Origin of the sequence: Lelliottia sp. SL45, assembly GCF_026672535.1 — a bacterium.
GTDB classification, from domain to species: Bacteria; Pseudomonadota; Gammaproteobacteria; order Enterobacterales; family Enterobacteriaceae; genus Enterobacter; species Enterobacter nimipressuralis.
The window spans coordinates 575,176-632,846 of sequence record NZ_JAPPRH010000001.1 but is presented as its reverse complement, the minus strand read 5'-3'; the positions used below and the strand labels follow the sequence as shown (position 1 = coordinate 632,846).

The 57,671-nt window shown below is 56.0% G+C and carries 50 protein-coding genes and 2 pseudogenes (2 of these 52 only partly in view); 25 read left to right on the top strand and 27 right to left on the bottom strand.

Annotated features, from left to right (window positions below; genetic code table 11):
* Window positions 1-353, bottom strand: the 5' end (the start) of a protein-coding gene (gene glnA / locus OVA10_RS03060) for a glutamate--ammonia ligase (protein ID WP_095284040.1). 1,057 nt of this gene lie to the left of the window's left edge; the window shows 353 of its 1,410 coding nt (coding positions 1-353); it begins with the start codon at window positions 351-353; its stop codon lies off the left edge, out of view.
* Between the two features lie 389 nt (window positions 354-742).
* Here glnA and typA point away from each other — a divergent pair, with 389 nt between their 5' ends.
* Window positions 743-2,566: a ribosome-dependent GTPase TypA gene (gene typA, locus OVA10_RS03055; protein ID WP_100778329.1), complete on the top strand. Its 1,824-nt coding sequence runs from the start codon at window positions 743-745 to the stop codon at window positions 2,564-2,566.
* 62 nt (window positions 2,567-2,628) lie between these two features.
* Here the strand turns inward: typA and ompL are convergent, their stop codons facing one another.
* The 7 genes from ompL to yihU all read right to left on the bottom strand — a co-directional run bounded on the left by ompL (window position 2,629) and on the right by yihU (window position 11,377).
* Entirely contained in the window at window positions 2,629-3,315 is a 687-nt protein-coding gene (ompL, locus tag OVA10_RS03050; RefSeq protein WP_248859358.1) for a porin OmpL, read from the bottom strand.
* A 73-nt stretch (window positions 3,316-3,388) separates the two neighbouring features.
* Window positions 3,389-4,813: an MFS transporter gene (locus OVA10_RS03045; RefSeq protein WP_268195212.1), complete on the bottom strand. Its 1,425-nt coding sequence runs from the start codon at window positions 4,811-4,813 to the stop codon at window positions 3,389-3,391.
* A 45-nt stretch (window positions 4,814-4,858) separates the two neighbouring features.
* Window positions 4,859-6,241 carry an MFS transporter gene (locus OVA10_RS03040; RefSeq protein WP_268195210.1) on the bottom strand — a complete coding sequence of 461 codons (1,383 nt, stop codon included), beginning with the start codon at window positions 6,239-6,241 and terminating at the stop codon, window positions 4,859-4,861.
* Between the two features lie 45 nt (window positions 6,242-6,286).
* A complete protein-coding gene (locus OVA10_RS03035) occupies window positions 6,287-8,311 on the bottom strand; it encodes an alpha-glucosidase (RefSeq protein ID WP_181827050.1) in 2,025 nt (674 codons plus the stop codon).
* A gap of 26 nt (window positions 8,312-8,337) precedes the next feature.
* Window positions 8,338-9,579: a sulfoquinovose isomerase gene (gene yihS, locus OVA10_RS03030; protein ID WP_268195208.1), complete on the bottom strand. Its 1,242-nt coding sequence runs from the start codon at window positions 9,577-9,579 to the stop codon at window positions 8,338-8,340.
* Between the two features lie 14 nt (window positions 9,580-9,593).
* The gene (gene yihT, locus OVA10_RS03025) at window positions 9,594-10,469 is read right to left on the bottom strand and encodes a sulfofructosephosphate aldolase (RefSeq protein WP_181827048.1); all 876 of its coding nucleotides are present in this window, start codon (window positions 10,467-10,469) and stop codon (window positions 9,594-9,596) included.
* A 17-nt stretch (window positions 10,470-10,486) separates the two neighbouring features.
* Entirely contained in the window at window positions 10,487-11,377 is an 891-nt protein-coding gene (gene yihU / locus OVA10_RS03020; RefSeq protein ID WP_181827047.1) for a sulfolactaldehyde 3-reductase, read from the bottom strand.
* Window positions 11,378-11,545: 168 nt separating this feature from the next.
* On the opposite strand from yihU, the gene OVA10_RS03015 reads away from it, so the two are divergent.
* The 6 genes from OVA10_RS03015 (at window position 11,546) to fabY (ending at window position 16,291) form a co-directional block, all read left to right on the top strand.
* Entirely contained in the window at window positions 11,546-12,442 is an 897-nt protein-coding gene (locus OVA10_RS03015; RefSeq protein ID WP_181827046.1) for a sugar kinase, read from the top strand.
* A gap of 34 nt (window positions 12,443-12,476) precedes the next feature.
* Window positions 12,477-13,274, top strand: coding sequence for a DeoR/GlpR family DNA-binding transcription regulator (locus OVA10_RS03010; protein WP_181827045.1), 798 nt, complete (start codon window positions 12,477-12,479; stop codon window positions 13,272-13,274).
* Between the two features lie 131 nt (window positions 13,275-13,405).
* A complete protein-coding gene (gene yihX, locus OVA10_RS03005; RefSeq protein WP_100778330.1) occupies window positions 13,406-14,005 on the top strand; it encodes a glucose-1-phosphatase in 600 nt (199 codons plus the stop codon).
* Window positions 13,999-14,871, top strand: coding sequence for a virulence factor BrkB family protein (locus OVA10_RS03000; protein WP_268195204.1), 873 nt, complete (start codon window positions 13,999-14,001; stop codon window positions 14,869-14,871). Before yihX ends, OVA10_RS03000 begins: the two co-directional genes overlap by 7 nt.
* Window positions 14,868-15,305 carry a D-aminoacyl-tRNA deacylase gene (gene dtd / locus OVA10_RS02995; RefSeq protein ID WP_100778332.1) on the top strand — a complete coding sequence of 146 codons (438 nt, stop codon included), beginning with the start codon at window positions 14,868-14,870 and terminating at the stop codon, window positions 15,303-15,305. The genes OVA10_RS03000 and dtd overlap by 4 nt, the downstream gene beginning before the upstream one ends.
* A 44-nt stretch (window positions 15,306-15,349) precedes the next feature.
* Window positions 15,350-16,291 carry a fatty acid biosynthesis protein FabY gene (gene fabY, locus OVA10_RS02990; RefSeq protein WP_157809219.1) on the top strand — a complete coding sequence of 314 codons (942 nt, stop codon included), beginning with the start codon at window positions 15,350-15,352 and terminating at the stop codon, window positions 16,289-16,291.
* Window positions 16,292-16,302: 11 nt separating this feature from the next.
* On the opposite strand, the gene OVA10_RS02985 is transcribed toward fabY, so the two are convergent.
* The 5 genes from OVA10_RS02985 to fdnG all read right to left on the bottom strand — a co-directional run bounded on the left by OVA10_RS02985 (window position 16,303) and on the right by fdnG (window position 22,919).
* Entirely contained in the window at window positions 16,303-17,226 is a 924-nt protein-coding gene (locus OVA10_RS02985) for an alpha/beta hydrolase (protein ID WP_268195202.1), read from the bottom strand.
* A gap of 169 nt (window positions 17,227-17,395) precedes the next feature.
* Window positions 17,396-18,325, bottom strand: coding sequence for a formate dehydrogenase accessory protein FdhE (gene fdhE / locus OVA10_RS02980; RefSeq protein ID WP_123429927.1), 930 nt, complete (start codon window positions 18,323-18,325; stop codon window positions 17,396-17,398).
* Window positions 18,322-18,957: a formate dehydrogenase cytochrome b556 subunit gene (gene fdoI / locus OVA10_RS02975; protein ID WP_100778336.1), complete on the bottom strand. Its 636-nt coding sequence runs from the start codon at window positions 18,955-18,957 to the stop codon at window positions 18,322-18,324. Before fdoI ends, fdhE begins: the two co-directional genes overlap by 4 nt.
* Window positions 18,954-19,856, bottom strand: a complete 903-nt coding sequence (gene fdxH / locus OVA10_RS02970; RefSeq protein ID WP_100778337.1) for a formate dehydrogenase subunit beta — start codon at window positions 19,854-19,856, stop codon at window positions 18,954-18,956. The genes fdoI and fdxH overlap by 4 nt, the downstream gene beginning before the upstream one ends.
* Window positions 19,857-19,868: 12 nt before the next feature.
* Window positions 19,869-22,919, bottom strand: coding sequence for a formate dehydrogenase-N subunit alpha (fdnG, locus tag OVA10_RS02965; RefSeq protein ID WP_268195200.1), 3,051 nt, complete (start codon window positions 22,917-22,919; stop codon window positions 19,869-19,871).
* 502 nt (window positions 22,920-23,421) lie between these two features.
* Between fdnG and fdhD the strand changes: the two genes are divergently transcribed.
* Both fdhD and OVA10_RS02955 read left to right on the top strand, forming a co-directional pair.
* Complete coding sequence (gene fdhD, locus OVA10_RS02960; RefSeq protein ID WP_102105695.1) at window positions 23,422-24,258, top strand: formate dehydrogenase accessory sulfurtransferase FdhD; 837 nt, start codon at window positions 23,422-23,424, stop codon at window positions 24,256-24,258.
* A gap of 112 nt (window positions 24,259-24,370) precedes the next feature.
* Window positions 24,371-24,583: a YdgH/BhsA/McbA-like domain containing protein gene (locus tag OVA10_RS02955; RefSeq protein ID WP_100778340.1), complete on the top strand. Its 213-nt coding sequence runs from the start codon at window positions 24,371-24,373 to the stop codon at window positions 24,581-24,583.
* A 157-nt stretch (window positions 24,584-24,740) separates the two neighbouring features.
* Here OVA10_RS02955 and OVA10_RS02950 read toward each other — a convergent pair whose 3' ends face one another.
* Entirely contained in the window at window positions 24,741-25,064 is a 324-nt protein-coding gene (locus OVA10_RS02950) for an AzlD domain-containing protein (protein ID WP_100778341.1), read from the bottom strand.
* Window positions 25,064-25,723 (bottom strand): AzlC family ABC transporter permease, encoded by a 660-nt coding sequence (locus OVA10_RS02945; RefSeq protein WP_268195198.1) that lies wholly within the window; start codon window positions 25,721-25,723, stop codon window positions 25,064-25,066. Before OVA10_RS02945 ends, OVA10_RS02950 begins: the two co-directional genes overlap by 1 nt.
* A gap of 102 nt (window positions 25,724-25,825) precedes the next feature.
* On the opposite strand from OVA10_RS02945, the gene OVA10_RS02940 reads away from it, so the two are divergent.
* The 4 genes from OVA10_RS02940 (at window position 25,826) to OVA10_RS02925 (ending at window position 30,928) form a co-directional block, all read left to right on the top strand.
* On the top strand, window positions 25,826-26,374 hold the full coding sequence (locus OVA10_RS02940; RefSeq protein ID WP_100778343.1) for a helix-turn-helix domain-containing protein: 549 nt from the start codon (window positions 25,826-25,828) through the stop codon (window positions 26,372-26,374).
* A 20-nt stretch (window positions 26,375-26,394) separates the two neighbouring features.
* The gene (locus OVA10_RS02935; RefSeq protein WP_102105693.1) at window positions 26,395-27,390 is read left to right on the top strand and encodes a LacI family DNA-binding transcriptional regulator; all 996 of its coding nucleotides are present in this window, start codon (window positions 26,395-26,397) and stop codon (window positions 27,388-27,390) included.
* Between the two features lie 104 nt (window positions 27,391-27,494).
* Window positions 27,495-29,618, top strand: coding sequence for an alpha-galactosidase (locus OVA10_RS02930; RefSeq protein ID WP_268195195.1), 2,124 nt, complete (start codon window positions 27,495-27,497; stop codon window positions 29,616-29,618).
* A gap of 44 nt (window positions 29,619-29,662) precedes the next feature.
* Window positions 29,663-30,928 (top strand): MFS transporter, encoded by a 1,266-nt coding sequence (locus OVA10_RS02925; protein ID WP_129035609.1) that lies wholly within the window; start codon window positions 29,663-29,665, stop codon window positions 30,926-30,928.
* 45 nt (window positions 30,929-30,973) lie between these two features.
* On the opposite strand, the gene rhaM is transcribed toward OVA10_RS02925, so the two are convergent.
* The 9 genes from rhaM to rhaB all read right to left on the bottom strand — a co-directional run bounded on the left by rhaM (window position 30,974) and on the right by rhaB (window position 40,841).
* Window positions 30,974-31,288, bottom strand: a complete 315-nt coding sequence (gene rhaM / locus OVA10_RS02920; protein WP_100778347.1) for an L-rhamnose mutarotase — start codon at window positions 31,286-31,288, stop codon at window positions 30,974-30,976.
* Window positions 31,285-32,433 carry a lactaldehyde reductase gene (gene fucO / locus OVA10_RS02915; RefSeq protein WP_268195193.1) on the bottom strand — a complete coding sequence of 383 codons (1,149 nt, stop codon included), beginning with the start codon at window positions 32,431-32,433 and terminating at the stop codon, window positions 31,285-31,287. Before fucO ends, rhaM begins: the two co-directional genes overlap by 4 nt.
* Window positions 32,434-32,531: 98 nt before the next feature.
* Entirely contained in the window at window positions 32,532-33,536 is a 1,005-nt protein-coding gene (locus tag OVA10_RS02910) for an ABC transporter permease (RefSeq protein ID WP_268195191.1), read from the bottom strand.
* The gene (locus OVA10_RS02905) at window positions 33,533-34,537 is read right to left on the bottom strand and encodes an ABC transporter permease (RefSeq protein WP_268195189.1); all 1,005 of its coding nucleotides are present in this window, start codon (window positions 34,535-34,537) and stop codon (window positions 33,533-33,535) included. The genes OVA10_RS02910 and OVA10_RS02905 overlap by 4 nt, the downstream gene beginning before the upstream one ends.
* On the bottom strand, window positions 34,537-36,048 hold the full coding sequence (locus OVA10_RS02900) for a sugar ABC transporter ATP-binding protein (protein WP_100778351.1): 1,512 nt from the start codon (window positions 36,046-36,048) through the stop codon (window positions 34,537-34,539). Before OVA10_RS02900 ends, OVA10_RS02905 begins: the two co-directional genes overlap by 1 nt.
* 68 nt (window positions 36,049-36,116) lie before the next feature.
* Window positions 36,117-37,103 carry a rhamnose ABC transporter substrate-binding protein gene (rhaS, locus tag OVA10_RS02895; protein ID WP_100778352.1) on the bottom strand — a complete coding sequence of 329 codons (987 nt, stop codon included), beginning with the start codon at window positions 37,101-37,103 and terminating at the stop codon, window positions 36,117-36,119.
* 84 nt (window positions 37,104-37,187) lie between these two features.
* Window positions 37,188-38,018, bottom strand: coding sequence for a rhamnulose-1-phosphate aldolase (gene rhaD, locus OVA10_RS02890; protein ID WP_100778353.1), 831 nt, complete (start codon window positions 38,016-38,018; stop codon window positions 37,188-37,190).
* A gap of 97 nt (window positions 38,019-38,115) precedes the next feature.
* A complete protein-coding gene (gene rhaA / locus OVA10_RS02885) occupies window positions 38,116-39,375 on the bottom strand; it encodes an L-rhamnose isomerase (RefSeq protein ID WP_100778354.1) in 1,260 nt (419 codons plus the stop codon).
* Window positions 39,372-40,841, bottom strand: coding sequence for a rhamnulokinase (gene rhaB / locus OVA10_RS02880; protein ID WP_268195186.1), 1,470 nt, complete (start codon window positions 40,839-40,841; stop codon window positions 39,372-39,374). The genes rhaA and rhaB overlap by 4 nt, the downstream gene beginning before the upstream one ends.
* 301 nt (window positions 40,842-41,142) lie before the next feature.
* Between rhaB and rhaS (OVA10_RS02875) the strand changes: the two genes are divergently transcribed.
* Both rhaS (OVA10_RS02875) and rhaR read left to right on the top strand, forming a co-directional pair.
* Window positions 41,143-41,979 (top strand): HTH-type transcriptional activator RhaS, encoded by an 837-nt coding sequence (rhaS, locus tag OVA10_RS02875; protein ID WP_107702611.1) that lies wholly within the window; start codon window positions 41,143-41,145, stop codon window positions 41,977-41,979.
* Window positions 41,980-42,051: 72 nt separating this feature from the next.
* The gene (gene rhaR / locus OVA10_RS02870) at window positions 42,052-42,900 is read left to right on the top strand and encodes an HTH-type transcriptional activator RhaR (protein ID WP_100778357.1); all 849 of its coding nucleotides are present in this window, start codon (window positions 42,052-42,054) and stop codon (window positions 42,898-42,900) included.
* Here the strand turns inward: rhaR and rhaT are convergent, their stop codons facing one another.
* Entirely contained in the window at window positions 42,901-43,935 is a 1,035-nt protein-coding gene (gene rhaT / locus OVA10_RS02865; RefSeq protein WP_102105684.1) for an L-rhamnose/proton symporter RhaT, read from the bottom strand.
* Window positions 43,936-44,224: 289 nt separating this feature from the next.
* On the opposite strand from rhaT, the gene sodA reads away from it, so the two are divergent.
* From sodA to yiiM, 5 genes and pseudogenes are all read left to right on the top strand, one after another.
* Window positions 44,225-44,845 (top strand): superoxide dismutase [Mn], encoded by a 621-nt coding sequence (gene sodA / locus OVA10_RS02860; RefSeq protein WP_010436906.1) that lies wholly within the window; start codon window positions 44,225-44,227, stop codon window positions 44,843-44,845.
* A gap of 242 nt (window positions 44,846-45,087) precedes the next feature.
* Entirely contained in the window at window positions 45,088-45,318 is a 231-nt protein-coding gene (locus OVA10_RS02855; RefSeq protein WP_268195185.1) for a hypothetical protein, read from the top strand.
* Window positions 45,319-45,330: 12 nt separating this feature from the next.
* Window positions 45,331-46,029, top strand: a pseudogene (locus OVA10_RS02850) (inverse autotransporter beta domain-containing protein); the annotation flags it as partial.
* A gap of 162 nt (window positions 46,030-46,191) precedes the next feature.
* On the top strand, window positions 46,192-50,472 hold the full coding sequence (locus OVA10_RS02845) for an Ig-like domain-containing protein (RefSeq protein WP_326493388.1): 4,281 nt from the start codon (window positions 46,192-46,194) through the stop codon (window positions 50,470-50,472).
* 79 nt (window positions 50,473-50,551) lie between these two features.
* On the top strand, window positions 50,552-51,226 hold the full coding sequence (gene yiiM / locus OVA10_RS02840; RefSeq protein ID WP_268195183.1) for a 6-hydroxyaminopurine reductase: 675 nt from the start codon (window positions 50,552-50,554) through the stop codon (window positions 51,224-51,226).
* A gap of 164 nt (window positions 51,227-51,390) precedes the next feature.
* On the opposite strand, the gene cpxA is transcribed toward yiiM, so the two are convergent.
* Window positions 51,391-52,764 (bottom strand): envelope stress sensor histidine kinase CpxA, encoded by a 1,374-nt coding sequence (gene cpxA / locus OVA10_RS02835; RefSeq protein ID WP_095283986.1) that lies wholly within the window; start codon window positions 52,762-52,764, stop codon window positions 51,391-51,393.
* Window positions 52,761-53,460 (bottom strand): annotated as a pseudogene (gene cpxR / locus OVA10_RS02830) (envelope stress response regulator transcription factor CpxR). The gene cpxA and the pseudogene cpxR overlap by 4 nt, the downstream one beginning before the upstream one ends.
* A 150-nt stretch (window positions 53,461-53,610) precedes the next feature.
* On the opposite strand from cpxR, the gene cpxP reads away from it, so the two are divergent.
* The 5 genes from cpxP to OVA10_RS02805 all read left to right on the top strand — a co-directional run.
* Window positions 53,611-54,111: a cell-envelope stress modulator CpxP gene (gene cpxP, locus OVA10_RS02825; RefSeq protein ID WP_248859345.1), complete on the top strand. Its 501-nt coding sequence runs from the start codon at window positions 53,611-53,613 to the stop codon at window positions 54,109-54,111.
* A gap of 153 nt (window positions 54,112-54,264) precedes the next feature.
* Entirely contained in the window at window positions 54,265-55,170 is a 906-nt protein-coding gene (gene fieF, locus OVA10_RS02820; RefSeq protein WP_102105683.1) for a CDF family cation-efflux transporter FieF, read from the top strand.
* A 175-nt stretch (window positions 55,171-55,345) separates the two neighbouring features.
* Window positions 55,346-56,308, top strand: a complete 963-nt coding sequence (pfkA, locus tag OVA10_RS02815) for a 6-phosphofructokinase (RefSeq protein WP_100778363.1) — start codon at window positions 55,346-55,348, stop codon at window positions 56,306-56,308.
* 210 nt (window positions 56,309-56,518) lie between these two features.
* Window positions 56,519-57,508, top strand: coding sequence for a sulfate ABC transporter substrate-binding protein (locus OVA10_RS02810; RefSeq protein ID WP_268195180.1), 990 nt, complete (start codon window positions 56,519-56,521; stop codon window positions 57,506-57,508).
* Between the two features lie 105 nt (window positions 57,509-57,613).
* A protein-coding gene (locus OVA10_RS02805) for a CDP-diacylglycerol diphosphatase (protein WP_248859342.1) crosses the window boundary here: on the top strand, window positions 57,614-57,671 show its 5' end (the start). The gene runs 686 nt beyond the window's last position; 58 of the gene's 744 nt are visible here — the first part of the coding sequence; its start codon is at window positions 57,614-57,616; its stop codon lies off the right edge, out of view.

Sequence of the window (57,671 nt, the reverse complement as noted above, 5' to 3'; positions counted from 1 at the left end):
GAACGCAGGTACTCTTCCGCTCGTTTAGCGATGGAGCGTGGGTCGCGGTCGTAGCCCTGCAGCGTGCCTGGCTCGAGGATGTCGCAACGAATAATCAGGGTAGACTCTTCGTAGAACGGGTCAATGAGCGCAGTGGTTGCGTCTGGCATCAGAACCATGTCGGATTCGTTGATACCTTTCCAGCCGCCGATTGAGGAGCCGTCAAACATTTTGCCTTCTTCAAAGAATTCGGCATTTACCTGATGAGCAGGAATTGTGACGTGCTGTTCTTTACCTTTGGTATCAGTGAAGCGCAGATCAACAAACTTCACTTCGTGTTCGTTCAGCATCGTCAAAACGTGTTCAGCGGACATACGTAACTCTCCCGGATTGGTCATTGTCGTCGTGGTAACGAGGTCTTCAATTCTGTGTAAGGCTGGCGTGGTCGCCATGTTTTTGCCGTATTTTTATAAAGCGAAATCTGTGCCAACTTTTAAATCACCCCAAAAAGGCGTTATCATGCACGTCATAGTGCAAATGAGCTGCACCACGATAGTCATCTTGCACCAGTATAGTGCTTCAGTGTGAACATTGAGCACCATATTGGTGCAATTTCCGTTAAAGTGCACTTTTTACGCTGCGTGAAAGCGATCACAAAGCAACTCTGCGATACTTGTTTGCGGAGGATGTTTGTGATCCTGTTTAGTCCTGCGATTAATCCGTGTACAATAACGCGCTATTTCTAAATGCCTGAGGCAAAGTTGTGATCGAAAATCTGCGTAATATCGCCATCATCGCGCACGTTGACCATGGTAAAACTACCCTGGTTGACAAGCTGCTGCAGCAATCCGGTACCTTCAGTAATGAACGTGCTGAAGCCACCGAACGCGTGATGGACTCCAACGATTTGGAGAAAGAGCGTGGGATTACCATCCTCGCTAAAAACACCGCTATCAAATGGAATGACTACCGTATCAACATCGTTGATACCCCAGGCCACGCCGACTTCGGTGGTGAAGTTGAACGTGTAATGTCCATGGTAGACTCCGTTCTGCTGGTCGTTGACGCAATGGATGGCCCAATGCCGCAGACGCGCTTCGTAACCAAAAAGGCATTCGCCCATGGTTTGAAGCCAATCGTGGTTATCAACAAAGTTGACCGTCCTGGCGCGCGTCCTGACTGGGTTGTGGATCAGGTGTTTGACCTGTTCGTTAACCTCGACGCAAGCGACGAGCAACTCGATTTCCCAATCATCTATGCATCAGCACTGATGGGTATCGCGGGCAACGACCACACTGATATGGCGGAAGACATGACCCCGCTGTACCAGGCGATTGTTGACCACGTTAAAGCACCAAGCGTTGACCTCGATGGTCCGTTCCAGATGCAGATCTCCCAGCTGGATTACAACAACTACGTTGGCGTAATCGGCATCGGTCGCATCAAGCGCGGTAAAGTGAAGCCTAACCAGCAAGTCACTGTCATCGACAGCGAAGGTAAAACCCGCAACGGTAAAGTCGGCAAAGTTCTGACTCACCTCGGTCTGGAGCGTATTGAATCCACCGAAGCCGAAGCAGGCGACATCATCGCGATCACCGGTCTGGGCGAGCTGAACATCTCCGACACCCTTTGCGATCCGCAAAATGTTGAAGCACTGCCAGCGCTGTCTGTTGATGAACCGACTGTAACCATGTTCTTCAACGTCAACACCTCTCCGTTCTGTGGCAAAGAAGGTAAATACGTTACCTCTCGTCAGATCCTTGACCGCCTGAACAAAGAGCTGGTGCACAACGTTGCGCTGCGCGTTGAAGAAACCGAAGATGCGGACGCGTTCCGTGTATCCGGTCGTGGTGAGCTGCACCTGTCCGTTCTTATCGAAAATATGCGTCGTGAAGGCTTCGAACTGGCTGTGTCCCGTCCGAAAGTTATCAACCGTATGATCGATGGCCGTATGCAAGAGCCGTTCGAGAACGTGACGCTGGATATCGAAGAACAGCACCAGGGTTCTGTGATGCAGGCAATGGGCGAGCGTAAGGGCGATGTCAAAGACATGATCCCTGACGGCAAAGGCCGTATTCGTCTGGATTACCTGATCCCGGCACGTGGCCTGATCGGCTTCCGTACCGAGTTCATGACCATGACCTCCGGTACCGGTCTGCTGTACTCCACCTTCAGCCACTACGATGACGTTAAACCGGGTGAAATCGGCCAGCGCCAGAACGGCGTGCTGATCTCTAACGGCCAGGGTAAAGCAGTTGCGTTCGCACTGTTCAGCCTGCAGGACCGCGGTAAGCTGTTCCTGGGTCACGGTGCAGAAGTTTACGAAGGCCAGATCATCGGTATTCACAGTCGTTCTAACGACCTGACTGTAAACTGCCTGACCGGTAAGAAACTGACCAACATGCGTGCTTCCGGTACTGACGAAGCCACCACGCTGGTTCCAGCACAGAAAATGTCTCTTGAGCAGGCTCTGGAATTTATCGATGACGACGAATTGGTAGAAGTTACTCCTACCTCCGTACGTATCCGTAAACGTCACCTGACTGAGAACGACCGTAAACGTGCGGGCCGTGGCAGCAAAGACTAATACGACTCCTCTCTGAGGTGCGTCGTGCGAAAAGCCGCTGAGATTCAGCGGCTTTTTTTATATCAGAATGAATATCTCAACCCTAAGCGAATGCGATACTGCTCGCGGTTATAGTCATTCCATCGGTCCAGCCATTGAAGCTCCAGATACGGCAGCCAGTGTGGGTCAATCTTGTAGCTAAATTTGTTCGTGATTTCCCAGTGATGATCTTTACCATTTCTACTCTGGTAATCATTCACTCGCTGGAAAAAGTGCGGTTCAAAGGTATAAAAGAACGCGTCGGTTAATTTAAAATTCCAGTAATTCGCGAATTCATGGGTATCGTTCTTATCCATTTTACCGTTAAAGTCAGGTGTGTCGTAATTATTGTGATTGTAGCGATAACGAAATGTCAGGTTAAACCAGTCAATAAATTTATAATTAGTATCTAAATAAATAGCGCCGCCCGAACCTGCGCTGCTGTCATTGATCAATCCGCCGGGCTGAAAGGTTAATTTGTCCGTGGGTCGAAACAGGGGATACCAGCCCTCAATTTCGTTATAACTGTGCTTCAGCTCATCCCATTGACCTAAATTATAGGCATTGGTGAACATCAGCCCCGCCCCCATATCAAAGTTATATCCGGCTCGCAGGATAATTTCGTGCTGTTCCGAGGCGGTATTATAGGCTTCGCGCGTTTCGACATAAGCACCCGCCAACGCAGAGCAAGACACTGATGAAACGAACAGTGCAATGACGATTCTCTTCATGATTTGTCCATGTATAGATACAGAAGGGCCGCCCCTCCTGTTAAACAGGAAGGGTTAATAGCCAGATTTATGGTTATAAAGTGACTGCTGACGCTTTATTTTTTATGGGTACATCCGGTACTTGTGCAGACTGTTTCTTCCGTTTTCCAATCTCCTCAATAATAAAAGCGAAGCGTTGTTCATTGAGTTTATAAAACAGCCCCATGGTGATGGCAGCAATAATCGCCAACCCGCAAGGCCAGAGAAAAATAAGCTGACGCAGACCAAGCAGAGTGCCTGTGCTTTGTACCGCATGTGGGATATAGCCAATTTGCGTCAGCATAATTCCCGGCAGGAATCCGGCGAGCGCGGCGGAAATTTTGCGTGAAAAGGTATAGCCGGTATAGACTGAACCTTCGGCGCGAATTCCGGTTTTCCATTCGCCATAATCAACGGTATCCGGCACCAGCGCCCAGTTCAGGCTGTTCACAAACGCGGTGCCAAAAAACGCCATGCAGGAAAACAGCACAAACGACAGCGAGCTGGTTCCCCAGAAAAAGTTCAATACATCGCCCACCGCCCACAGGGTCAAACCGCCCAGATATACCTGCTTTTTGCCAAAGCGTTTTACCGCACCGGGCACCAGGAAAACCCCCACCAGAATGCAGCCCATACTGAAAAAACCCATCCATGACAAAAGATGAATATCGTTCAGCACGTACTGGGTGTAATACACCTGGATGGCAAGTTTGATATTGAAGGCCGCCAACGTACAGAGGTTGGCGATACACAACACCAGTAAAGGGGGGTTGCGGAAAATGGCACAGAACGATTTCATAATGCCGGGTTTATGGAATTCTGGTGTGATCTCAACGTAGCGTTCTTTCACGCCACTGTAGCAACACCACATGCAAAACAGCCCTGCGGTCACGAATAGCAACGCCGCAACTAAATAGCCCAACGACGGCTGGCTGACGAACAGTGCCTGAACGGGCATAAAGCCAACGGTACACAGCAGCAGCCCCACCGTTGCACCACCCTGGCGCCAGGCGGCGAGATGGGCGCGCTCGTTTGGGTTTTTGGTGATTGCCGGGACCATTGCACCATACGAACAGTTCATCAGGCTGTAAAACAGACCAAACATCATGAAGAGTACCGTGGCGATGGTGGTTTTGACGGTCAGGCTGAAGTCGTTCGCCACGAACTGCGCTGTGGCAACCAGCGCCACCGGGACGGAGGCATACAGAATAAAGGGTCTGAATTTACCCCGTGCGCCGACATTGCGTCGTGAGTCCAGCAGCACGCCGGTCAGCATATCAGTGAAGGCGGTGAAGAATTTCGCCACCAGAAAAATAATTCCGCCATAGAACGCAGGCATCCCCAGCTCATCGGTATAAAACTTCAGCAGATATAACGTGCCGATACACAGCATTAAATTCGAGCCAAAATCGCCCATTCCGTAGGCGCACTTCTCGCGCAGGCTCAGTTTCAGGGTTAACGGATCAAGGTTCGGGTTCATCTGCGATCCTCATAGCGCCCCGCAGGGCGCTCTTTTAGTGATTCATCAGGCCATGCGCTTGCGCATTTCTATCTCTTCAACGATGCGCACGTACATCTTCTCGTTGAGGTTATAGAAGCATCCCATGGCCACAATGGTGATGACGGCCAGGATGCCTGGATAGATGAAAATCAGCTGACGTAAGCCTTCGACGGTTCCGGCGGACTGCACCACGTTGGGAACATAGCCAATTTGCGTCAGCATAATCCCGGGGAAGAAACCAGCCAGCGCCTGCGATACTTTTCTGAAGAAGGTAAATCCGGTATAGACCGTGCCTTCGGATCGCACGCCGGTACGCCATTCTCCGTATTCCACCGTGTCTGACACCAGCGCCCAGTTCAGGCTATTGACGAAGGCCGAACCAAAGAAGGCCAGGCATGAAAACGCCACAAAACTGACCGAACCGCCACCAAAGAAGTAATTCAGCAGATCGCCCACCACCCAGATCAGCAATCCGCCGATATACACTTTTTTCTTACCGAAGCGACGCACTGCGCCGGGCATCATAAATACGCCGATAAAAATGCATCCCATGCTGAAGAATCCCATATACGACAGCAAAATCGGGTCGTTAAGAACGTATTGGGTGTAGTAAACCTGGATGGCGAGTTTGACGTTGAACGCGCCCAGCGTGCACAGGTTGGCGATACAGAGGATAAACAGCGGTCGGTTACCGGCGATGGCCTTAAACGACTGTAACAGTCCCGGTTTTTGCGTTGAACTAGCCGGCTGCACTTCCACATAACGCTCTTTCACGCCCCGATAGCACCACCACATACAGAGCAGACCGCCGAGAGAAAACAGCGTGGCCGCGAAGACATAACCCAGCTGGGGATTGTCTTCAATTAGATTCATCACCGGAACAAAACCGACGGTACACAGCAGTAAACCGAGCGTCGCACCGCCCTGACGCCAGGCCGCCAGAGAGGCACGCTCATCAGGATTTTTGGTCATCGCCGGAACCATTGCACCATACGAACAGTTCATCATGCTAAAGAACAGCCCATAGAACATAAACAGCACCGTCGCCATCACCGTTTTACCATTGATATCAAACGGTGTGCCGATGAAGTTGGCGATAGCCAATAGCATCACCGGAAAGGCGGCATAGATAACGAAAGGACGGAATTTTCCCTTTGGCCCAATCTTGCGCCGCGAGTCGAGCATGATGCCTGTGCCCATATCAGTAAACGCAGTAAAAAACTTTGCGATCAAAAAGATGATCCCACCATACGTGCCCGGCAATCCCAGCACGTCGGTGTAAAACTTCAGCAGATACAGTGTGCCGATATCCAGTAGGATATTGGAACCCAGATCGCCCATTCCATAGGCGAGTTTTTCTTTGAACGGCAGTCGTAGGGTTGCCGGATCGGATGATTGCTGACTCATTATTATTCTCCGTCTGCCCGCGAGTGACCTCGCGGGCGAGCCTAATCAGATATGACGCAAGCTGCCGAACAGCGCAGCCCATTCGCTTTGCTGGCGATAAAATACCGGCGGTTTACCGAGAGGCGCCGCGACCGTTATCTCACCGCCGCTGTGCTGCTCACCGGTCCACGCGTTGATCCAGTTGTCCTGCGGCAAATAGAGCGTCCAGTCGTTGCGTCCCTCTTCATGCACGGGCGCGACCAGCAAATCACGGCCAAACAGGTACTGGTATTTCAGCGAATAGGTATGCGCATCGTCTTCGTAATGCAGGAACAGCGGGCGCATCACCGGCAAACCTCTTTTGGCGTTCTGCGCCACGGCGTCTTTGATGTACGGCTTCAGGGTGGTGAAGACGGTGGTCATACGGGCAAAGTGGGCGATAGTTTCCGCATCTGCGTCAAACTGCCAGTTATCGCCGGGGCGATTGCCTTCATGGGTGCGCATCATCGGAGTGAAGGCGCTGAAATCGCACCAGCGCAACAGCAGCTCTTTACTGCGTTTCATATCGAACAGTGTGGTATATCCGCCGATATCGCTGTGATGCAGGCCGTGGCCGGTCATGGCCAGTGAAAGCGCAGCCGGAACCACAGACGCCAGGCCATCATCCAGACTCCAGTCAACGTTCTGATCGCCTGCCCACATCATCACCGAGTGTTTCTGACTGCCGGTGTAACCCGCGCGCATGAAAAACAGGATCTCGCCCAGTTTGCCGGTCTCTTTCAGTGCTTCGTAATTACATTTTGCCCACAGCGCAGGCCAGGCGTTATGCATGATCTCCGCGCTTACGCCGTTGTGCAGGAAGGTATCGGTAGGAAGATACTCACCAAAGTCGGCCATCCAGCCGCCACAGCCCAGCTCAATCAGATTTTGCTTGATAACCTCCTTGTACCAGTCGTAGGCTTCCGGATTGGTCAGGTCGATAACGCCCGCATAAAATTCGCCAAACTCAACGTGATAATCTTTACCCTCGGCATCTCTGGTCAGATAGCCGCGTTTTGAGGCCTCTTCACACAAATCTTTATCGCTGGCGACGTACGGGTTGATATAGGAGAGGAATTGCACGCCTTCGCTTTTCCATTGCTGGATGCGCTCATCAAGCTGCGGATAAAGTTCACTGTTCCATTTCCAGTTCCACATGACGCGCTTGCCGAATGAGGTCATACGGATACCGGACCAGTCCTGCGCCCAGATCCCATTCACCTTCACGCCGCCCTTGCGCAGGGTATCTAGCTTTTGCTGGCACACGTCGGTTCCACCCTGAATGCCGAGCGTAACGCCGTCGTAAACCCAGTCCGGGAGTTCCGGCTGTCGGCCAAGTAATGCGCTGAGTTTTTCCAGCAGATCGGCATACGTGTCTGCACATTCGAAGCGCAGGGTCGCGTTATCTTCCCAGAATGCCAGCTCGTGAAAATCGGGATCGCTGAAGTCGAAATTCATATAACAGCTGTTATCAACGTGGCAGTAATATTTTTGTGTGCTGACGAATGTCGGCTGGGGGAAGAAGGTCCAGTAATAATCACCACCGGCATTCTCTTTACAGTCGGCAAGCCAGGTGACATAGGTTTGTTTATTCCGCCCCACGCCCTGCTCGCTGGTCCACAGGGGGAAGGGTTTACCGCGCAGATCGAAATACGAAAACTGTTCGCCGCAACCGTATATATGATCGTCGGGCTGCGCCGCCAGTCTCAACCAGATGCGGTTATGGCGTGTGGCATCGTTTTTAAGCTTTAGCTCCAGGCGGCCCTGATGATCTACACCGACCCATAGCGTGGCGCTCACCGCATCCCCACGTGTAAACCGAATCGCCCAGCCAGTGCCTTGCTTCGTCACCGTCGCGTCCGTCAGGGCAATCTTCTCGTCGAGTTTGTCTTTAATGTTGAAGTTGCCGCGAAACATTTCGATATCGGCAATACCCGCGCCAATCCACAGGCAAGGCGTTTCAGCGGTATGCGATAAAATCAGGCGGTTTTGCCAGCGCAGGGTGAAGCCTTTATTGTTATTTTTCAGGTCAATATTGTGTAGGGTACTCATAAGATCTCCATCTGTCGGGAGTAGTATTATTTGGCCTGGCTATCCAGTAATCCGGCGGCGACAGCAGGGGCTAACCCTGGTGCGAGCGGTAAACGGGGGATAACCAGGCAGTGCAGCAGGTGATAGATATCCTGCTTGCCGTCCCAGACTTTGGTGGTCACTTTGTTATCCGTATCCAGTTCTTGCCACCATGAGCCGTTTTCGTAATCCATCAGATATTTGATGCAGTAATCCCACCATTTCTGATACCAGGCTTCGTACTGGGTATCGCCAGTGACGGTATAAAGTGCATACGCGGTTCCCATGGCTTCGACGATAGGCCAGCGCACGCGCTCGCGGACGATAGGTTTTCCGTCCCAGTCTACCGAATAGACGAAACCGTCGGCGCCGTCCGGTGCCCAGGCATCACGAATGGTGGCGTGGAACAATCCTTTCGCATCTTCCAGCAGCCACTCGGGCGCTGTTTCAAAGCGAGCCTCAAGCGCAGCACGCAGATGCAGCATAAGCCGGCCCCACTCAATCCAGTGGCCTGGCGTACCACCGTAGGCACGGAAACGGTGGGCGGGATTTTCTTTGTTGTAATCGCGCAGAGGGTTCCAGTTCGCATCAAAATGTTCGTTAACGCGGTAATCACCTTTGCGGGCAACGTCATGAATAATCACCGAAGCGATACGCAGCGCGCGGTCGAGCCACTTACGGTCGTGGGTGACGTCGTACACAATCAGGAACGCTTCCACGGCATGCATATTGGCGTTACCGCCACGGTAATCTTCGGTGCCACTGAAGGCTTCATCCCAGGACTCCAGACACATCTGTTCCTGCTCGCTCCAGAAGTACTTCTCAATCACTTCGATTGCATCATTCAGCAGTTTGCGTGCGTCGGGATGGCCAGTGGTGACAGCGCTGGCTGCGCCGAGTAACACGAAGAAGTGCTGATAACCCTGCTTGGACGCATCCACAACGCCCTCGTCATTCACGCAGGCGTACCAACCGCCATATTGCGTGTCGCGCAGCGCCGTATTCAGGGTGGCGATCCCGTGTTCCACTAGCGCGTAGGCCCCTGGACGACCCATTGCAGCGGCAACAGAGTAGACGTGCAGCATGCGGGCCGTGATCCACAGATGGGTGCCCATATCACTGCGCACCTGACCGTTATTGCCCAGCCAGCCGAAGCCGGTCGGCACGGCCGCATTTTTACCAAAATCCAGAATACGGTCGGTTTCTTGTTCGAGCCAACGGTTATGGCTCAGCGTATTAAACCATTTCATTTTTTCGTCCTTTCTTAACGGCGAGCCATCATTTCGTCGACGATTTCACCCAAACGCTGCAATTTCGGCACTGAAACATCGCGCAGCATCAGTTCAGTATCTGGTAGCCCCACCACGGATGACCAGACGGCTCGGCCCGCTAAAAATCCGGAGGCACCCGCCTGCATGGCGACTCGCACGGCGCGCGGGAACAGCTTTTCATCGACGCCCGAAGAGAGGATCACCCACGGCATACCAATCTGATCGTTCAGTTTCTGCGAAGCGGTAAGTAACTCCTGCTGGGTGCCTTTCCCGAACAGCGGCATTTCAACTTTATAGAGGTCGGCTCCGCTATCACCCAGTTCTTTTGCTGCATCAATAATTGCCTGTTCCCGATCAAATACGGCACTGTGGCGTGGCGGGCGCACTACCGGCTCAATAATGCTGAGCAGTCCGTGGCTGTGACAAAGATGATTAAAATCGCTCACCATCTGAAGGCGCTGCTGCGGATCTTCATCGCTGCGCCACAGCACCAGCAGCTTGAGCGCTTTGCCGCCGTCACGTTTTACCGCCTGCGGATCGATACTTTTATCAATGATGACGCTGTCTACGGGAAGACCATTGCCCGGAATAAATTCATCGGCGGCGACAATCATGGCGCAGCTTTTGGCGACCGCGTTTTGCTCGACGACCTGACGGTAGCAAAATTGCTGGTCGACCAGGATTGCCGAGGCGTACGGCGAAAGAATTTTTGCTGCGTTGACTTTGAACTCGGTTAAATGCCGATCGGTGACCGGCAAGGGGTTGCCCGCAGCGGCAAACATTAAACGCATGGCTTCACGCTGATCGACAGCCAGCATGGCAAAACCGCCGGAAGGTCGGGTGATCTCTTTCAGGGTATAGGTGCTCATTGTTCAGTCCTTTTGTATTAATGTGTGTGATTCAGCCCGGCAACCGCCCGAACTTGCTCAAGAATGGCGGTCCAGTCCTGGCGACCCCGGCCTGCCGCGCGCGCCTGGTTATAAACTTCGCGCGAGGCCGCCCCGAGCGGCATAGGAACGTGCAGCTGGTTAGCCACGTCCAGGGCGATCCCAAGATCTTTATGGGCAAGGTCGATCATGAACGCCGGGGTCAGATCGCCTTTCAGCACTTTGTTCGGCCAGGAGGTGGTGAAATGGCCTTTTCCGGCAGGCGTGCCGCTCATTACTTTCAGTGCAACATCGAAAGAGAGACCTAGCGCTTCGCACAGCACTGCGGCTTCCGCCGAAAGGGTATTGAGGGCGATGCTCATGTAGTTGTTGATGAGCTTGACGCGAATCCCCATGCCGGGGCCGCCCGCGATGATGATTTCATTTCCCATGGCCATCAGAACCGGCGTGGCGCGCTCCACCTGCAAGGGCGTCCCGCCGGCCAGCAATAGTAATGTTCCTGCTATCGCATGATCGGAGGTACGGCCCACGGGAACATCCATCATGCTGAATCCGCAGTCGGTCATTTCGGCAATGAGTTGGTCCGTTTGCAACGGATGGATGGTCGACATATCAATCACCAGCGCTTCGCGAGACAGCCCTTCGCAGATACCGTGCTCGCCAAATAGGACGGCACGAACCAAATCACCGTTCGGCAGCATAGTGATGACAAACTCGGCGTCGCTTGCGGCCTCTGCGGGAGTCGCCGCCGCTCGCGCCCCTTTTTCAACCAGTATCTGAACGGCCTGCGGATTGACATCAAAGACGTGAAGCTGGTGGCCCTGCTTTAGCAAATTGTTCGCCATTGGTGCGCCCATCTGCCCTAATCCTATAAATGCGATTGCTGACATATTTCTCTCCTGCTCAGTCGTTGTTGTCACAAATTGTCAGTTATTGCGCGTTTGTGTTGTCTGTTTTTGATCGTATTTGTAATTTATGGTCAAAAAATTGACGCGGGTCACTTTTTAAACATTTGATGAAATTAAAATGGATTCATCAAAAACGCATAAGGAATGACCATGACTCGAATCGCTTGTGTCGGAATTACCGTGCTGGATCGCATCTGGTATCTCAGTGATTTACCCAGGGAAGGCGGCAAGTATGTTGCGAATAACTATACGGAAGTGGGCGGTGGCCCGGCGGCGACTGCGGCGGTGGCAGCGGCGAAACTGGGCGCAAAAGTGGATTTTATTGGCCGCGTTGGTGACGATGATACGGGCAACAGATTGCTCGCGGAGCTGGAGTCCCTGGGAGTAAACACGCGCTACACGCGCGTTGTTAAAGGGGCGCGCTCGTCGCAATCCGCGGTACTGGTTGATGCCAGCGGTGAACGCATTATTGCCAACTATCCCAGCCCCGATCTCCCGATGGCCGCCGACTGGCTTCACGATATCGACTTTTCTCAGTGGGATGTTGTGCTGGCGGATGTGCGCTGGCATGACGGGGCAAAGCAGGCATTTACGCTGGCACGTCAGCAGGGAGTGACGACAGTTCTCGATGCGGATATCACGCCGCAGGATATCCGCGAGCTGGTGGCGTTAAGCGATCACGCGGCGTTTTCGGCGCCTGGGCTGCAACGTTTGACGGAACTCGCGTCACCGGAACATGCGCTGAAAAATGCACAAATGCTCACAAATGGACAAGTCTATGTCACGCAGGGCAAAGAGGGTTGCTATTGGCTCGAAAACGGACAGCTTTGCCATCAACCGGGCTTTAGCGTTGAGGTGGTTGATACCACTGGCGCTGGCGACGTTTTTCATGGTGCTCTTGCGCTAAGTTTGGCGCAACATGCGAGGGGGGCGGACGCTGTTCTGTTTGCCAGTGCGGTCGCCGCACTTAAATGTACTCGTCCTGGAGGACGCGCTGGTATCCCTGACTGTGATCAAACCCGCTCTTTCTTGTCACTTTTTGTATAAAATGCGGGGCGTGATGATATTTCGAGGACAGCCCATGAGTCTGACCGAACTAACCGGGAATCCGCGACACGATCAATTGCTCACGTTGATCGCCGATCGTGGCTACATGAACATTGATGAACTGGCGCAGCTGCTAGATGTGTCTACCCAGACCGTGCGTCGGGATATCCGCAAACTGAGTGAGCAGGGATTAATTACGCGTCATCACGGCGGCGCAGGCCGGGCCTCAAGCGTGGTCAACACCGCCTTTGAGCAGCGTGAAGTCTCGATGACGGAAGAGAAGCGGGCGATTGCCGAAGCCATTGCAGACTATATTCCGGACGGCTCGACGATTTTTATCACCATCGGCACCACTGTGGAGCACGTTGCGCGGGCGTTGCTCAATCATAACCATTTGCGCATCATCACTAACAGTCTGCGCGTGGCGCATATTCTGTATAAAAATCCCCGCTTTGAAGTGATGGTTCCAGGCGGAACCTTGCGTGCCCACAATGGCGGCATTATTGGCCCGGCCGCCACCGCGTTTGTCTCCGGGTTTCGGGCTGATTATCTGGTCACCAGCATGGGGGCTATTGAGAGCGACGGCGCGATGATGGAGTTTGATGTCAACGAAGCGAGCGTGGTCAAAACGATGATTGCACATTCGCGCCATGTTTTACTGGCGGCCGATCATACGAAATATCACGCCTCTGCTGCCGTTGAAATTGGCAATGTCGCTCAGGCAACCGCCTTGTTCACAGATGAGCTCCCCGAGCCTGGCCTGCAAACCCTGCTCAAATCCAGTCAGGTTGAGGTCGTTATAAACGTCCGCGAAGAATCGCAGGCTGGCTAATCATTTCTCTTCCATCCCCGACGGTGATTGCCTCGGGGATTATCCTCTCTTTCTCTAAGCTGAATCTGACGCATAGCCAAAGCTTATCTTTCCCGCTACAGTTATTTCTCCACGGCGCGAAGGAGATAAACATGCTTTATATCTTTGACTTAGGAAATGTCATCGTCGATATCGATTTTAATCGAGTGTTGGGTGCATGGAGCGATTTTAGCCGTGTGCCGCTGGCGACCCTGAAACAGAATTTCACCATGGGAGAGGCATTTCACCAGCATGAGCGGGGGGAAATCAGCGATGAAGCCTTCGCTGAAGCCATGTGTCACGAGATGGATCTGCCCTTGAGCTACGAGCAGTTCGCTCACGGCTGGCAGGCGGTATTTGTGGCACTTCGCCCGGAGGTCATCGACACCATGAACAAGCTTCGTGAGCAGGGGCACCGCGTGGTCGTGCTGTCCAATACCAACCGTCTGCACACTACGTTCTGGCCTGGTGAGTATCCGCAAATCCAGCACGCTGCAGATAAAATTTACCTGTCTCAGGAGATGGGCATGCGCAAACCTGAGGCGCGAATTTATCAGGCCGTCTTGCAGGCAGAAGGATTCTCTGCCGCCGATACGGTCTTTTTTGACGATAACGCCGATAATATAGAGGGAGCTAACCAGTTGGGTATCACGTCGATCCTGGTCACCGGGAAAGAGACGATACCGAACTACTTTGCGAAGCAGTTATGTTAAAAACCGTTCATCAAAAAGCCACACACCATACGCGTCCGTTTCGGGCGTGGATCAAACTGCTCTGGCAGAGGATTGATGAGGACAACATGACCACGCTGGCGGGCAATCTCGCTTACGTGTCGTTGCTCTCATTGGTTCCGCTGGTGGCGGTGATTTTCGCGTTGTTCTCTGCGTTTCCGATGTTTGCCGACGTGAGTCTGCAGCTGCGTCACTTTGTGTTTGCTAACTTTATTCCCGCCACTGGGGACGTGATTCAGGGGTATATCGAGCAGTTTGTCGCCAACTCCAGCAAGATGACCGCCGTGGGCGCCTGCGGGCTGATCGTGACCGCACTGCTGCTGATGTATGCCATCGATAGCGCGCTGAATACCATCTGGCACAGTAAGCGCGTGCGGCCAAAAGTTTACTCGTTTGCCGTCTACTGGATGATTCTGACGCTGGGGCCGCTGCTGGCCGGGGCCAGTCTGGCGATCAGCTCTTATCTTCTGTCATTACGCTGGGCGAGCGATTTAAACAGCGTCATCGACAACGTGTTACGCATCTTCCCGCTGATCCTCTCCTGGCTCTCCTTCTGGCTGCTGTACAGCGTGGTGCCGACCACACAGGTGCCTAACCGGGACGCCATTGTTGGGGCGCTGGTGGCGGCAATTCTGTTCGAGCTAGGCAAAAAAGGGTTTGCGCTCTACATCACCATGTTCCCGTCGTATCAGCTGATTTATGGCGTGCTGGCGGTGGTCCCGATTTTGTTTGTCTGGGTATACTGGACCTGGTGTATCGTCTTGCTAGGTGCCGAAATAACTGTCACTCTCGGTGAATACCGCAAACTCAAACAAGCCGCAGAACAAGAAGAAGCAGACCAACCATGATTGCATTGATTCAGCGCGTAACCCGTGCCAGCGTCACCGTGGAGGATGAGGTGACGGGTGAAATTGGCCCAGGACTTTTGGTGTTGTTAGGTGTCGAAAAGGATGATGACGAACAAAAAGCGAATCGTCTGTGTGAGCGCGTGCTCGGGTATCGCATTTTCGGCGATGCCGACGGGAAGATGAACCTGAACGTTCAGCAGGCGGGGGGTAGCGTGCTGGTGGTGTCTCAGTTTACCCTGGCCGCCGACACGGAACGCGGCATGCGTCCGGGTTTCTCCAGAGGTGCCGCCCCCGACCGTGCTGAAGCACTTTACGAATACTTTGTTGAACGGTGTCGTCAACAGGAAATGAATACGCAAACCGGACGATTCGCTGCAGATATGCAGGTGTCGCTGGTGAACGATGGCCCCGTCACATTCTGGCTCCAGGTATGAGCCAGCTGGCGGCATGGCCGCGGGTAACAAGAGAGAGTACAGCTATGTATCACCTTCGAGTACCGCAAACAGAAGAAGAATTAGAGGTTTACTACCATTTTCGCTGGGAAATGCTGCGTAAGCCGTTACATCAGCCGAAAGGCTCCGAGCGCGACGCCTGGGATGCGATGGCGCATCATCAGATGGTGGTCGACGAAGAGGGCAACCTGGTTGCCGTCGGGCGTTTGTATATCAATGCCGACAATGAAGCCTCAATCCGTTTTATGGCTGTGCATCCGTCCGTACAGGACAAAGGACTTGGCACCCTAATGGCGATGACTCTTGAGTCCGTTGCCCGTCAGGAGGGCGTTAAACGCGTCACCTGTAGCGCCCGCGAAGACGCCGTGGAGTTTTTCTCCAAGCTGGGTTTCGTCAATGAAGGTGAAATCACCGCGCCGCAAACCACCCCGATTCGTCATTTTTTGATGATCAAACCCATCGCCACCCTTGATGATATTCTCCACCGCGCCGACTGGTGCGGGCAGCTGCAGCAGGCCTGGTATCAGCATATTCCGCTGAGCGAAAAGATGGGCGTGCGCATCCAGCAATACACCGGGCAAAAATTCATTACCACCATGCCGGAAATCGGCAATCAGAACCCGCACCATACCCTGTTCGCAGGCAGCCTGTTCTCGCTGGCCACCTTGACCGGCTGGGGGCTGATCTGGCTGATGCTGCGCGAAAGGCATCTTGGCGGCACCATTATTCTCGCCGATGCGCATATCCGCTACAGCAGCCCTATCAGCGGTAAACCGAGCGCAGTCGCGGACTTAGGCTCCCTCAGCGGTGACCTGGACCGTCTGGCGCGTGGCCGTAAAGCCCGCGTGCAGATGCAGGTCGAGCTGTTTGGCGATGAAGCGCCAGGCGCCATTTTCGAAGGCACCTATCTCGTGCTGCCTGCGAAGCCGTTTGGCCCTTACGAAGAGGGCGGGAACGAGGAGGAGTAACCTCACTCCTGCTATTTTTCCCGGCCTGGTGAGCTGACTCGCCAGGCCACATCCCGCATCACGTCTCGCGCAGACTGGCTGACTCCGCCTAACTGAAAGAAACCATGTATGACACCTGACCAGCGCTGACACGTACAGGTGACGCCCTGTTCCGTCATTCGCTGAAAGAGTGCTTCGCCTTCATCACAAAGCGGATCAAACTCGGCGGTGATGATATGCGTCTGGGGCAGCCCGTTAAGGTCGTCACGCCATAGCGGACTGGCTTCAGGATGAAGACGGTCGGTTCCCGCTAGATATAACTCGTAACCGCTGAGAAGCGTATCGCGGGTAATGACATAATCCGCACCGTTGCGGATATAGCTTTCAAAATACGCCGTCGAGTCGAGCATGGGATAGATCAAAATTAACTGTGCCGGCTGCCATTCTTTTGCCGCCTTGAGTCGCTGCGCAGTCACCAGCGCCAGATGCCCTCCCGCGCTGTCACCGGCGAGGGTAATTTGATTTTTATCGATGCCAAACCGATCGGCATAGTGCCAGACCAGACGAGCGGCTTTTTCAGCGTCGTCATGGGCGGCGGGGAAGGTGTGTTCGGGTGCCAGACGATACTGCACGGCAACGATCCGACAGCGGCTGAAATAAGCCAACTGACGTAACTGGCCATCATGAGTTTCAAAGCCGCCGCTGATAAAGCACCCGCCGTGATAATAGACAACCGTCGGTAAAATCTCAGGGGCATTGAGCGGCGAATAAACCCTAAACCGCATCCCTTCAAGTTCGACAGACTCGATGTGAACGCGCGTTTCCGTTTCGCCTGCCAGCACCGTGCTCGCGACATACCCTGCGCGCCGGTCATCAATATTTTGCTCTCGTGCAGAGGGGCGCCCGGCCGCGATAAAGCCCTGAACCAGTTCAGCAATCCCTTTTTCCAGTGCCATAATTCTTCCCAGTTATCTGTATGGATATACAGCGTTATAGCCTGGTTTGTTGCAAAAGAAAACGGGGGATTTGGGTGGGAGTTTGAATCTCGAACGCGGCTCGCAAAATGGAGCATGAAGGCAGATGCAGGCCGGGCAACCTTGCGTCGCCCGGCACTGTTACAGAAAACTACTCCCCTTCACCCGGGAACAAGAACGGGTTGATTGAGCTGCGGGCGAAGCCCTCTTGCTCCATCCGCGCGTCGAGTACCAGCGTGGCGAGGTCATCGGCGACAGCTTCCACTTTCGGGTCTTTTTCCTGATAGAGAATTTTCAGGTAGGTCCCGCAGTCACCGCAGCTTTCGGCTTTAACGGCCGCATTCTCGTTTTCCAGCGACCAGTAATTCAAATCGCGGGTCTGCTCGCAGTTGCTGCATTTGATACGCACCACGTGCCACTCGGTTTCACACAGGTTGCAGTGCAGATAACGCAAGCCTTGCGTGGTGCCGATTTGCACCATGCTGGTCACGGGCATCGAGCCACACACCGGGCAGAACTGACGGGCTTCACCGTATTCTGCACGCGCTTTACCGGGAATCAGGCTCGCCATTTGCGCCCAGTAGAGCGACAGGGCAGCCCAGATAAAGGGCGCTTTATCGCTACTGACGAGGGAAAAATCGGAGGCAAATAGCGCGCTCGCCATCTCTTCCAGCTCCAGATCGGAGGCTTTTTCCAGATTCTCGATCACCGCCAGCGCAGGGCCGCTCATCTCAGGCTTCAGCTCTGCAATCAGCGAGTGCAGCAGCTTTTGCCAGTGCTTGTCGCGCGGCAGAACGTGAATATCCAGCGGCGGTTTGCCCTGCTCGTTGGCTTCTTTGATGCGCGCGGCGAGGTCCATTTGCAGCGGGTGGTCGTACAGCACCACTTCCTGCGCGTGGGCGATCAGCGCGGCAAAGCGCAGAAATTCACCGAGCGGATTGTTCTCTGCCAGCTCGCGCAGACGCTCTGCGCGGCGGTTGTAGAGGTTCTTGAGTCTGGGGAATAACAACGGCGGAATGTACTCCGCCGTGCGTTTCTCGCTCGAACCCAGCTCATCTTGCGGGATTATGCGAATACTCATTCAGTTTTCTTTTCCGTTGTCTTGCGGACCTCACGGTACCAGCGCGGGTGATGTTTCTTCGCCCACGTACTGGTAACCCATCCTTCCACCATCGCGGTAATAGTGCCTTTCACCCATAGGGCGGCGTAGATATGCACCATGATAACCACAATTAACGCGACTGCGGCAAATGAATGCAGCATCAGCGCAAATCGGATCACCGGGATTGAGAAAGCGGGCGCAAAATACGGACGCCAGATAATCACGCCGCTCACCAGCAACAGGACCAGGAAGATAATCGCCGCCCAGAATACGCATTTCTGGCCGAAGTTATAACGCCCGGTATCACCCACTTCCTCGTTGACGACGATCTTACGAATATTCTTCGCCCAAAAGATATCATCCCGATTGATTAGGTTATGGTGCCAGTAGCGGAAAAACATGATGATAAACGAGGCAAACATAATCACGCCGACAAACGGGTGCAGAATACGCGCCAGCTGCGGTGTGCCCATGATTTGCATCAGCCAGTTAAAGGACGGGAAGAAAAATCCCAGCCCGCTTATCGCCGCCAGCATGAAGCAGAAGGCGGTGACCCAGTGGTTGATACGTTCCGGCGCTGTGTAGCGCACGATGGTGTCACGTCTTTTCATTTGCGCACCTCGTCTTTCTCTTCATGCAGATTGTCGTCTTCCTCTTCCGCGCGGTTCGGGCCGACACCGACATAGTGGAAGATGCTGGCGGCAAAGGTTGCAGCGAAGCCAACGGCGGCCAGCGGTTTCCAGATGCCTTTCCAGAATTTAACGGTCGCGCTGATTTCCGGGTTCTCCGGCAGGCCGTGATACAGATTCGGCTTGTCGGCATGGTGCAGCACATACATGACGTGTGTACCGCCAACGCCCGCCGGATCGTACAGACCGGCGTTGTCGTAACCACGGGTTTTCAGCTCGGCGACGCGCTCGCCCGCCAGCGTTTTCATATCCTCTTTGGAGCCAAAGTGAATGGCCCCCGTCGGACAGGTTTTCACGCAGGCCGGCTCCTGGCCGACATTCACGCGGTCGACGCACAGCGTACATTTGTAGACGCGGTTGTCTTCCGGGTTCAGTCGCGGCACGTTGAACGGGCAGCCCGCAATGCAGTAGCCGCAGCCGATGCACTGTTCTGACTGGAAGTCGACGATGCCATTGGCATACTGAATGATAGCCCCTTCGGACGGACACGCCTTCAGGCAGCCTGGATCGGCGCAGTGCATGCAGCCATCCTTGCGGATCAGCCACTCCAGTTTGTCGTCCTGTTCCACTTCCGAGAAACGCATCACCGTCCAGGACTTGGCAGTCAAATCGGCGGGGTTGTCGTACACCCCGACGTTATGACCCACTTCGTCACGGATATCGTTCCACTCGGAACACGCCACCTGACAGGCTTTGCAGCCGATACAGGTGGTGACGTCAATGAGCTTCGCCACTTCCTGCTGGTGGTCCCGCGCCTGAGGCGCGGGCGTGAAGCCGTTAGTCGCGGAACGACGAATGATGTCTTGCGATTGATAAGCCATAAGTCGTCTCCGTTACACCTTTTCCACGTTTACCAGGAAGGCTTTGAACTCCGGCGTCTGCGTGTTCGCATCACCGACGAACGGTGTCAGGGTGTTGGCAATAAAGCCTTTCTTCGCCACGCCCTCGTAACCCCAGTGAATCGGGATGCCGATGGTATCCACCTGTTGCCCATGAACATTCAGCGTGCGAATACGTTTGGTCACCACCGCCTTGGCTTTGATGTAGCCACGGTTAGAGGAGACTTTCACCGTATCGCCGTGCGCGATGCCGAGCTTATTCGCCAGCTTCTCACCGATCTCCACGAACTGTTCCGGCTGCGCGATGGCGTTAAGCAGCGCGTGTTTGGTCCAGTAGTGGAAGTGCTCGGTCAGACGGTACGTGGTGCCGACGTACGGGAACTTATCTTTTTTACCCAGCGCTTCAAAATCGCCTTTGAAGATACGGGCGGCCGGGTTTGAGATCACGTTCGGGTGCAGCGGGTTGGTTCCCAGCGGCGTTTCAAACGGCTCGTAGTGTTCCGGGAAGGGACCTTCAGCCATTTTATCGATGGCAAACAGGCGGCCCATGCCTTCTGGCTGCATGATAAACGGCCCGACATCGCTGCCCGGTGCGGCGGCGCTGTAGTCCGGAATATCCACGCCGCCCCATTTCGCGCCGTCCCACTTCAGGAGCTGGCGTTTCGGATCCCACGGTTTACCCTGCGGGTCTGCGGAAGCGCGGTTATACAGAATGCGGCGGTTCAGCGGCCACGCCCACGCCCAGCCCAGCGTATTGCCGAGGCCCGACGGATCGGCGTTGTCGCGGTTCGCCATCTGGTTGCCCTTCGGCGTCCAGCTTCCGGCGAAAATCCAGCAGCCGCTGGCGGTTGAGCCGTCGTCGCGTAGATGCGCAAAGGTGCTCAGCTGATCGCCTTTCTTCGCCAGTACAGTGCCGGTGGCCGGATCAACCACATCCGCCAGCGCTTTACCGTTACTCTCCATTGCCACCTCTTCAGGGGCAGGATTTTCAGGCGTTGAATAGTTCCAGGTCATGTTCAGAACCTGCTCTGGATTCGCGCCGCCTTCGGCTTCGTACATCTTGCGCATGCGCAGGAAGATACCGGCCAGAATCTCGCCGTCGTTCATGGCGATGCCCGGGGCGTCCGCACCTTTCCAGTGCCACTGCAGCCAGCGACCAGAGTTAACGATAGAACCGTTCTCTTCGGCGAAGCAGGTGGATGGCAGGCGGAACACTTCCGTCTGAATTTTCGCTGGATCGACGTCGTTCGATTCACCGTGGTTCTGCCAGAAGGTCGAGGTTTCGGTATTGAGCGGATCAATCGTTACCAGGAATTTCAGTTTCGACAGCGACTCCACCACCTTGTTCTTGTTCGGGAACGAGGCGACCGGGTTAAAGCCCTGGCACAGATAGCCGTTCACTTTGCCCTGGTGCATCATGTCGAAATACTGCAGAACGTCGTAACCCTTGTCCCACTTCGGCAGCCAGTCAAAGCCCCAGCTGTTTTCTGCTGTCGCTTTATCGCCGTAGAAGGCTTTCATCATCGAGACGAAGAATTTCGGGTAGTTGCCCCAGTAGTTCACCTGACCTTCCAGCAGCGGTTTCGGCGTGTTGGCGGTCAGATAGGTCTGGAGGTCGGTCTGTTTTTCGCTTGGCAGCGTCATGTAGCCCGGCAGGCTCTGCGACAGCAGGCCCAGGTCCGTCAGCCCCTGAATGTTGGAGTGACCGCGCAGGGCGTTCACGCCGCCGCCTGCCATCCCCATATTGCCGAGCAGCAGCTGAACCATCGCCATGGTGCGGATGTTCTGCGCCCCGATGGAGTGCTGCGTCCAGCCCAGCGCGTAAAGGAACGACGCGGTTTTATCGTGAGCACTGGTTTCGGCGATGTACTCGCAGACTTTCAGGAAGTCGGCTTTCGGTGTGCCGCAGATGTTTTCGACCACGTCTGGCGTATAGCGGGAAACGTGCGTTTTCAGCAGGTTCCACACGCAGCGCGGGTGGGTAAGGGTGGTATCGCGTTTCGCAAAGCCGTTTTCGTCCAGCTCGTAGTTCCAGCTGGTTTTGTCGTATTTGCGTTTTTCGGCGTCGTAACCGCTGAACAGACCGTCTTCGAAGCTATAGTCCTCACGCACGATCAGGCTGGCGTTGGTGTAAGCCTCGGTATATTCACGGTTATATTTTTCGTTAGTCATCAGGTACAGCAATACGCCTGACAGGAAAGTAATGTCAGTACCTGAGCGAATAGGGGTGTAGAAATCCGCCACTGACGCTGTACGCGTAAAGCGGGGATCGATCACAATCAGTTTCGCGCCATTGTGGATTTTGGCTTCCATCGCCCAGCGGAATCCCACCGGATGCGCTTCTGCCGCGTTTCCACCCATCACAATGATGAGGTTAGCGTTTTTGATGTCGACCCAGTGGTTGGTCATCGCACCGCGACCAAATGTTGGAGCAAGACTTGCTACCGTTGGTCCGTGTCAGACACGCGCCTGGTTGTCGACCGCGAGCATACCGAGTGCGCGCGTAAATTTCTGGGTTAAATACCCGGTTTCATTGCTGGATGCGGAGGCACAAAGCATGCCCGTGGAGAGCCAGCGGTTAACGGTGACGCCATCGGCATTCTGCGCGATAAAGTTCGCATCACGGTCTTCTTTCATCAGTTTGGCGATACGGTCAAATGCCGTTTCCCAGCTGATTTGCTGCCATTTATCGGAGCCAGGGGCGCGATATTCCGGGAATTTGAGGCGGCTTTCGGAGTGGATAAAGTCCACCAGACCGGCCCCTTTCGGGCACAGCGCACCACGGTTGACCGGATGATCCGGGTCACCTTCGATATGGAAGATGGATGCTTTAGCGTTTTTCGCGCCGTCGCCGAGGCTATACATTAACAGCCCACAACCGACAGAGCAGTACGTACAGGTATTACGGGTTTCACGGGTGCGCAGCAGTTTGTACTGCCGCGTTTCCGCCAGCGCTACACCAGGGGCAAAGCCCAGCGCCGCTGCCGTCGTGCCTGCCATACCGCCAGCGCAGATCTTAAAGAACTGCCTTCTGCTGACCTGCATGGGTCACTCCTTGTTTACGACATTGCTCCCTCTTCATATTTCGCGCTGCAGGTGCGTTGGCTGCGTTCTCTTACTCAGCCGCTTACGTAGGTAAGCGTCTGGGGATTCGCTCAATTGCCGCCTTCCAGCAACACGAACTATTTAGGGAGGTTATTGTTTTTGCGCATGATTGCAAAACAACCATAACGCTTAAAATTTGATGTATTCCCTCAATTCCACGAGGGATATGATTTCAGAATACCACAATGTCGGTAAGCCTGTTCCGGTGCGGTTAATACAAAGTGAACGTATTATCACTCTGATGATTATAAAGTGTGACATTGATCACATTGTGACCCTGGCTTGTTAAAGGCGTGTATCAGCGCGTCTGTTGTGCCACTCCCAAATGAGTAGGTAAACTTGTGGGGTATGGCTGCCGAAAAGTTGATCCATACTATGCGCACGGCCTGCGGTTTATGATGCAATAGCAGGCTCACCTTTGTGGTTGCTCAGGAATACCGTTGTGTCAAAACAGAATCGTGATACCCATTCGTCTCCCTTGCCTGCGGGCGTGGTGGAGCAAGTGGTACACAGACCCCCTCACATTACCCACGGAATCCCCGATTTTCTGGCGGAAGAAGTGCCTGTTGCCCTGGTCTACAACGGTATCTCCCACGTCGTGATGATGGCCTCGCCCAAAGATCTTGAGCTGTTCGCGATCGGTTTTTCGCTTTCGGAAGGCATTATCGAACACCCGCAGGAGATCTTCGGCATGGATGTCGTTCAGGTCTGTAACGGCCTGGAAGTGCAAATTGAACTCTCCAGCCGTCGTTTTATGGGGCTGAAAGAGCGCCGACGCGCGCTGGCCGGGCGAACAGGCTGCGGCGTATGCGGCGTCGAGCAACTGAACGATATCGGTAAGCCGATTGTCCCGCTGCCGTTTACCCAGACCTTCAATCTTAAACATCTCGATCACGCCCTGGAGCATCTCAACGACGTTCAGCCGATAGGGCAGCTGAGCGGCTGTACGCACGCGGCCGCATGGGTTCTTCCGTCCGGGAATATTGCAGGCGGTCATGAGGATGTTGGGCGTCACGTCGCGCTGGATAAACTGCTGGGACGTCGTGCCGGAGAAAGCGAAACCTGGCTGCAGGGTGCGGCGCTGGTATCGAGCCGGGCGAGCTATGAGATGGTGCAAAAGGCGGCCATGTGTGGCGTCGAAATTCTGTTTGCCGTCTCGGCGGCGACCACCCTGGCGGTGGAGGTGGCACAACGCTGCAACCTGACGCTGGTGGGGTTCTGCAAACCGGGACGCGTCACCATCTATACGCATCCGCAGCGTTTAATTATTGATCAGTAAATTTGAAAGACTTTAGCAAATCCTTCCGCTTTTAGTTGTTGTTGATGAGGCCTATTATTATCACATCAAGGCACAGCGCCTTATTTAAACAACTTACTGAAGGATTTACATCATGAAAAACATCAAAACTTTTGTTGCAGTTATCGCTCTTGCCGCTTCTTTCGGTTCTTTCGCAGCTCAGACCGTAACCGCAACCGCCTCGACCATTGACGGCGCAGAAGCGAAAATTGCCGCTCAGGCAGAACAGGCCGGTGCTGCTTCTTACACCATCACCCAGGCTTTCTCAGGTAACCGTGTTCACATGACCGCTGAACTGAACAAATAAGAGCATAGCCACTGTCCCCTGCTCATCCGGGCAGGGACAGGTTTCCCCCTCTCCGTAGTAACGCCATCCCCCCTCGTAGCCCATCTTTCCGCTCAACAGAACGCTAAAAATGACGCGGTCTTGTCGACTCGCGCGCCATGAGAGCGAATCTCTTTCATCAATGCAAACCGGCCACACGCAACAGTGCCGTCACGACTGCAGCAGAGATAATCACGACGATCAGCGGCACTTTACGCCACGCCAGGAACACGGCGAAGGCCACGCCTAAGACTCGCGCCATGCCGGCAAAATGTTCGCCTTCGTAAAAGGTGGTCGCCAGCGCCACGGAAAAGAGCAGCACCGTTGCCGCATCCGATAGCAGTGCTTGCGAGCGCTCGGACAGCGCCAGGCGGTTGCCAAGCTTTGCGCCACCGAGGCGCATCAGATAGGTTCCCGCCGATAAAATCGCAATGCCGAGAATAAAGAAGGTCATGTTTTCCATTATTTTTTCCTCGCCGCCAGACCCAGTAACGACAGCAGCACCGGCAAACCGACCGGCGTGAATGGCACTGCGGCCAGCGACAGCGCTGCGCCGCTGCAGGCGCGGATCAGCGTGGTGCGGTTTTTAAAGGCCGGAACGACTAACGCCAGCAAAATCGCCGGGAATACGGCGTCGAGACCGATGGTTTCCGGCGCAGGCAGCAGCTTGCCGACCATCGCCCCCAGCAGTGTCCCCAGCGGCCAGATGATCGCCACGCCTAGCCCGCACAGCCAGTAGGCGGCTTTGCGCTGCTCGGGGGTTTTTTGCGACAGACCAAACACCACGCTTTCGTCGTTCATGATGTGGCAGCCGAGGAAGCTCAGGCCGCGCTTACCCACCAGCTCGCGCACCGTAACGCCGAACGGAACGTGGCGGGCATTCACCAGCAAACCCGCCGCCGCCGCCGCAAGCGGATTACCGCCGCTGGCAACGATGCCGATAAACATGAATTCCGACGCGCCCGCGAGCACGGTAATGGAGAGCACAAACGGCACCCACACCGGGAAGCCGTAAGCCATCGCCAGCGAGCCGTAGGACATGCCGACGACGCCCACGGCGAGACACACCAGAACGATCGCTTTGACCGTGTCACCTTTCAGACAGGAGAGAGAGTTCTTCATACATTTTTAGCCATATCGAACGAGTATCCATTATAATGAACGCATCAATATCGTTTTTCAAGATGAACGATTCGTTCGATTTATAGAACAAGAGGCCGTTTTATGACGCAGCCAATCAGCGTGATCGCGAAAAGCCTGGTGCGCGAACGCCTGCGAACCGGGCTGTCGCTGGCAGAAATCGCACGCCGCGCCGGGATTGCTAAATCCACACTTTCGCAGCTGGAATCCGGGAATGGCAATCCCAGTCTGGAAACGCTCTGGTCGCTGTGCGTGGCGCTGGGGATCCCGTTTGCGCGCCTGTTAGAGCCGCAGCAGCCCACCACTCAGGTGATCCGCCGGGGTGAGGGGACCAAAGTGATTGCCGAGCAGGCGAACTATCAGGCGATTTTACTGGCGGCCTGCCCGCCGGGCGCACGCCGCGATGTCTATCTGCTGATGACCCAGCCGGGTGCAGACCGCATTTCGCAGCCGCATCCGCCGGGTTCCGTAGAGCACATTATCGTCACCCAGGGACGGGCGCTGATCGGCCTGACTGACGCTCCGGAAGAGCTGGGCGAGGGCGATTACATTTGCTATCCCGCCGATCAACCGCATATCTTCAAGGCGCTGGAACCGGATACCCACGCGCTTTTAGTGGCGGAACAAAACTAACCTCTCGGACACGGAAAATCATGTCGCTCAAAGCCATTGCCAAAGAACTGGGGCTGTCTGTTACGACGGTCAGCCGCGCCCTCAACGGATATGACGACGTTTCTCGCGAAACCCGGGCGCGGGTGGAAGCCGAAGCGCAGCGCCGTGGCTATCGGCCAAACACCTTTGCCCGCCGCCTGAAGATGGGCAAAATCGACGCCGTCGGGCTGGTGTTTCCCGTGCATCCGGTTCCGCTCAATAACAGCGTTTTTATGGACATGGTCGGCGAAATTAGCCACGAACTGGCGCGACATGAGATTGATTTACTGCTGATCGCCGACGATGATCTCGCCGATAAACACAGCTACATGCGCATGGTGCAAAGCCGCCGTGTGGATGCGCTGATTGTCGCGCATACCCTCGATCAGGACCCACGCCTTGCGCAGCTTCAGGACGCCGGTTTTCCGTTCCTCGCCCTGGGCCGCAGCCAGTTGCCAAAACCCTACGCATGGTTTGATTTTGATAACTATGCCGGGACCTATCGCGCCACGCGCTGGCTGATCGACAAGGGCCATCAGCGCATCGCCCTGCTGGGCGAAAGTAATAATCAGGCGTTTATCACCCAGCGCCGTCTCGGGTATCTCGACGCCCTGCGCGAAGCGGGATTATCCAGCGAATGGCTGCGCGCGATGCCGCCGTCACGCCGCGCAGGCTATACCACGACGCTTGAGCTGCTTGCACTGCCGAATCCGCCGACGGCGATTGTGACTGACTGCAACACCCACGGCGACGGCGCGGCAATGGCGCTGGCGCAGCAGGGGCGGCTGACAGGCAGCGACCCGGTTTCGCTGGTGGTGTATGACGGTCTGCCGCAGGACAGCATTGTCGACGCCGACGTAGCAGCGGTGATCCAGTCCACCCGCGAGGGCGTGGGCAAGCAGATCGCCGACATGGTGCGCCAGCTCATCAATGGCGATGATCTCTCCCGTCTTCAGGTGCTCTGGCAGCCTGAATTTTCACCGGGCCAGACGGCCTAAATCACCGTAAAACTCTAAAGTCGATCACAGATCCGAAACGTTTGAGTTGGTATCCGAAACGTTTCGGATCAACACTCAGGACATCCGATGACAGGAGATGTCCGATGCAAGATTCCATTTTACGACTCGAAAGCACGACGACAGACGTGGTGATCAAAACGCACCCGTTCGCCGAAATTGTCTACTGGGGGCCACACCTTCACCACTTTTCGCCGCAGGATGCGCAAAGTCTGGTTCGCCCGGTGGCTAACGGCAGGCTGGACGTGGATATCCCGGTGACGCTGATGGCCGAGCTGGGCCACGGTCTGTTTGGCTCGCCAGGCATTGAAGGCCACCGCCAGGGGCTGGATGGCTCTCCGGTGTTCAGGACCGTTACCGTTGAACAGCAGCGTCACAGCCTGACGATTACCGCAGAAGATGCGCACGCCGGGCTGCGGCTGACCAGCGAACTCGTCCTCGATGAGAGCGGCGTGCTGGTGGTAAGGCACGGTCTGACCAATCTGCGGGCGCAGCCGTGGCAGGTGGATCGGCTGGCCGTGACGCTGCCGGTTTCGGAGCGCGCGAAAGAGGTGATGGCTTTCCATGGGCGCTGGATACGCGAATTCCAGCCGCATCGCCTGACCCTTGAGCACGACAGTTTTGTGATTGAAAACCGGCGCGGGCGCACCTCCCACGAACACTTCCCGGCGCTGATGACCGGCACACCTGCATTCAGTGAAATGCAGGGCGACGTGTGGGGCGTGCATCTCGGCTGGAGCGGCAACCACCGCCTGCGCGCTGAAGTGAAAACCGATGGCCGCCGCTACGTGCAGGCCGAAGCGCTCTATCTGCCGGGCGAAATGGCGATTGCCGAGGGCGAAACCCTCTGGACGCCGAAATTGTACGCCAGCTACTCCGCGCAGGGGCTGAACGGGATGAGTCAGCAGTTCCACCGCTATCTGCGCGAGAACATCATTCGCTTCCCGCAAAACAAGCCGCGCCCGGTGCACCTCAATACCTGGGAAGGGATCTATTTCAACCACGATCCGGACTACATCATGCGGATGGCCGACGAAGCGGCGGCGCTGGGCGTGGAACGCTTCATCATCGACGACGGCTGGTTTAAGGGGCGCAACGACGACCACGCCGCCCTGGGTGACTGGACTCTCGACGAGAAAAAATACCCTAACGGCCTGATGCCGGTGATCAATCACGTCAAAAATCTCGGCATGGAATTTGGTATCTGGGTGGAGCCGGAAATGATTAACCCCGATTCCGATCTTTACCGCGCGCATCCCGACTGGGTGCTGGCGCTGCCGGGCTACACGCAGGCGACGGGGCGACACCAGCTGGTGCTGAATCTGAACATTCCTGAAGCCTTTGAGTATTTGCTGGAACGCATGAGCTGGCTGCTGGGCGAACATCCGGTGGACTACGTGAAGTGGGACATGAACCGCGAGCTGGTGCAGCCGGGCCATCTCGGTAAAGCCGCTGCCGACGCGCAAACGCGCCAGTATTATCGCCTGCTTGAGACACTCGGCCAGCGCTTCCCGCACGTGGAATTTGAATCCTGCTCGTCCGGCGGCGGACGCATTGATTACGAAGTCCTGACCCGTTGCCACCGCTTCTGGGCATCCGATAACAACGATGCGCTGGAGCGCAACACCATCCAGCGAGGAATGAGCTACTTCTTCCCGCCGGAGGTGATGGGCGCACATATCGGTCATCATAAATGCCACGCCACGTTCCGCCAGCACAGCATCGAGTTTCGCGGGCTGACCGCGCTGTTTGGGCACATGGGGCTTGAGCTGGACCCGCTCACCGTCGATGAGCACGAGCGTGAAGGCTACCGCCGTTATGCCGCGCTGCATAAGCAATGGCGCGATGTGATTCACCACGGCACCCAGTGGCGTGTGGATATGCCGGACGCCACGACCCAGGTGCAGGGTATAGTGAGCGAAGACCAACGGCAGGGGCTGTTTATTGTCAGCCAGCTGGCGATGCCGGATTACACCCTGATGATGCCGCTGCGCATGCCGGGGCTTGCAGCGAACGCGCAGTACCGCATCACCTTGCTCGATCATCCAAATATCCGCCTCACTGGCGAAGGGGGCCACACCATGCGCAAACTCCCGGCATGGATGGAAGCGCCACAAACGGTGAGCGGAGAATGGCTGATGCAGGCGGGACTGGTACTGCCGATTCTGGACCCGGAAACCGCCATTCTGATTGGCGTTGAACGCGTGTAAGGGTGATGGGCCGGGCGACCGGCCCTGAGTTGAGGATAAAAATAATGAACACGACTGCCTGTACCCACAAAGACAACCCCAATTTCTGGATTTTCGGGGCGTTCTTCTTTCTCTACTTCTTCATTATGGCCACCTGCTTTCCGTTCCTGCCGATCTGGCTGTCGGATATCATCGGTCTGAATAAAACCCATACGGGGATTGTTTTCTCCTGCATTTCGCTCTCAGCGATTGCGTTCCAGCCGGTGCTGGGGGTGATCTCTGACAAGCTGGGGCTGAAAAAGCACCTGTTATGGATCATCGCCATTTTGCTGTTCTTGTTCGCTCCCTTCTTCCTCTACGTCTTCGCGCCGCTGCTGAAAATAAATATCTGGCTCGGGGCGCTGAGCGGCGGGCTGTATATCGGCTTTGTCTTCTCGGCGGGCTCCGGGGCGATTGAGGCCTATATCGAGCGAGTGAGTCGCAACAGCTTCTTCGAATACGGTAAAGCGCGGATGTTCGGCTGCCTGGGTTGGGGACTGTGCGCCTCCACGGGCGGCGTGCTGTTCAGTATCGATCCGTCGTTTGTTTTCTGGATGGGCTCAGGCGCGGCGCTATTGCTGATGCTCCTGCTGGTGGTCGCCAAACCGAAGCCAAACCAGACCGCCGAAGTGATGAACGCGCTGGGCGCCAATCAGCCGCAAATCACCGCCAAAACCGTCTTCACCCTGTTCCGCCAGCGCAAAATGTGGATGTTTATTTTGTATGTGGTTGGCGTGGCCTGCGTGTATGACGTGTTTGATCAGCAGTTTGCCACCTTCTTCAAATCGTTCTTTGCGACGCCGGAACAGGGGACGCGCGCCTTTGGTTTTGCGACCACGGCCGGAGAAATTTGTAACGCGATCATTATGTTCTGCTCACCGTGGATCATTAACCGCATCGGCGCGAAAAACACCCTGCTGATTGCCGGGCTGATTATGGCCACGCGCATTATCGGCTCGTCCTTCGCCACTACCGTGACGGAAGTCATCGCCCTGAAAATGCTTCACGCGCTGGAAGTGCCCTTCCTGCTGGTGGGGGCGTTTAAATACATCACTGGCGTGTTTGATACCCGCCTGTCAGCGACCATCTATCTGATTGGCTTTAACTTTGCCAAACAGTCGGCGGCCATTTTCCTGTCGGCGTTTGCGGGGAATATGTATGACCGGATCGGCTTCCAGGACACCTATCTGATGCTCGGATGCATTGTGCTGGCGGTGACGGTGATCTCGGCGTTTACGCTGAGCAGCAGGCAGCAAATCGCGGCAGGACGCGGCACGCTGGAGGCAAGCTAAATAGCTTAAAGGAAAACGCTGCCGCGAGTGCGGCAGCGTGAACGGTTACTCGAGGAAAAACACCTCTTTCAGCTCCGCACTCACCGGGCTGTTGTCCGGATTTGCGGGCATCACATCGCGCATGTGTTTCCACCAGCGCTGGCACACGTCGGTATTCGCTACCGCGTTCCAGCGCTCTTCCGATTCAATCTCAACGCTGGCAAACAGCAGGTTGCGCTCCTTGTCGAGATAAATGGCGTAATGGTGCGCACCGTGGTCTTTCAGCACCGATTCCAGCTCCGGCCAGATCGGGGTGTGGCGGCGCTGATACTCCTCGTGAGCGTCAGGATTCACCTGCATCACAAAGGCTTTGCGGATCATAGGGCCTCCAGATACAGCTCGCGCACATCGTCGCGGCTGGCAGTGCGTGGGTTACAAGGCGCACACGGATCGGCGAGGGCTTTATCCAGCCAGCCTTCGATATCCACTTTGGTCACGCCAAGCTGGCTGAAGCCAGAAGGAATACCGACGCGCGTACTCAGGGCGCGAATGGCGTTGATCGCCTCCATGCTGGCCGCTTCATCGCTCATCCCGCGCGTCTCCACGCCCATCGCCTGCGCCACACGGGCGAAACGCGCCACCGCGTTCGGGCGGTTAAAGTTTTCGATGATCGGCAGCAGGATGGCGTTGCAGACGCCGTGCGGCAGATTGTGCGTCGCCCCCGGCTGATGCGCCAGTGCGTGAACCAGCCCTAACCCGGCGCTGTTAAACGCCATGCCTGCCAGATACTGGCCGAATGCCATCTGTTCGCGTGCTTCGAGGTTGTGCCCGTCGTCGACGGCTTTCGGCAGCCAGAGGCTGATCAGGCGAATCGCTTCGAGGGCGTTAGCATCGGTGAGCGGGTGAGCGCCGACGGAAACATAGGCTTCGATGGCGTGCGTCAGGGCGTCCATCCCCGTTGCGGCGGTGACGGAGGCGGGGATATCGAGCATCACACTGGCATCATCCACGGCGATATCCGGGATAATATTGGGGTCGATAATCACCTCTTTTACCTGACGCTCGCTGTCGATGATCACCGCATTGCTGGTCATCTCCGCCGCGGTGCCTGCTGTAGTGTTAATAGCTACCAGCGGTACACCGGTGTTTTTGACTTTGCCGACACCGGAATAGGCGGTCGACGGGCCAGGATTAGCGGTGAGGATTTTAATCGCTTTCGCCGTATCAATTGGGCTGCCACCGCCGAAGGCGATAACGTAATCGCAGCGGGCGCTCTGATAGGCCGCAAACCCTTTCTGTACCAGCGCTTCCGTCGGATTCGGGAACACTTCATCAAAGAGGTGATACGACATCTGGTGGGCGTCCAGGGCGGTAAACAGGCTGTCGAGCAGCCCCATTTTCACCAGCTGTCCGTCAGTGACGATAAGCGCTTTGCCCCACTGTTTGCTCGCCACCAGATTGACCATATCGCCGATCGCGCCCGCGCCGTGCAGGCTGATTTTGGGAAGTGCCAACATAAAACTCATGATAATTCTCCTTAATTACTGTGATTTTTATGCCCGGCGGCGCGACGCTTGCGGGGCCTGAGGTCAGGCAGGCCAGATAAGCGAAGCGCCACCCGGCATTAGATCCGTCTTCGCTGCATAATCCGGCGGGTGATAATTGGCAGCGAAATCACCACTATCAGCATCGCGCCGATAATCACCGACATCACAATGCCGGGCACGTTGAGCAGGCTCAGGCCAAAAGTCACCAGGCCCATCAGGAAGGCGGCGATAATCACGCCCACCATGCTGCCGGAGCCGCCGAGAATATTGACGCCGCCGAGCACCGCCATCGTCACCACCGCCAGTTCCCAGCCCATCGCAATCGTCGGGCGCGTACTGCCGAGGCGCGAGGTGAGCAGCACCGAGGCCAGCCCCGCCATCAGCCCGACCAGCGCAAACAGCATCAAGTTGTGGCGCTTCACGTTGATGCCTGAAAACCACGCCCCGGTCGGGTTATTGCCGATGGCGTACGTCCGGCGGCCAAAATTGGTGCGATGCAGCACGAAGGCAAACACCGCCGCCAGCAGGATAAACAGCGCGAATTCAAACGACAGCGCGCCCCACACATAGCCCTGCCCGAACCAGGCGAAGCTCTCGGGCCAGGTGTTTAGCGCCTGATCGCCGAGCAAAATGTAGGTAATGCCGCGATACAAACTCATGGTGCCGATGGTGATCACGATGGACGATAGGTTAAAGCGCGTGACCAGAAAGCCGTTGAACAGTCCGCACAGCAACCCGACGCCTAATCCCACACAGACCAGCAGCGGCGTATCTACACCCGCCGCTGCGCAAAAGCCCATCGCTGTAGAGCTGAGCGCGATGGTCGATGCCACCGACAGGTCGATTTCACGGGCGATGATCAGCATCGCCATCGGCAGCACGATGATCGCTTTTTCGGTGAAGTTGAACGTCGCGTCAGAAAGATTCCAGATATCGAGAAAATAGGGCGAGGCGAGGGCATTGACGATAAACACCGCCAGCGTTACCGCCAGCAGGAAGCCCTCCCAGCACAGCAGACGCTGGAAAACCCCCGTCGCGGCCGGACGATTTTTGATCTCTTCCGTAGTCATCATTTTGCTCATGAGTTCACCGCCTGTTTCTGACGCGCCAGCGCCGCATCGCGCAGGATCAGCCGTCCTTTGCGTTTGTTGCCGCGTTCATTGAGCAGCACCGCAATCACGATCACCGTCCCGGAAATCGCCATCTGCCAGAACGGGGAGACGCCAATCACCGGCAGCGCGTTATTGATCACGCCAAGGAACAGCGCGCCAAACAGACAGCCCAACACCCGGCCCGTGCCGCCCATGGTGCTGATACCGCCGATCACGCACGCGGCGACCACCTGCAGCTCAAAACCGTTGGCGACATCGACGTAGGCGACAGCGAAACGTGAGATCCACAGATAGCCGCAGAATCCGGCCAGCGCGCCTGACAGGCAGAAACTGACGAACTGCATTTTGCCTGCGTTGATCCCCGTGTAATACGCCGCCGTGGCGTTGCCGCCTGCGGTGTAAAGGGCGCGCCCGGTGCGGCTGTAGCGCAGGAAATAGCCGACCAGCAGCAGGGCCGCAATCGCGCACCAGCTCAAAACGGGCAGACCGAGCAGTGACGCGCGCGGCAGGGCGAGGAAATCCGCGCCCATCTGGTTGGAGTTCACCCAGCCACCGCCGGTGAGCAGGAAGATCATCCCGCGATAGATGCTCATGGTGCCGAGCGTCACCACAATCGCCGGAATACCCAGTTTCCACACCAGCAGACCGTTGATGACGCCCATCAGCAGACCGAGCGCCGTTGCCAGAATCAGCAGCGCCCAGACGGGCACGGCGGGATAATGGAAGTTGATCAGGGCGACAATCATCCCCGTCAGCGCCAGATTCGCCGCCATCGACAGGTCGATGCCTTTGGTCAGCAGAACCATCATCTGGCCGAGGGCGAGAATGATGAGAATCGAGGTGTCGTTAAACATCTCCACCAGGTTTCCCGGTGCGATAAACGACGGCACGCGGCTGCCGATGGCAATGATCATCAGTACAATCACTGCTCCCAGCAGGGCTTCGCGGTGTTTCAGGAGTTGCTTCACCATTACGCGGCCTCCTGTTTTGCACCGCTGGCTGCGCTGACGATGGTTTCCGCCGTCGCCCCGCCCGCCGGGTATTCCGCCACCATCAGCCCTTCGTGCATCACAATGATACGGTCGGCCATGCCCATCACTTCCGGCAGTTCCGACGACACCATAATCACCGCCAGCCCCTGTCCAACCAGCTCGGACATAAACTGATGAACGGCCGCTTTCGAGCCAATATCGATACCTTTTGTCGGCTCATCGAGGATGATCACCTCAGGATGCGTCGCCAGCCATTTGCCGATCACCACTTTTTGCTGATTGCCGCCGGAGAGGGTTTCGACCGGCTGTTTCCAGCTAAACGCCTTCACCTGCAGCCGTCTGGCGTATTCATCGGCCAGCGCCCATTCGCGGTCCTGATTTAACACCCCGCCGGGATTGAGCCTGCTGAGCTGCGGCAGGCTGATGTTCTGCGCAATCGACAGTTCGATAATCGCTCCCTGCTTCTGCCGCTCTTCCGGCACGCAGACAATCCCCGCGCGGATGGCATCGGCCGGTTGGCGGAAATTCTGCGCCTGACCGTTCAGCACGATCTCGCCGGAGGAGGGACGGGTGACACCGGAGAGCGCCTGCATCAGCTCGGTACGCCCGGCGCCGACCAGCCCGTAAAAGCCAAGGATTTCGCCTTTGCGCAGGGAGAATGAGATATGCGCGAATTCGGTCGGATGGCAGAGGTCTTTGACCTCCAGCACCGTCGCCCCTTTTTCGCACGCCACTTTCGGGAAGGTCTGGGTGATAGCGCGGCCTACCATCATCGCCACCATCCGCTCTTCGGTGATGTCGTTGATCGCCCCTGCGCCGACGAACACGCCGTCGCGCAAAATGGTGTAGTGATCCGCCAGCTCAAAAATTTCGTCAAACTTGTGCGAGATAAACAGGATCGCTTTGCCTTCCTGCTTCAGGCGCTCAACGATCTGATAAAACTCTAGGATTTCGTGCTGCGACAGGGCGGCGGTGGGTTCGTCGAGGATCACCACCTGCGCCTCAAACGACAGGGCGCGGGCAATGGCCACCATATGTCGCTGGGCGATACTCAGCGTTTTAAGCGTCGCGCGCGGGTCAATTTGCACCTCCAGTCGGGTGAGGATCTCCTGCGCCCGGCGGTGCATCTCCGGCCAGTCGAGCTTCCTGAAAAAGCCTTTATGCAGATACTGGCCGACAAAAATATTTTCGGTCACCGACAGCTCATCAAAAAGCACGGTTTCCTGATGAATAGCGGTAATCCCGACTTTGTGTGCCGATTCCGGCGTCGGGAGATGTATGGGGATGGCTTTATAGAGGATTTCGCCCTCTTCGGGCTGATAAATCCCGGTCATCACTTTGACCAGCGTCGATTTGCCCGCGCCGTTTTCACCGATAAGGGCGGTGACTTTGCCGGGCCAAAGCTCAAGCTGTACGTTCTCAAGGGCGCGCACACCAGGGAAAACCTTGGTGATGCCCTTAAGCTCCAGCAGCGGTGTGGATGCGTTCATGAGAGTTCTCCATCAAAGGGGATCTTGTGGGCCGGATGGCGCGACGCTTCTCCGGCCAACAAAACGCATCAGAAGATTTTTGAGAACTTATCGATATTGCTCGCATCGTAGACGAACGGCTCAGCCATCGCGCCGCTACCGTCGGCATCGAGCTTCACTTTGCCCAGTTTGCCCATGCTGGCTTCATCTTTGGTGGCGGTGCCTTTCACCAGGTCGTCGGCTAAATAGGTGGCGGCGTAACCCAGATCGATCGGGTTCCAGATCGCGAAGCTTTTGCTCGCCCCGGATTTCACCGCGCCGGCCATTTCAGACGGCAGGCCTAACCCCGTCACATACACTTTGCCGATTTTGCCCTGGTCTTTCACCGCCTGCGCGGCAGCCACGATCCCGACCGACGACGGGGAGACGATCACTTTCAGATCGGGATAGGTTTTCAGCAGGCCAACCGCTTCGCGGTAGCTCTTATCCGACAGATCGTCGCCATAGGCTACGGTCACCAGATTGACGGACGGATACTGCGGCAGCACCTTTTTCATCTCGGCAATCCAGGTGTTCTGGTTCGTGGAGGTCGGGGTGGCGCTTAACACCGCCACGTCGCCTTTTTCGACGTTCAGGGCTTTCAGCGCATCGGCGGCCAGCTTAACGTTGGTTTCACCGATCAACGCGTTATTAGAGGGATTCAGGTGGATCTGACGCCCGGCTTTTGCCACGCCGGAATCCCATGAGACCACTTTGATCCCACGCTGCATCGCCTTTTTCAGCACCGGCACCAGCGCATCGGGATCGTTGGCGGAGATGGCGATCGCATCCACCCCCTGCGCGATCAAACCGTTCAGCACTTCGATCTGCGCTTCGGCGGTGGTGGTGGTCGGGCCGGTATAAATGACTTTCACATCACCCAATTCTTTGGCGGCCTCCTGCGCGCCCACGTTCGCTGCCTCGAAGAATCCATTTCCGAGAGATTTCGCCACCAGGGCGATTTTTACTTCTGCTAAAGCGGAACCGGACAACGCCAGAGCGGCAACGGTGAGGATTAAGCTTGTCTTTATTTTCATTGCTTTTACTCCACTGAATTGAGTGTTGTGTAGGGTTTGCAGGTGTTTTTTTCGCCCCGTCTCAGTGAGCGGGGCGCGATGTTTTTATTTGTAAAGCTCTAGCGCCGATTTCAGCGGGGTGACGCCAAAGCGTTTACCCAGCGCAATCAGCTCTTCCTGAGTGATGGTCTGTTTCATTCCGCCCATGGAATAGACCTTAACCAGCACTTCAGCCGACTTCTCAGCGGTGTCGATCAGGCCAAAGGCTTCATCAAGCGTCGGGCCACTGCCGAAGACACCGTGGAATGGCCACAGTACCAGGGAATGTTTTTGCATCTCTTGCGCGGTGGCTTCGCCGATTTCATCGGTGCCTGGCACCATCCACGGCAGAATACCCACGCCGTCCGGGAAGACCACCAGACATTCGGTGCTCCCTTCCCACAGTTTGCGGGTGATGAAATCCGTGGTGTTTTCCAGCACGTAGGTCAGGGCGATCAGGTTGGTCGCGTGGCAGTGCATGATCACGCGGTCTTTGCCGTCCGTCGCTTTGATGCGCTCGCAGTGGGAGAGGAAGTGCGCCGGGAGTTCAGAGGTCGGCACCGCTTCGTTCGTCAGCCCCCAAAGAATGTGGTAGCCCGCGCCGTCGCTGTCCACTTTTACCACGCCTAAATTCGCTGCCGGATCGAGCTGCACATTGCGGAAGAACTTGCCGGAACCGGTGACGATAAACGGCGTATTGGCGAGCAGCGGCATCGGCTGGCTCAGGGCGATATAGCGCGGTTTCGGGTGGAAATCCGCTTCGAACGGCGCAATGTCGGCGTCGTCCAGGCGCAAGGTCAGGTTGCCGCCGTTGCGCTCGTCCCAGCCTTTTAGCCAGGCGTCGGTGGTGGCTTTGATCATGCCCTGGACGAACCAGGCGTTGGTGATGGTGTGCATAGTCTTGTGATTCCTTTGAAAATGTCGGGCGACGCGTCGCGATCCCCGCTGACAAGTGTTCGTAAGCCCGGCAGGTGAAGCGCCGCCGGGCGCTGTTTTAGCTGCGAGTCGCTAACACCTCTTTCTCATACGCCCGCACGTTGTCCAGCCACTGGCTGCCCGCTGGCGCATCGTTGCGCTGACAGTACATTTCCCACACGGCCTGCCACGGCAGGGATTTCTGCTCTTCCAGCAGTGCCAGACGCGCCGTGTAGTCGCCTTGCTCTTCCAGCGCGCGCAGGGCCGCCGTCGGCTCCAGCAGCGCACGCAGCAGGGCTTTCTTCATGTTGCGGGTACCGATCACCCATGCCGCAATGCGGTTGATCGAGGCGTCGAAGAAGTCGAGACCGATATGCACGCGGTCGAACAGATCGTGGCGAATAATTTCGCTGGCGATGGCCTGAGTCTCGTCATCCAGCAGGACCACGTGGTCGCTGTCCCAGCGTACAGGGCGGCTCACGTGCAGCAGCAGGCGCGGGATGTACAGAATGGCGGCGGAGATTTTGTCGGAGATCACCTCAGTCGGATGGAAGTGGCCCGCATCCAGGCACAGCGCCGTCTGGCGGCTGGTGGCGTAGCCCATGTAGAACTCGTTGGAGCCCACGGTGTAGCTCTCGGCGCCGATGCCGAACAGCTTGCTCTCCACCGCATCAATGTGATGCGCCGGATTCAGTTTTTCGCTGATCACCTCGTCGAGAGCGTCCAGCAGGCGCTGGCGCGGAGCCAGGCGGTCAACGGTGATATCTTTCATGCCGTCCGGGATCCAGATGTTCATCACCGACGGCGTGCCGAGCTGTTCACCGAAATACGCTGAAACGCGGCGGCTGGCTTTGACGTGGTCGATCCAGAACTGGCGAATCTCGTCGTCGGAATGGGAGAGGGTAAAACCGTCGGCGCTCAGCGGATGCGAGAAGCAGGACGGGTTAAAATCCAGACCCAGTTTGTTGGCTTTTGCCCACTCCACCCAGTTCTTAAAGTGTTCCGGTTTGATTTCGTTACGCGCGACCGGCTCGCTGGATTCGAGATAAATCGCGTGCAGGTTCAGGCGTTTTGGTCCCGGAATTAAACTGAGCGCCAGCTCCAGATCGGCACGCAGTTCGGTGGCATTGCGCGCTTTGCCCGGATAGTTGCCCGTCGCCTGGATGCCGCCCGTCAGCGCGCCGCCGGTATTTTCAAAACCCGCGACGTCGTCGCCTTGCCAGCAGTGCATGGAGACCGGCAGACGGTCGAGCTGACGCAGCGCCTCTTCGACATCCACGCCCACGGCGGCGAAACGCTGTTTAGCCAGTTCCCAGGCTTGTTCAAGTTGAGTGGTCATGCGCAAAGCTCCTTTGTCAGTCGTTTTTGCTGAAACTGCGCCTGATAGCGGGCAATTTCATGGCAGGGATTAGGGGTAAACGTGGTGAGCGGGTAGTTGTTCGTCACCAGCGTTCGGAAATCGTCAACGTTGGAAAGCTCGTCCAGGGTCATCAGCTGGATGCCGATATTGCCGAGCGTCGAGGCCTCAACAGGGCCGGCGACCACGGTGATGCCGCAGGCGTCGGCGCAAAGCTGGTTCAGCAGCTGGTTCTGGCAACCGCCGCCGACAATGTGCAGCTGGCTGAACGGTTTGCCGCGCAGAGCCGCCAGTTCGTTCAGCACGTCGGCGTAGAGCAGGGCGAGGCTGTCAAAAATGCAGCGCGCCAGTTCCGCCGGGCTGTGCGGCACGGGCTGTGCGCTCTCACGGCAGGCGGCCTGGATTTCATCGCCCATGTTGTGCGGATTGATAAAGCGGTCGTCGTTCGGATTGATCACGAAGCGGCAGGCCGGCAGTTTTTCTGTCTCGGCGATAAGGCGCGCCAGGTCGGTAACGTTCTGCTCTTTCAGCACGCGCTGGAGCAGCCACAGCCCCATGATATTTTTTAGCACCCGGTAGCGGCCTTCCGCGCCGCCTTCGTTGGTGATGTTTGCCGCCAGCGACTTTTCGCAGGTGTACGGCGTTTTGCTCTCAAAGCCCATCAGCGACCAGGTGCCGGATGAAAGATAGGCCGCGTCGTGGTCTGCCAAGGGAGAGGCAATCACCGCGCTGGCGGTATCGTGACTGGCGACGGCGACGACCGGGATTTCATTCTTCTGCGGGCAAATCCAGTGACCGATCACATTGCCGGGATGGGTCGGCGTGCCAAACCAGCTGGCGGAGGCGCCCGTCCAGTTGAGCAGGTTTTCATCCCAGTTATCGGAGTTGATATTCACCAGCTGGGTGGTGGTGGCGTTGGTGTATTCCCAGTTCATCATGCCCGTCAGGCGATAGCTGAAGTAATCCGGGATCAGCAGCGCGTGTGCGACGTTCGCCACCAGTTCGGGCTGTTGTTCCACCAGAGCGCGCAGCTGGTAGAGGGTGTTAAAGGGTAAGAACTGGATGCCGCTGCGCCCGTAGATATCGGCTTTACCGAGCTGATCAATGGCGCGAGCCATCACGCCATCGGTCCGGCTGTCGCGATAGGAGACGGGCAGGCCGATGCGCTCGCCGTGGCGGTCAAGCAGCACAAAATCGACGCCCCAGGTATCAATCCCGATGCTGTCGATCAGAATGCCGTCGTCGCAAACTTTGTTCAGGCCGGTGCGGATTTCCGCCTCCAGGCTGTCAATGTCCCAGGTCTCGACGCCGTCCTGCTTTTGCAGGCTGTTACCGAAGCGATGGATTTCACGAAGCGAAAGTGCGCGCTGTGCAGGCGTATAGCTGGCAAGCATCACGCGCCCGCTGGATGCACCTAAATCGACAGCCACACAATGGCGAGAGGTCATAATTCGGTCCTTCTTGGAGTCATTGCGAAACAGTCTAAGAAAGGGAAGAAAAACGCACCTTCTCGCTACTGACAGGCAAAATCCCGCGCTGGCAAGAAAGCAAAGATGAACGTGAGGGAGTTCACAGTTTCCTGTTATGGCGGGGATTTCAGCCCATGTGACCGTTGCCGCATTTCCGGATCTTTCCCGCTGTTTCTTGAAAAACTGACAGGCTTTGCACGCTTTGGTGTCGAAAATTGAAGGTGAGAAACCCGGCCCTTAATTACTATTTTGAGAACATTTCTCATTGGTGGTGGCCGATATGACCGTACTGCACAGCGTGGATTTTTTCCCTCACGGAAGTTCGCCAGTGGCGATCGAACCACGGCTTCCTCAGGCGGCTTTTCCTGAACATCATCATGATTTTCATGAGATTGTGATTGTTGAGCACGGTACGGGCATTCACGTGTTTAACGGCCAGCCCTACACCATCAGCGGTGGAACCGTGTGCTTTGTGCGCGACCACGATCGGCACTTGTATGAACATACGGATAACCTGTGCCTGACCAACGTGCTCTACCGTTCACCAGATGCGTTCCAGTTTCTCTCCGGGCTGAATCAGCTTTTGCCGCAGGAGCAGGATGGGCACTATCCGTCGCACTGGCGGGTGAATCAGTCCACCCTGCAGCAGGTGCGTCAGCTGGTGGGGCAGATGGAAACGGTAGAGGAAAATGCGGAAACGCATACGCGCGCCAGCCGTGAACTGTTGTTCATGCAACTGCTGGTTCTGCTGCGTCGCAGCAGCCTGGTGGAAGGAGCCGAAAACAATGATGCGCGCCTAAATCTGATGATGGCCTGGCTGGAAGAACACTTCGCGGAAGAGGTGTGCTGGGAAACAGTTGCCGATAATTTTTCCCTTTCCCTGCGTACGTTGCATCGCCAGCTCAAGCAGCACACGGGCCTGACGCCGCAGCGCTATCTCAACCGGCTGCGCCTGATCAAAGCGCGGCACCTGCTGCGTCATACGGATGATAGCGTGACGGATATCGCTTATCGCTGCGGATTTGGCGACAGTAACCACTTTTCGACGCTGTTCCGTCGTGAATTCAGCTGGTCGCCGCGCGAAATTCGTCAGGGCCGGGATGCGTCACTTCAGTAACGCGAGGAGAATCACCGTTTTTTTGCCGTAAAACAGCTAATAATGTCAGGTTATTAGCCGTTGAGGTGAGTTGTGGGCGCTCCGTTAATCCTTCGCAAATCCGATTTTTTTGCCAGTGCCGGGCAGGCTGTCGCGGTGGCCGATCGCTATCCGCAAAACGTCTTTGCCGAGCACACGCACGAGTTTTGCGAGCTGGTGCTGGTGTGGCGCGGCAACGGTTTGCACGTCCTCAATGACCGCCCCTACCGCATCACCCGCGGCGATCTGTTTTATATCCGCGCGGAAGATAAACACTCCTACGCCTCGGTCAACGACCTGGTTTTGCAGAACGTGATTTACTGCCCGGACAGGCTAAAGCTCAACGTCGACTGGGCGGGGCATATTCCCGGGTTTAACGAGGCGCACACCGCGCCGCACTGGCGATTGAGCAGCAACGGCATGACCCAGGTACGCCACGTCATCACCCAGCTTGAACAGGAGAGCCTGAAGGCCGAGCCGGGGGCGAACGAGATGGCCGAGCTGCTGTTTGCCCAGCTGGTGATGACCCTCAAACGCTATCGCTACGCAACGGATAATCCTTCTGCCACGGCGCAGGAAGCGCTGCTTGATAAGCTGATTACCACGCTTGCGGGCAGCCTGAATCGCAGTTTTGTGCTGGAGAAATTTTGCGAGCAGGAGCAGTGCAGCGAGCGCACCTTGCGCCAGCAGTTCCGCACCCAGACAGGGATGACGGTGAACCACTATCTGCGCCAGCTGCGCATCTGCCACGCGCAGTATCTGCTGCAACATACGGAACTGATGGTGAGTGAAGTCTCGACGCGCTGTGGCTTTGAGGACAGTAACTACTTTTCCGTGGTATTTAACCGCGAGGTGGGGATGACGCCGGTTCAGTGGCGTCATCACAGTCGAAAAGCGGCGTGATCAGTTCGCCATGCCGAGGCCAACAATGTTGGCGGCAATAATAATCACCACGCAGCCCAGGCTCAGCACGCTCACCGGACGCCGTCCGGCGTTGTTCCACTCCTTCAGCACCAGCCCCACTATCCCGCCGCACAGTACGTAGAAGCTCATGTGCAGCATCCAGCTCATGTAGTCATACTGCGGTGGAATGCTGGCGTGGCCCCAGGCGTAGAAGAAGAACTGCAGATACCACATCAGGCCACCCAGTGCCGACAGCAGCACGTTGGTGATGATCAGGTGTTTTGCCAGTGAGAAGTCGGCTTTTACCGACAGGTTCTTCACTTTTGCCAGACGAATGAAGCAGAAGCCGAGGTTCACCAGCGCACCGCCGCCCATAATCACCACGTAGCTTGGCAACGCGACGTAGAGCGGGTCCACGCCCAGCGCTGCTGCGGCTTCGTGCATCGGTTTGGCGGCGTTCATGGCGAAAGACATCCCGGCGGAGAAAATGCCGCACATCACCGCCAGAATCAGCCCTTTCTTCAGGTTGAACTCTTCAGCGCGGATGCCCATTTTACGCTCTTTCAGCTGGCCTGCGCGGGTGACTATCCCCACGCCGATCACCGCTACCAGCACGCCCAGCAGCGTCATCTGGCCGCCTTTGGTGTTGATCAGCACGTCGAAATTACCGTTCAGGATTGGCGTCATCAGCGTGCCGACAATCAGGGTGATACCAATGGCGATCCCGATGCCCATCGACATCCCGAGATAGCGCATGGTCAGACCGTAGTTGATATTGCCGATGCCCCACATCGCGCCGAACAGAAAGACCGGCAGCAGCGTGGAGGCGCTAAAGGAGGAGAAGTACCCCCAGAAATCGGGCAACAGCATGGCGCTGATGGTCCATGGCAGGATCAGCCAGGAAACTGTACCGCCCACGGACCACATGGTTTCCCATGACCAATGTTTGACCTTTTTAAACGGGGCATAGAAACAGGCTGCACTGGCTGCGCCTATCAAATGCCAGAAAATACCCATCGTAATCGCATGATTCATTTTTACGTCCTCATCGTTTTTATAGGCCGGTGGCTTCCCTCCGACCCGATGAGTGTAAAAATTAAGCGGCGAGCGAACCTTCAGAAGGTTGCCGCACTTTTCTTGTCCATGGCAATCAGCGCGTTAACCACGTGAGCAGACTCACAAAATCGGCATTGGCACAAAAATGGATAACCTTATAAAAAGTACGGCATTGATAATCATTTTCAATATCATTTAATTAACTATAATGAACCAACTGCTTACGCGGCATTAACAGCTGTGCCGCCCGACAATAATGGAGAGGATTATGAGTTATACACTGCCATCCCTGCCGTATGCCTATGACGCACTGGAACCGCATTTTGACAAGCAGACGATGGAAATCCATCACACTAAACACCACCAGACTTACGTGAACAACGCGAATGCGGCGCTGGAAAGCCTGCCAGAATTCGCCAACCTGTCTGCTGAAGAGCTGATCACCAAACTGGATCAACTGCCAGCAGACAAGAAAACCGTTCTGCGTAACAACGCTGGCGGTCACGCAAACCACAGCCTGTTCTGGAAAGGCCTGAAAACCGGCACCACCCTGCAGGGCGATCTGAAAGCCGCTATCGAGCGCGATTTCGGTTCCGTGGACAACTTCAAAGCTGAGTTTGAAAAAGCAGCAGCGACCCGTTTCGGTTCTGGCTGGGCATGGCTGGTACTGAAAGGTGATAAACTGGCTGTGGTTTCTACCGCGAACCAGGACTCCCCGCTGATGGGTGAAGCGATTTCTGGCGCGTCTGGTTTCCCAATCGTGGGCCTGGATGTGTGGGAACACGCTTACTACCTGAAATTCCAGAACCGTCGCCCGGACTACATCAAAGCGTTCTGGGACGTGGTGAACTGGGACGAAGCAGCGGCACGTTTCGCCGCTAAAAAGTAAGTCGTCACTGAGTTCGAAAGCCTGGCCTGTGGGTCAGGCTTTTTTTTATCTGCGCGTTTTTGAGCAACGCTGAAACTACTCTCCCCAACGCTCAACTTTTCCCAACGCCTATTTTTAAATTATCTTTATTTACGGGCGTATTATTTATTCTTCGGATAGACCTCAGGTTCTGTATTGGTAATGCGTGCGCTTTTGAGACATTATTGCGAAAATTCTTATTTCCGGATGTTTCAGGTGTATTTATGCGCGGTACTGGAAAAATAACAGCTTCTCTGAATATTATTCTCTATTGTTATTTATTAGTCTTTCATTCTTTTTTATTTTCTTTCCCGGCTCAGGCGGATGAAAAAACGCTGGCGGCGGATGTTTCATCCGCGGGAACGCTATTAAGTCAGAATGACCGCATGGATGCCGTCATTAATAGTCTGGTCAACAGCACCAGCGGAAAAGCCACCTCTGAAGTTCAGCAATGACTCCAGCAGTATGGGACGGCGCGCGTCAACGTGGGCGTCGACAGGCAGTTTTCGCTCGCCAGCGCTGACTTCGATCTTCTGCTGCCACTCTATGATAAAGATCAGCACCTGATTTTCACCCAGTCGGGCATTCGCCGCGCAGACGACCGCAATGTGATCAATCTGGGCGTCGGCTATCGCCATTTCTCCGACAGCTGGATGTGGGGGGTGAACACCTTCTACGATCAACAGATTTCCGACAACTCGCACCAGCGTTTAGGCGTAGGCGGCGAGCTGGGCTGGGACTACCTCAAACTCAGCGCCAACGGCTATGCGCGCCTCTCCGGCTGGAAAGACTCCACCGCGCACGAGGACTACGAAGAGCGCGTGGCGAACGGCTATGACCTGCGGGCGGAAGGGTATCTGCCCGCTTACCCGCAGCTGGGCATGCAGCTGATGTGGGAGCAGTATTACGGCAAAGACGTGGCGTTGATGGGCAGCGATAAAGACCAGCGCCAGCGCAATCCCTATGCTGTGACCGCAGGATTGAATTACACCCCGGTTCCGCTGGTAACGTTGGGCGTGAATCATAAAGCCGGGAAGGGCGATCAGCACGAAAGCCAGGTCGAAATGAATATTAACTGGATGGCGGGCGTGCCGTTTGCCGATCAGCTGGATGCGGATAATGTTCAGGCGCGTCGGACATTACGCGGCAGTCGTTTAGATCTGGTCAGCCGCAATAATAATATTGTGCTGGAGTATCGGAAAAAAGAATTAATCTCACTTTCACTTCCTCAGCATATTGAAGGGGTTGAATCTCAGACATTACCTGTCGCCGTGAAAATAGCCACGAAATATCCCTTAAGTCATATTGTCTGGCAGGATTCTGAGCTGATGAGCCATGGCGGAAAAATAAGTGAAAACAACGGCGCATGGTCGATTGTTCTTCCGGAATATCAGCCAGAGGGTGCGGAAAAGAATATTTATGTTATGTCCGCGACGGCCTATGACAGCAAAGGTAACGCCTCAGATAAAGCCTGGATTAGCGTGGAAGTGAAAGGCTATAACCCGGTGACGGCGACCACGCAGACCACTGTCTCCAGCGATAGTCTCATAGCCGACGGTATCAGCTCCACGCTGGTGACATTGACGGTCATGTCCGGAACCGGAAAACCGATCGGCGGCGTGGCCGAGCAGCTTAGTGCCCAGCTCATCCATCCCGTCAGTGCAAAAAAGATGAGCGTTAAACGCCTGAGCGCCGCGCCATCCACGAGCGAAAAAATCACGCCATTCGTCGAACAAAGCCCTGGCGTCTACGTCAGCACCTACACCAGCGGCATGACGCCGGGCACGGTCATCATTCAGTCTCGCTATAACAGCACGCTGCTCAGCAAGGCGACCATCACGCTGCTGGCGGCCAATACGCAGTATCACTTCGTCCAGATGGATGCGACCAAACCGGCCGCGCTGGCGAACGGCCAGGATGCGATCACCCTGACGGCGCAGGTGACCAACACGCGCACTAACCAGCCCGCGGCGGGCGTGCCGGTGACGTGGCAGGTGGATAACCCCGACGCGGTTTTATCGGCAGAGCAAAGCGTGAGTGACGCGCAGGGCCATTCGACGGTGACCTTGACCAGCAAAGCGGTGCTGGGAGCGACGGTCACCGCCGGGCTGGAAAACGGCGAGACGGTGAAGAGCATCGCCCTGCAATTCACGACGGACCTGCAAACGGCAAAAGTGGCCGAGGTGGACGCGGACAAGCTGCACGCGAAGGCGAATGGCCAGGAGACGATCACCCTCAGCGCCCACGTGGTCGATGCGAGCGAACATCCTCTGGCTAACCAGCCGGTTAAATGGGCGATTGCCTCGTCAACAAACGCCGTTCACTTGTCGGATAATCAGAGCACCACGGATGACAACGGCGTGGCGACGATCTTGCTGACGGCGGCGCAGGCCGGTGACGCGGTGATTTCTGCCGCGACGGGCAGCAGCGCAGCGGTGTCATCCAAGACGTTAACCTTCACCGCCGATGCCGACAGCGCGGTGATGGGCGCGATCTCCGCCAGCAAAACCTCCGGACTGGCTAACGGCCAGGATGGGATCGGCCTGAATGTGAAAGTCGTCGATGCCAATAAAAACCCGGTTCAGGGGGCAAAAGTGACCTGGCAGACGGCCAGCGCCACGGCGCATCTCTCCGCTGCAATGGCGATGACGGACGACAAGGGCGAAGCCAGTATCAGCCTGACCTCATCTACCGTCGAAGCGCTGGAGGTTTCTGCGAAAATGGGCGAGCAAACGCAGACCTCGGCCACGCTGAGTTTTACCTCTGACAGCGCCACGGCCACCGCCAAATCCGTGCAGGCCGACAAAACCCAGGCCACGGCGAATGGTAACGATCGGGTGACGCTGACGGCAAAAGTGGTCGATGCCAGCGATCATCCGGTGGCGACAGCGCCGCTGAAATGGACGGTGGTTCAGGGGCAGGCCACGCTGAGTGACGCGCAGACCATGGCGAACGCGCAGGGCGAGAGCGTCATCACTGTGACCTCTGAACATCCCGGCACGGTGGTCGTGTCGGCCAGTTCAACGACGGGTGCAGCGGTGAACTCGGCGGAAATGACCTTTATCGCCGATACGGCAACGGCCAAAGTGACGGCGGTGACGGTCGATAAAACCCAGGCGCTGGCAAACGGGACCGATGCGGTGACGTACAGCGCAACGGTGAAAGATGCCGAGGGGAATCCGCTCAACGATCAGCTGGTGAACTGGGCGGCGACGCCTGCGACGGCGAAATTGTCCGGGGCGACGTCCCGGACGGATGCCACCGGCGTGGCGATCGTCACCATGACCTCGAAGACAACCGGGGATGTGAATGTCAGCGCCAAAGCCGGGGGCGGCACGGCCTGGAATGCACCAGTGGTGACGTTGATTGGGGATGTCTCGACGGCGCAGTTGGGTGGTCTGAAAACCAGCAAGTCAACGGCGGTGGCGAATGGCGTCGATAAAGTCATCATCAGCGGCCAGGTGACGGACAGAACGGGCAATCCCCTGAACAACATCCCGGTGGCGTGGACGGTCACGCCGTCCACCGGTTTGCTCTCGCAAAGCACAGGAACCAGCAACGCTCAAGGGCAGGTCTCCGTCGAACTGAGCGCTAACCAGCTGGGTAGCTATCTCGTTAAAGGCGTCGTGAACGGCGATGAAGAGACCTCACAGCCCGTCACTTTTACCGCAGATGTTGCCACGGCCGCTGTGCGTAAGCTGACTGCCGATAAAACGGCGGACATCACCGCGGGGAGGGATACCGTAACGCTTTCTGCGGTGGTGAAAGACGATAATGGTCTGCCGATCGAGGGCATGAAAGTGGCCTGGAGCGGCGATAATGCCAGCGGGGAATTCAGTGCTGAGAACAGCATGACGGACAGTAATGGGATCGCTTCGGTGACCTATGGCAGTACGCTGGCCATGCCGACGCAGATTACCGCGAGGGCGATCAATAAGAACCCAAAAACGCTGACCTTAGACATCGTGCCCGATCTGCAGAGCGCGACGCCGGGGGCGATTGATGTCGATAAAAACACCGCCACGGCTAACGGCAGCGATCCCATTACACTGTCGACCGTGGTGAAAGATCAGTACGGCAACGTGGTGAAACAGGCGATGGTCAGCTGGCATGCGGTGATTTCATCGATGGATTACAGCTTATCAGCGGACAATCAGCCGACGGATGCCAATGGCCAGTCGAGCGTCACGATAACCTCGACAGACCGTGGGCCGCTGAGAGCTGTTGCCACCTTTAACAGCACGCAAAAAACCTCGCCGATAATGGTTTACATATCTGATACCGCCACGGAAAAAGTGGCGTCGCTGGTGGCGAGCCAGACGACAGGGCTGGTAGCGGGGGTCGATACCGTCTCGCTGCAGGCGTTGGTCACGGATGAGAACGACAACCCGGTCCGTAACGCGGTGGTGTACTGGCGTACGGACAATGACAGCGTCGTTTTCCAGTTGGGCGAGTCCAGCGTGACCGATTTTAATGGCATCGCTGAGACGTCGTTTATGGCGACGACCGCGAAGCCCACGGTCGTCGGCGTGGGGATCAACAACAGCAAGCAAACGGTGACGGTCGATTACATTGCCGATCCGCGCAGCGCCACGCTTAAGACCCTGAAAGCGGATAAAACGAAGGCCGTTGCGGACGGCCAGGAGAAAGTGACCTGGGTGACCAACGTGAAGGACGGTAACGGGAATAATCTGTCGGGCGTCACGGTCAACTGGAGCTGCGACAGCGCCTCTCTGGCGCTCAGCGGGACCAGCAGCGTCACCGATGCGATGGGGAATGCGAGCATTCTGGGCTCGACAACTCAGGCCGGGGATGCGGTGGTTACCGCAACGCTGCCGGTAACGGGAGGCGTGATGCACGCCGCCAAAGTGAGTTTTATCGGCGACAGCAAAACCGCCACGGTGGTGACATTAACGTCGGATAAAACAACCGTCGCGGCTAACGGCGCGGACGCGGTGAAATATACCGCCACGGTGAAAGATTCCCACGGTAACCTGGTGCCGAATGCGGAAGTGGTGTGGACGACGTCACTCAACAAGCTGACGGCAACAAGCACCCTGACCAGTAATGACGGCGTGGCGTACGTCAGCCTTTCAGGTCACGACGTCGGCCTGGCCGCCGTCACAGCACAAGCTTCTGCGGGTGGCTCAACGCTGAAAGTGGATAACGTGGTGTTTATCAATAACATCAACGATAGCTGGGTGATTAACTCTGCCACCTCGGAATACAAATCGCCGCCTATCGTCGGTTTCCCGTCGCAAGGGTTTGTGACCGTCTCGCCGACCGTGGGACCCACGTCACTGGACTGGGCGCCTTCGGGCTATGCGGATGTCTCTACGCCGATCGCCCTGGTCGCCACCGATGGAAAGCAGTACAGCGTGAATGTTAAAGGCTATCGCCAGTCTCTTTGCACGCGGCGGCCACTGAACGCTGCGGTAACCTGTCAGGTGACCGATGCGCCAATCTATGCGGTCTTTACCTTCGACAAAGCGGATAACCCGACGTTACCTGCCGGGCACTACATCGGGATTATCAATTTCAGGGGCGAAGACTGGCACTCCAGCTATACGTTTGACTACAAACTGACGGTCGATCTGACGGTGCAATAGCGGCAAAAAAGCTTGCACGCAGAAGAGGGAAAAGCGAGTCTGAGGGCTCGCTTTTTTTTGCCTCAAGGAGCAACGAACCATGCACTATCCGGTGAATGTGTTTACAGGGAAGGTCAGGGACTACGACGGCAGCCGCCCGAGCGCCATTGCCAAAGTACAGGTCGACGGCGAACTGACTCTGACCGAACTCGGGCTGGCGGGAGATGAGCAGGCCGAGAAGAAAATCCACGGCGGGCCAGAGCGCGCGCTGTGCCACTATCCGCGCGAGCACTATCAGCACTGGGCGCGGGAATTTCCCGAGCAGGCGGATCTGTTCGTTGTCCCGGCGTTTGGTGAGAATCTGTCGACGGAAGGGATGACCGAGCAGAACGTGTTTATCGGCGACATTTTCCGCTGGGGTGGTGCGTTAATTCAGGTGACGCAGCCGCGCTCGCCGTGCTTTAAGCTGAACTACCATTTCGGCATCAGCGATATGTCCGCGCAGCTGCAAACGGCGGGTAAAACCGGCTGGCTGTATCGGGTGGTTCTGGCAGGGCAGGTGTCGGCAGATGCGCCGCTGGAGCTGGCATCAAGGCTCAGCGATGTGTCGGTTTATGATGCCTGCGCGATTGCGTGGCATATGCCGTTTGATGATGAGCAGTATCGTCGCTTGTTGTCGGCAGCGGGGTTATCCACCAGTTGGACGAGAACGATGCAGAAGCGGCGCATTAGCGCGCAGATCGAGGATAATTCGCGGAGATTGTGGGGAAAATAGGGGGTTCCGTGCGGCCTGCGTTGCCCGGTGGCGCTACGCTTACCGGGCCTACAAAACCCAAACTGAACCTGTAGGCCGGGTAAGGCGCAGCCGCCACCCGGCACAAAGCCCGCACCGAACTCGTAGGCCGGGTAAGGCGTAGCCGCCACCCGGCATCACAGCGACTACGAACGCTTATACAGCGGCAACCATAGCGTCAAACGTAATCCACCCAGCGGGCTATCGTCGGCTTTCACCCAGCCGCGATGCTGTTGAATAGCAGTCTCAACAATCGCCAGCCCCAGCCCTGTCCCACCGGATTCGCGATCGCGCGCTTCATCGGTGCGATAGAACGGACGGAAAATCTGCTCGCGGTCTTCAGGGCTGACGCCTGGACCGTCATCATCCACGTTGATGGTGATGCCGTCTTTATCGACCGAGAACGCCACCTCAATCTTCGTATGCGAATAGCGCAGGGCGTTGCGCACGATATTCTCCAGCGCGCTCTCAAGCGTGTTGGGGTTGCCGTACAGCGGCCACGGGCCTGGCGGGAAGTTGACGGTGAACGATTTGCCCATCTGCTCGGCTTCGAACGCTGCGTTATCCAGCACCTCGTGCCACAGGTGATTGGCTTTCACTGTTTCGCTGACCAGCGCGTTTTTCTGCTGATTGCGCGACATCACCAGCAGATCGTTGATCATGCTGTCCAGACGATGCGCTTCCATCTCAATACGCTCCAGCTCCTTGCTCTCACCGCTGCGACGACGCAGCAGGGCGGTGCCCAGCTGTAAGCGCGTCAGCGGCGTGCGCAGCTCGTGGGAGATGTCCGACAGCAGGCGTTGCTGAGTGGTCATCATCCGCTCGAGTGCGGTCACCATCTGGTTAAAACTGGCCCCAGCGGCGAGGAACTCTTGCGGCCCGGCTTCCAGTTCCGGGTGCTGCCGCAGGTTGCCCTGCGCCACTTCATCGGCGGCGTTTTTCAGCTTACGCGCCGGTTTTGCCAGGCTCCACGCCAGCCATAACAGCAGGGGAGAACTCAGCAGCATGGTGACAATCAGCAGCAGCAGCGGTCGGTCAAACAGCAGGTTGATAAAGTCGGTCTGGGAGCTGCTCGCCGGGCGAATCAGATAGAGTTGGTAATTATCTTCCCCATCCTTGATGGAAAATGGCCCTACCATCTCTACCCGACCGTATTTCTTTTTCTGCGGGTGATCGGCGTTATCCGCCTGGCCAATGAAGTTGCGGATGATCTGCATTTCATTGCGTTCCGCGCCAATCACGCGTCCTTCGCTGGTGACCAGCAGCAGGCGTTGTCCGGGCGGCGCCCACTTGTCGATAGCGCGAAACAGCCTGCGCCACCACATCAAATCGTTAGGCGGGTCGTTTGCCAGCTCGGCTTCTACGTGTTGCTCGATCATCACCCCCTGACGTTGCTCGCTGTCGAGAAGCTCCGTCATCTGGCGTGAGTCGAGTTTGGGCAACATCAAAACCAGCATTAAAACCAGTGCCAGCGTCAGCCAGAAAATGGCGAAGATGCGGGCGGTTAAACTGCCTATCATGAAGCGGAAACCATCAGATAACCGCGACCACGCAGGGTTTTAAAACCATGGGTGCCCGTCTTTGCGCTCCGGCAGCTTACGGCGCAGGTTTGAGATGTGCATGTCGATGGCGCGGTCAAACGGCGTGAGGCGCTTGCCGAGCACTTCCTGGCTTAAATGTTCACGCGAGACCACCTGGCCGAGATGCTGGGCCAGCAGGTACAGCAGGGTGAACTCGGTGCCGGTCAGTTCCAGCGTCTGGCCGTCAAAGCTCGCTTCCTGGCGGCCCGGGTTCAGGCTCAGAGAGTCCACTTCTAACGTTGGAGAACTGTTGTCAGTATTCTGCTGCTGCTCGCTCCAGTGGGAACGGCGCAGGATTGCGCGAATACGGGCAACCAGCTCGCGGTCGTTAAACGGCTTGGGTAAATAGTCATCCGCGCCCAGCTCAAGGCCGAGAACGCGATCCAGTTCGCTGCCGCGCGCGGTCAGCATAATTACGGGAGTCTGGTGTGTCTGGCGTAATTCTTTCAGCGTATCGATACCGTTTTTCTTCGGCATCATCACGTCAAGCAAAAGCAAGTCGATGCTGTCATCAAGCAGGCTCAGCGCCTGTTCCCCATCGTGGGCAACCAGCACGTTAAAGCCTTCCATGTCGAGCAACTCTTTTAACAGGGATGTGAGCTCTCGGTCATCATCAACTAACAGGATTTTATTCATTGTTTAAATACCTCCGAGGCAGAAATTACGACATCAAGGCTATCTAATCCATGACTTTACGTTGTTTTACACCCCCTGACGCATGTTTGCAGCCCGAATCGTAAACTAGCTCTCGTTGAATCGCGACACGAAAGATTTTGGGAGCAAGTGATGCGCAAAGTTACCGCTGCCGTCATGGCCTCAACACTGGCGTTTAGTGCTCTTAGCCAGGCTGCTGGAGTCATCACCGGCGATAACGGCCCCTCGGCAGAGGGTATTACGCAGCACAGTGGCCAAAGCAATATGTTTGACGGCATAAGTTTAACCGAACATCAGCGTCAACAGATGCGAGATCTGATGCACAGGGCACGACACGATCGACTCCCTGTTAATGTTAGCGAAATGGAGACAATGCATCGCCTTGTCACCGCAGAAAATTTTGACGAAAGCGCTGTACGCGCTCAGGCAGAAAAGATGGCGCAGGAACAAGTTGCCCGCCAGGTCGAGATGGCCAGGGTTCGCAACCAGATGTTCCACCTGCTATCGCCCGAGCAGCAAGCGGTTTTGAACGACAAACATCAGCAACGGATGGACCAGTTGCGTGAGGTTGCCCGGATGCAACAAAGCTCTGAGACAAAGTTTTTCAGTAGCAATACCCGTAGTAACCAGTAGACCCTGTTTTCCTTGCCATAGACACCATCCCTGTCTTCCCCCACATGATGTGGGGGTTTTTTTTGCCCTTCATTCAAGTTTGTTAACCGTTTATTCATCCTTTGACTCCTTTTCCATCCGTTATACTAGCGGCATGGCATGACAGGAGTGTTTATGAATCAATCCTATGGCCGGCTGGTGAGCCGCGCCGCAATCGCCGCGACGGTTATGGCGTCGTGTTTGCTGATTATCAAAATCTTTGCGTGGTGGTATACCGGCTCGGTCAGTATTCTGGCCGCGCTCGTGGATTCGCTGGTGGATATCGCAGCATCCCTTACCAATCTGCTGGTGGTGCGCTATTCCCTGCAACCGGCGGATGAAGAGCACACGTTTGGTCACGGAAAAGCGGAATCGCTGGCGGCGCTGGCGCAAAGTATGTTTATTTCCGGTTCGGCGCTGTTCCTGTTTTTGACCGGTATCCAGCATCTGGCGTCACCGACGCCAATGAACGATCCGGGCGTTGGTGTGATCGTTACTGTTATCGCACTTATTAGCACAATTGTTCTGGTAACTTTCCAGCGTTGGGTGGTTCGCCGAACGCAAAGTCAGGCAGTACGGGCAGATATGCTTCATTATCAGTCTGATGTTATGATGAATGGCGCGATTCTTATTGCGCTCGGACTGGCGTGGTACGGATGGCATCGTGCCGACGCATTGTTCGCGTTAGGGATTGGGGTTTATATTTTATACAGCGCCTTACGCATGGGTTATGAAGCAGTGCAATCGCTTCTGGACCGCGCGCTGCCCGATGCCGAACGCGCAGAGATCTTTGAAATCGTGACCTCCTGGCCCGGCGTCAGTGGTGCTCACGATCTTCGTACGCGGCAGTCAGGGCCGACCCGCTTTATTCAGATTCATTTAGAAATGGAAGACAATTTACCGCTCGTTCAAGCGCATTTAGTGGCTGAGCAGGTAGAGCAGGCGATTTTGCAGCGTTTCCCGGGTTCGGACGTGATTATTCACCAGGACCCCTGCTCGGTCGTCCCCAGGGAAGGCAAAGGACATTTTGAGCTTTCGTAATTCGTTGTAAAAAAGTGAGCCAGGCCAGCATTTTGTGGATAAATTACCGCCATTGGGTCTGACCTGAATCAATTCAGCTGGAAGTGATTGATATACTATTTGCAGTATTGGTTGGTCGAATAGACGTCTTCCGGCAACAGATTTCATTTTTGCATTCCTAAGTTCAGAGGTAGTCATGATTAAGAAAATCGGTGTGTTGACAAGCGGCGGTGATGCGCCTGGCATGAACGCAGCCATTCGTGGAGTTGTTCGCGCGGCGTTGACGGAAGGTCTGGAAATTTTTGGCGTATATGACGGTTACCTGGGTCTGTACGAAGACCGCATGGTTCAGCTGGATCGCTATAGCGTATCCGACATGATTAACCGTGGCGGTACTTTCCTCGGTTCTGCGCGTTTCCCGGAGTTCCGTGAAGAGCACATCCGTGAAGTGGCTATCGAGAACATGAAAAAACGCGGCCTCGACGCGCTGGTGGTTATCGGCGGTGACGGCTCGTATATGGGTGCAAAACGTCTGACTGAAATGGGCTTCCCTTGCATCGGTCTGCCGGGCACCATCGACAACGACATCAAAGGCACCGACTACACCATCGGCTTCTTTACTGCGCTGGGTACCGTTGTTGAAGCGATTGACCGTCTTCGTGACACCTCTTCATCTCACCAGCGTATCTCTATCGTGGAAGTGATGGGCCGCTACTGTGGCGACCTGACCCTGGCGGCAGCGATTGCGGGCGGCTGCGAGTTCATCGTGGTGCCGGAAGTAGAATTCAGCCGCGAAGACCTGGTTAACGAAATCAAAGCAGGCATCGCGAAAGGGAAAAAACACGCGATCGTTGCTATCACCGAGCACATCTGTGACGTTGACGAGCTGGCGAAATACATCGAAACCGAAACCAAACGCGAAACCCGCGCTACGGTTCTGGGCCACATCCAGCGCGGTGGCTCCCCAGGGCCATACGACCGTATCCTGGCTTCCCGTATGGGCGCATATGCGATCGATCTGCTGCTGCAGGGCCACGGCGGCCGTTGCGTCGGTATTCAGAACGAGAAACTGGTTCACCATGACATCATCGACGCGATTGAAAACATGAAGCGTCCGTTCAAAGGTGACTGGCTGGACTGCGCGAAAAAACTGTACTGATTCGGCCTCATATCCTCACGCCAGCCCTCTCCCGACGGGAGAGGGTGAAAGAACGAAAAACGGTAATCTTCGGATTACCGTTTTGCTTTTCCTGCCTGCTGAACATTTTTTATTCCACTCAGTTATAGCCAATCTTTTTTTATTCTTTAATCATTGGTTCGCTTTCTGGCACGCTGCATTCATCAAACACAACATAATGAGAGTTGGAAGATGAATAAATGGGGCGTGGGGTTAACGTTATTGCTGGCATCAAGCAGCGTTCTGGCAAAGGATATCCAGTTACTGAACGTGTCGTACGATCCGACGCGTGAGCTTTACGATCAATACAACAAAGCCTTTGCGGCACACTACAAACAAGAAACCGGCGATAACGTGGTGATTCGCCAGTCTCACGGCGGCTCAGGCAAACAGGCGACTTCTGTCATCAAAGGCATTGAAGCGGACGTGGTCACTCTGGCGCTGGCCTATGACGTCGATGCCATTGCTGAACGTGGTCGTATTGATAAGAACTGGATCAAACGCCTGCCGGACAACTCTGCGCCGTATACCTCCACCATCGTGTTCCTGGTGCGTAAAGGCAACCCGAAACAGATTCATGACTGGAATGATTTGATCAAACCGGGCGTGTCGGTCATCACCCCGAACCCGAAAAGCTCAGGCGGCGCACGCTGGAACTACCTGGCAGCGTGGGGCTACGCTCTGCATCACAACAACGGCGATCAGGCTAAAGCGCAGGATTTCGTCAAATCCCTGTTTAAAAACGTCGAAGTGCTGGACTCCGGTGCGCGCGGCTCGACCAATACCTTCGTTGAGCGCGGCATTGGCGACGTGCTGATTGCGTGGGAAAACGAAGCGCTGCTGGCGACTAACGAGCTGGGCAAAGACAAGTTTGAAATCGTAACCCCGAGCGAATCGATTCTGGCTGAACCGACGGTTTCCATCGTCGACAAAGTGGTCGAGAAGAAAGATACCAAAGCGGTGGCAGAAGCTTACCTGAAGTATCTCTACTCTCCGGAAGGCCAGGAGATCGCCGCGAAGAACTTCTATCGTCCACGCGATGAGGCTGTGGCGAAGAAATATGACAGCGCGTTCCCGAAACTGAAGCTGTTCACCATCGATGAGGAGTTTGGCGGCTGGGCGAAAGCGCAGAAAGAGCACTTCTCTAACGGTGGCACTTTCGACCAGATCAGCAAACGCTAATCAACGCATGACACGATGGCCCGGCGCGAGAAATCCGCCGGGCTTTTTTATTTGGTCATGTTTTTGCGTTACTCTTTCGCCTCTGACGACAACAGGGAACGCGTAATGAAAAAACTGATGGTCTTGATGGCGGTCGCCATTCTCCTCGCCGCAGGCGGCTGGA

Bases quoted from the DNA above. Each gene is read 5' to 3' on its own strand.
- ompL (WP_248859358.1), bottom strand. From the start codon at position 3,315: ATGAAGAGAATCGTCATTGCACTGTTCGTTTCATCAGTGTCTTGCTCT.
- OVA10_RS03045 (WP_268195212.1), bottom strand. From the start codon at position 4,813: ATGAACCCGAACCTTGATCCGTTAACCCTGAAACTGAGCCTGCGCGAG.
- OVA10_RS03040 (WP_268195210.1), bottom strand. From the start codon at position 6,241: ATGAGTCAGCAATCATCCGATCCGGCAACCCTACGACTGCCGTTCAAA.
- OVA10_RS03035 (WP_181827050.1), bottom strand. From the start codon at position 8,311: ATGAGTACCCTACACAATATTGACCTGAAAAATAACAATAAAGGCTTC.
- yihS (WP_268195208.1), bottom strand. From the start codon at position 9,579: ATGAAATGGTTTAATACGCTGAGCCATAACCGTTGGCTCGAACAAGAA.
- yihT (WP_181827048.1), bottom strand. From the start codon at position 10,469: ATGAGCACCTATACCCTGAAAGAGATCACCCGACCTTCCGGCGGTTTT.
- yihU (WP_181827047.1), bottom strand. From the start codon at position 11,377: ATGTCAGCAATCGCATTTATAGGATTAGGGCAGATGGGCGCACCAATG.
- OVA10_RS03015 (WP_181827046.1), top strand. From the start codon at position 11,546: ATGACTCGAATCGCTTGTGTCGGAATTACCGTGCTGGATCGCATCTGG.
- OVA10_RS03010 (WP_181827045.1), top strand. From the start codon at position 12,477: ATGAGTCTGACCGAACTAACCGGGAATCCGCGACACGATCAATTGCTC.
- yihX (WP_100778330.1), top strand. From the start codon at position 13,406: ATGCTTTATATCTTTGACTTAGGAAATGTCATCGTCGATATCGATTTT.
- OVA10_RS03000 (WP_268195204.1), top strand. From the start codon at position 13,999: ATGTTAAAAACCGTTCATCAAAAAGCCACACACCATACGCGTCCGTTT.
- dtd (WP_100778332.1), top strand. From the start codon at position 14,868: ATGATTGCATTGATTCAGCGCGTAACCCGTGCCAGCGTCACCGTGGAG.
- fabY (WP_157809219.1), top strand. From the start codon at position 15,350: ATGTATCACCTTCGAGTACCGCAAACAGAAGAAGAATTAGAGGTTTAC.
- OVA10_RS02985 (WP_268195202.1), bottom strand. From the start codon at position 17,226: ATGGCACTGGAAAAAGGGATTGCTGAACTGGTTCAGGGCTTTATCGCG.
- fdhE (WP_123429927.1), bottom strand. From the start codon at position 18,325: ATGAGTATTCGCATAATCCCGCAAGATGAGCTGGGTTCGAGCGAGAAA.
- fdoI (WP_100778336.1), bottom strand. From the start codon at position 18,957: ATGAAAAGACGTGACACCATCGTGCGCTACACAGCGCCGGAACGTATC.
- fdxH (WP_100778337.1), bottom strand. From the start codon at position 19,856: ATGGCTTATCAATCGCAAGACATCATTCGTCGTTCCGCGACTAACGGC.
- OVA10_RS02955 (WP_100778340.1), top strand. From the start codon at position 24,371: ATGAAAAACATCAAAACTTTTGTTGCAGTTATCGCTCTTGCCGCTTCT.
- OVA10_RS02950 (WP_100778341.1), bottom strand. From the start codon at position 25,064: ATGGAAAACATGACCTTCTTTATTCTCGGCATTGCGATTTTATCGGCG.
- OVA10_RS02945 (WP_268195198.1), bottom strand. From the start codon at position 25,723: ATGAAGAACTCTCTCTCCTGTCTGAAAGGTGACACGGTCAAAGCGATC.
- OVA10_RS02940 (WP_100778343.1), top strand. From the start codon at position 25,826: ATGACGCAGCCAATCAGCGTGATCGCGAAAAGCCTGGTGCGCGAACGC.
- OVA10_RS02935 (WP_102105693.1), top strand. From the start codon at position 26,395: ATGTCGCTCAAAGCCATTGCCAAAGAACTGGGGCTGTCTGTTACGACG.
- OVA10_RS02930 (WP_268195195.1), top strand. From the start codon at position 27,495: ATGCAAGATTCCATTTTACGACTCGAAAGCACGACGACAGACGTGGTG.
- OVA10_RS02925 (WP_129035609.1), top strand. From the start codon at position 29,663: ATGAACACGACTGCCTGTACCCACAAAGACAACCCCAATTTCTGGATT.
- rhaM (WP_100778347.1), bottom strand. From the start codon at position 31,288: ATGATCCGCAAAGCCTTTGTGATGCAGGTGAATCCTGACGCTCACGAG.
- fucO (WP_268195193.1), bottom strand. From the start codon at position 32,433: ATGAGTTTTATGTTGGCACTTCCCAAAATCAGCCTGCACGGCGCGGGC.
- OVA10_RS02910 (WP_268195191.1), bottom strand. From the start codon at position 33,536: ATGAGCAAAATGATGACTACGGAAGAGATCAAAAATCGTCCGGCCGCG.
- OVA10_RS02905 (WP_268195189.1), bottom strand. From the start codon at position 34,537: ATGGTGAAGCAACTCCTGAAACACCGCGAAGCCCTGCTGGGAGCAGTG.
- OVA10_RS02900 (WP_100778351.1), bottom strand. From the start codon at position 36,048: ATGAACGCATCCACACCGCTGCTGGAGCTTAAGGGCATCACCAAGGTT.
- rhaS (WP_100778352.1), bottom strand. From the start codon at position 37,103: ATGAAAATAAAGACAAGCTTAATCCTCACCGTTGCCGCTCTGGCGTTG.
- rhaD (WP_100778353.1), bottom strand. From the start codon at position 38,018: ATGCACACCATCACCAACGCCTGGTTCGTCCAGGGCATGATCAAAGCC.
- rhaA (WP_100778354.1), bottom strand. From the start codon at position 39,375: ATGACCACTCAACTTGAACAAGCCTGGGAACTGGCTAAACAGCGTTTC.
- rhaB (WP_268195186.1), bottom strand. From the start codon at position 40,841: ATGACCTCTCGCCATTGTGTGGCTGTCGATTTAGGTGCATCCAGCGGG.
- rhaS (WP_107702611.1), top strand. From the start codon at position 41,143: ATGACCGTACTGCACAGCGTGGATTTTTTCCCTCACGGAAGTTCGCCA.
- rhaT (WP_102105684.1), bottom strand. From the start codon at position 43,935: ATGAATCATGCGATTACGATGGGTATTTTCTGGCATTTGATAGGCGCA.
- sodA (WP_010436906.1), top strand. From the start codon at position 44,225: ATGAGTTATACACTGCCATCCCTGCCGTATGCCTATGACGCACTGGAA.
- OVA10_RS02855 (WP_268195185.1), top strand. From the start codon at position 45,088: ATGCGCGGTACTGGAAAAATAACAGCTTCTCTGAATATTATTCTCTAT.
- OVA10_RS02845 (WP_326493388.1), top strand. From the start codon at position 46,192: ATGAGCCATGGCGGAAAAATAAGTGAAAACAACGGCGCATGGTCGATT.
- yiiM (WP_268195183.1), top strand. From the start codon at position 50,552: ATGCACTATCCGGTGAATGTGTTTACAGGGAAGGTCAGGGACTACGAC.
- cpxA (WP_095283986.1), bottom strand. From the start codon at position 52,764: ATGATAGGCAGTTTAACCGCCCGCATCTTCGCCATTTTCTGGCTGACG.
- cpxP (WP_248859345.1), top strand. From the start codon at position 53,611: ATGCGCAAAGTTACCGCTGCCGTCATGGCCTCAACACTGGCGTTTAGT.
- fieF (WP_102105683.1), top strand. From the start codon at position 54,265: ATGAATCAATCCTATGGCCGGCTGGTGAGCCGCGCCGCAATCGCCGCG.
- pfkA (WP_100778363.1), top strand. From the start codon at position 55,346: ATGATTAAGAAAATCGGTGTGTTGACAAGCGGCGGTGATGCGCCTGGC.
- OVA10_RS02810 (WP_268195180.1), top strand. From the start codon at position 56,519: ATGAATAAATGGGGCGTGGGGTTAACGTTATTGCTGGCATCAAGCAGC.